This is a genomic window from Pseudomonas sp. MOIL14HWK12:I1, assembly GCF_000510705.1.
Classification (GTDB): Bacteria; Pseudomonadota; Gammaproteobacteria; order Pseudomonadales; family Pseudomonadaceae; genus Chryseomonas; species Chryseomonas oryzihabitans.
Genome location: NZ_AZNY01000013.1, coordinates 1 through 56,243, shown reverse-complemented (window position 1 = coordinate 56,243; position 56,243 = coordinate 1). Strand labels below are relative to the sequence as shown.

The window sequence follows — 56,243 nt, the reverse complement described above, 5'->3', positions numbered from 1 at the left end:
GCGAGATCGAGGCCGGCTTCCAGCCCGAGCACGGCGCCTACGGCGGCGGTCACCATCACTCGCACCATGGCGAGGAAGGCTTCAACTACGCACCCAAGCTGCACCACTTCGGCGTGCGCACGTGAATTCGCCCTTCGCGCTGCTGCGCCTGGCCAGTCCCCAGTTGCCGATTGGCGGCTACAGCTATTCCCAGGGACTGGAACTGGCCATCGACAGCGGCCTGATCCGCAGCTCGGCAGAGGCCGAGGTCTGGCTGCGCGACAATCTCGAACTCAATCTGGCGCGCTTCGAAGCGCCGCTGCTGCTGGCCCATTGCCAAGCCGCCGCGGCGGGCGACTGGACGCGCCTGAGCGAACTGGCCGAGCACCATCGCGCCAGTCGCGAAACCGCGGAATTCCAGCTGGAAAGTCGCCAGACCGGCTATTCCCTGGCGCAACTGCTGCTCGGTCTGCCGGAGTTGGACGACAGTAGCCGCCGCCTGCTCGGCGAACTGGCTCCGACCTTCGCCCTCGGTTGGGCGCTGGCCGCTCGCGCCTGGGCGATCGCACCGCGAGCGGCGCTGGACGCCTGGCTGTGGACCTGGCTGGAAAATCAGCTGGCGGTGCTGATGAAAACCCTGCCGCTGGGCCAGCAAGCGGCCCAGCGCCTCACCTCCCTTCTGCTGCCGACCCTGACCGCCGTGGCCGAGCAGGCCGCTGCCCTGCCCGAAGCGCACTGGGGCGGCGCCCCCTTCGGCCTGGCCCTCAGCAGCATGGCCCATGAGCGGCAGTACAGCCGCCTGTTCCGTTCCTAGGAGATCCCCTGATGACTACTCAACCCCTGCGCGTCGGTATCGGCGGACCGGTCGGTTCCGGCAAGACCGCCCTCACCCTGGCCCTCTGCCGCGCCCTGCGCGAGCGCTACAACCTGGCGGTGGTGACCAACGACATCTACACCCGCGAAGACGCCGATTTCCTGGTGCGCAACGAGGCCCTGGCGCCCGAGCGTATCCTTGGTGTGGAGACCGGGGGCTGTCCGCACACCGCCATCCGCGAAGACGCCTCCATCAACCTGGAAGCGGTGGACCAGCTCAACCGCCGCTTTCCCGGCCTGGACCTGATCCTGGTGGAATCCGGCGGCGACAACCTGTCCGCCACCTTCAGCCCGGAGCTGTCCGATCTGACCCTTTACGTCATCGACGTCTCGGCCGGTGACAAGCTGCCGCGCAAGGGTGGCCCCGGCATCTGCAAGTCGGATCTGCTGGTGATCAACAAGATCGACCTGGCCGAGCAGGTCGGTGCCTCCCTAGAGGTGATGGATCGCGACACTCGCAAGATGCGCGGCGACAAGCCCTTCGTCTTCAGCAACCAGAAGACCGGTCTGGGACTGGAAGAGATCATCGCCTTCATCGAGAAGCAGGGTCTGCTGACCGCCGCCTGAGTCCAGGAAACCATCCCAAGGAGCCCCCATGAAACACGCCAAGATCCTCGCCACCGCTGCCCTGCTGCTCGCCCCGGCCCTGGCCTTCGCCCATCCGGGTCATGCCGAGAACGGCCTGGCCGCCGGGGTGCTGCACCCCCTGACCGGTCTCGACCACCTGCTGGCCATGTTCGCCGTGGGGCTCTGGGCCGCGCAGCAGCAGGGCAAGGCGCGCCTGGCGCTGCCCTGCACCTTTGTCGGCACCATGCTGATCGGCGGCCTGCTGGGCTTCGCCGGGCTGGAGCTGCCCTTGCTGGAGACCGGCATCGCTGCCTCGGTGCTGGCCCTGGGTCTGCTGGTGGCCCTGGCCGCCCGTCCGCCGGTGGCCGCCGCCGTCGGCCTGACCGCCGCCTTCGCCCTGTTCCACGGCGTGGCCCATGGTCTGGAATTGCCGGAAATGGGCAATCCCTGGGCCTATGCCGCCGGTTTCGTCGCCGCCACCGCCACCCTGCATGCTCTGGGCTATGCCGTGGTGCGCTACCTGCCCCAGGCGGCCACGCCGCTCGTGCGACTCGCCGGCGTCGCCACGGCCGTGGCCGGGGGCTGGCTGCTCGCCGCCTGATCCGTCAGGCGATCCCCAGCTGCTGGCGCAGTCGCGCCAGCACACCCTCTTCCGCCACCGCCGGCAGTTGCGCGGTATAGCCGCCAAACCCGGCGAAGCGTGTGGCGAAATCCACCTCGAGCACGAATCTGTTGTCGAACTGCGGCGACGCCAGGGGTGCCAGCACCTCGGCCGTATAGGTGTCGCGCGGATCGTTGCCCAGCCGCACCGGCAGGTCGCCACTCTGCTGGCGATAGGCGACCCAGGGCGAATAGGTGAAGGCCTCCAGTCGGCCCCGCGCCAGGTCCAGTTCCAATAGGCGCAGCAGGCCGTTGCCGCCGGCGTATTCGGTCTGGTAGTTGATCAGCAGGAGATCCACCGGATGGCCCAGGTCATTGGTCATCCGCAGGTGCCCACTGCCGTGATTGTGGCCGTTGAGGGTGAGGAAGATCTGGTCGTTGCGGCGGATCAGCCGATTCCACAACCGTATCCCGGTGTCGTTGCGCCGGGTGGAAAGCACCGGCTGGCCGTTCACCAGGTCAACGATGTTGTGCGAGGCCAGGATGGTCGGCAGGTGCGGATAGCGATCCAGCATGCCCTGGGCCCAGTCCAGACTCTGGTCCGAGGGGCACCAATCCAGGGTCAGCAGCAGAAAGCCCTGCCCCAGCGCCGAGAAACTATGGGCCTCGTTGAGACCGGTGACGTCGCGTTCGATGAAGGTGGCCTGGCGCGCCGCCCGCTCACGGCCGAAATACTGGGTGAAGAGTTCGCGACCGTCACGCAGGCGGTCCTCGGTGTAGAGCTCGACGACATCATGGTCGCCAGTCATGACACTGTAGGGCACCCCGGCCTGTTCAAGGCGTGCCATGGCGTGACTGGCCAGGGCCCACTCGCCGCGCTGCTCGGCGTTTTCCACCAGATCGCCCAGGTGCACCACGAAGGGCAGGTTCAGCGCCGCGGCGTTGTGCGCCAGCCAATGGGTCTGGGCATGAAAGGCCAGCGCTGGCGGATAGCCCAGGTGGCCATAGCGCTCCACCCGCCGGCCGTTGGGTTGCATCTCGTGGTTGTTCTCACTGTAGTACTGGGTATCGGGGAGGACGCCGAGCACGAAGCTGCTGCGCGACGGCAGCGGCGCCAGAGGAGCGAAGGCATGCCGCTCGAACCAGTGGGCGCGGTGTTCCGGCAGGCCGTAGCGCTGGGTCGGCTTGCAGGCGGCCAGCAGCGGCAGACCGGCCAGCGCCAGGCACAGCCGGCGACGTTTGAAATCGGGCGAATCGGTCATCACAGCGGCCTCAGGGCAGGTAGTAGGCCTGCCAGCGATTGTCGTTGAAGCGCCCTTCCAGCACCGGCTGGCGGCTGGCCAGCGGCGTGCCGGCCAGGGCCGCCTGGCTGTCGGCATCGAGCAGCACATAGGCGGGTCGGGTGACCTGGGCAAGCTGCCCTGCCTGGCCGATATCGATAAAGGTCGGCAGGGGCACGTCGTAGTCGAGATTCATCAGGTAGCGGAAGGCCTTGGTGTCCTGGCCCAGGCCAAAGAACACCAGTTGCCCCGGTTCACCCTGGCGCAGGCTTTCCAGGCGGGTGACGAAGGCGCGGGTGTCGTAGCGCAGCGCCTGCATCGGATCCAGCGCCAGCACCACCAGCAGCCATTGCGCCAGGGCCGCCGCGGCCAGGGGCATGCCCAGGCGGAAGGCCCCGCGCTCGCGCCAGGCGGCCACCAGGGCGAACAGCGCCAGGATGGCGAAGGCACCCAGCAGGAAGCGCAGGTCCAGCTCGGGCCACCAGCCGGCGGCCTGCAGCCGGGGTTGCTGCAGCTTGACCAGCACCCCGAGCACCAGCGGAAAGATCACCAGCAACGGCAGGAACAGCCGCCGTACCCAGGCCAGGGCGCCCTGCCCCTGCAGCAGCACCCAGGCGCCGAGAGCCGCGCAGGCCGGAATGGCCGGCAGGATGTAATAGGGTTTCTTGAAGGTGGGAATCGACAGGGCCACCACGATCAGCGCGGCGAAGCCGGCCAGCTGGAGCAGCAGGCGACTGTCCGCCTGCGCCTGGCGCTGCCGCCAGTGGTGTCTCAGCGTCGGCAGGGCCAGCAGCGCCAGGGGAAAGGCCGGGGCGTAGCGGTAGAGGCCCAGCTGCAGGAAGTACCACCAGGGATAGCCGGCACCGTCGGTGTCGTCCAGCCGCCCGGAGACCTGCATGCGCAGCACGTCCTCGACGAAGGGCATACCACCGGTACGCCAGGCCAGGCCGAACAGCAGGGCGCAGCACAGCGCCAGCACCACGGCGCCGACCAGGCCGTAGCCGAAGCTGCGCCGCCAGTCGCCCTGCACCAGCCAGTAGACGCAGACCACGCCACAGGGCTCGATCAGGCCCAGCGGCCCGCGCACGGCGAAGCCGGCGGCCATGCACAGGAACACCAAGCCGCGCCGCCGGGACAAGCCGCGCTGGTCGGCGCTCCACAGCAGATAGAAGCAGCCCAGTGCCGCCAGGGTGACGAATTGATCGAGGCAGATGGAGCGCGCCTTGGCCAGGAAGCCATTGGTGAGCAGCAGCACCAGCACCGCCAGCAGGCCCCAGGCGCGAGACCGCTCGGCCAGCAGGCGATAGAGCAGCCCGACGATGGCCGCCGAGGCCAGGGCGGTGGGAATCACCGTGGCCAGGCGATTGACCTCACCGAACAGCTGGGCGAAGACGTCGATCAGCAGGGTGGAGGTGGCGGGATAGTCGGGGTAAGGCTGTCCGTAGCTGGTCGGGAAGGCACTGGCCCCATGGCGAAACATCTCCTGGGCGAAGAGTGCGAAGCGGCCGTCGAAGCCGATGAAGGGCTGCTCCCACAGCCCCAGGGTGAACAGCGGCACCGCCAGCAGACACAACGCCAGACTTTCGAGGCGCAGGCGCGCCGGACTCGGGATGGACGACACGCGGCAGGACTCCGGCAGGCTGGGAAGGACGGGCTCGCGACCCGGCGCCACTATCGCCGAACAACCTTAGGGATCGCTGAAACCAGGCTGACGGCAGGCTGACAGAAGCCGCAGGACAGAGCGGTTCGGCCGCGAGGCGGTGGCGACTATGCCGCTGCATTGAAAATTTTTCATGACAGCTGCATCCAGGGCGCCGGCTGCCGGGTATAGCCCCTACAGTCCAGTCGACTGTGCCCCTCTCAATCCGGAGCAAGCGCATGAACAACACCTATAGCCGTTGCAGCATCCTGGCCCTGACCGCCCTGCTGAGCACCCCGCTGCTGGCGCAAGGCGAGTTGCCCGAAGCCGTCCGCGTCCCCGCCGGCAACAGCCTGATGCTGGAAACCGTAGGCAAGGGCACCATCGTCTACGAGTGCCGCGACAAGAAGGACATGCCCGGCCAGACCGAGTGGTTCTTTGTCGGTCCCAAGGCCGACCTGCATGATCGCCAGGGCAAGCAGGTGGGTCGCTACTACGGTCCGCCCGCAACCTGGGAAGCCAGCGACGGCTCCAAGGTGGTCGGCAAGCAACTGGCGATCGCCCCCGCCGGCAGCGGCAACCTGCCCTATCAGCTGGTGGAGGCTGCGCCCGCCGAAGGCAAGGGCGCCTTCCAGGGCACCACCTACATCCAGCGCACCGCGCTCAAGGGTGGCGTGGCGCCGGCCAAGGCCTGCACCTCGGCCAACAAGGGCGAACGGCAGACCGTGAATTACCAGGCGGATTATCTGTTCTGGAAGAAGGGCTGAGGTCCAGGGGACAGCCAGGAGCGGATCGGCTAGGCTCGGCTGATCCGGTCGCCACCCTGGCGTCCCCAGCCTGGCGCGATTTCGTGACCGATCCCCTTTACGATCCCGCTGCACTGCTCGCCGCCTGTGCCCGGGGCGAGCGCGCCGCCCTGCAGCGGCTCTACCAGAACGAGGCGCCGCTCTTGCTGGGCATCGTCCTGCGCCTGGTGCGCGATCGCGGACTGGCCGAGGACATCCTCCACGACGCCTTTCTGCGCATCTGGCGCGGCGCCGCCGGATTCGCCCCGGAGCGCGGTACGGCCCGCGGCTGGATGTGCAGCATCGCGCGCAACCTGGCGCTCAACGCCCTGCGCGATCGCCAGCGCCTGGTGCCCCTGGCGGACGGGTGGGAACCCCTGGCCGAGTCGGCCGATCCGGCGCGAGAGGCCGACGGCCGTCGGCTGGAGGGCTGTCTGCAGAACCTGGAAGCGCCGCGGCGGGAGGCCATCCTGGCCGCCTACCTGGATGGCTGCTCCCATGGCGAGATCGCCCAGCGCCTGCAGGCACCGCTGGGCACGGTGAAGAGCTGGATCACGCGCGGCCTCAAGGCGCTCAGGGAGTGCATGACATGAACGGCGATACCCCCCTGCCCCCGGACGAAGAGCGCGAACGCCTGGCCGGCGAATACGTGCTCGGTACCCTGGATGCCAGGGAGCGCCGTCGCGTGCAAGGTGCGCTGGCGACGGATGCCCGACTGGCCGCTGCGGTGGCGCGCTGGGAGGCGCGGCTGCAGCCGCTGGCCGAGCGGGTGCAGCCCGTCGAACCCGGCACGAATCTCTGGCCGCGCATCGAGCGCAGTCTGGGTGAGGCCGACGCCAAGGCCACCACCCGGCGTGAGTCGCTGTGGCACCGCCTGGCACTCTGGCAGGGCCTGAGTGCGGCAGGGCTGGCTGCCAGCCTGGTGCTCGCGGTGCTGTTGCTGATGCGTCCGGTCCCCACGCCAAGCTACCTGGTGGTGCTGGCCGCGCCCAGCGATCGGACGCCCGGCTGGGTGATCCAGACCGCCAGCGCCCATGACCTGCAGCTGATTCCCCTGGGGCGCGACGCCGTGCCGAGCGGCAAGACGCTGCAATTCTGGACCAAGGCCGACGCCTGGCAGGGTCCGGTATCCCTGGGTCTGGTACAGCCGGGACGCACCCTGCAGGTGCCTCTGGACCAGCTGCCGCCGCTGGAAGCCAATCAGCTGTTCGAGCTCACCCTGGAAGACCAGGGCGGCTCGCCTACCGGCCGACCCACCGGGCCGATCCAGTTCATCGGCCGGGCGGTCAAGGTGCTCTAGGCCGACGTCTCAGCTCTTGCGGTGGATGTTGAAATTGCTGAACGCCTGACAGGTCGCCATCAGCTGGATGCGGTTGATGTTGACGTGCGTGGGCTGGTTCAGCGTCCAGTGGATGGATTCGGCGATGTCGTCCGGGGTCAGGGGTTCGGTGCCGGCATAGACGGCATCGGCCTTGGCCTTGTCACCCCCGAAGCGCACCACCGAGAATTCGCTTTCGGACAGGCCCGGCTCGATGTTGGTCACCCGCACCCCGGTGCCCAGCAGGTCGGATCTCAGGCTCAGGCTGAATTGCTTGAGGAAGGCCTTGGTGGCGCCATAGACATGGCTGCCCGGATAGGGATAGTCGCCCGCCACCGAGCCCAGGTTGACGATACCGGCCCCGGCGCCATGGGCGATCAGCCGCGGCAACAGCAGGCGGGTGCAATAGAGCAAGCCCTTGATGTTGGTATCGACCATGGTGTCCCAGTCGTCCAGGTCGCAGCTCTGGGCGGGCGTGTTGCCCAGCGCCAGACCGGCGTTGTTGACCAGGGCGCGCAGCTGGTTGAATTCTTCCGGCAGGCCGGCGACCGCGGCTTCCACGGCGGCGCGATCCTGGACGTCCAGCACCAGCGGCAGCACCTTGGCCTGACCGGACAACTCCTCGGCCAGGGCGTGCAGGCGATCCTCGCGGCGACCGGTGATGACGATCGACCAGCCGTCCTTGGCGAAGCGGCGAGCGGTGGCGGCGCCGAAGCCGGAGGTGGCGCCGGTGATGAAGATCGAAGACATGAAAGATTCCTTCTGCGAGGGAGGTTGGCCGAGGCCCACGATAGCTCAGGGGCATTGGTCAGGCGAATACCCAGATCGCCACAAATCCAGCGGATCAGTTATAACGCCTTGGTATTGCAGGGTTTTCCGCGCACTGGCGAATTTTTGAACAGTTCTCGCCAGGCCAGGCGCCCCGGGCCTCACGCCCGGCTATGCCAAGCTTATCCACAGGACGATCCACGGAATTCCTGTACAGAACTCGGACCGGGCTTCAGGTGGATAAGTCCGCTGCCACGAGCCAGGCAGGCGGTTCGGCCGGTGCCAGTCCGGTGCAGGCTGCCTCGACACAGGCAGCGAGGCCGGCGAAGCGCAGCTCGCGCCCGGTGAGGCCCGGGCCGTAGTGGGCGAACTTGCCGGAATTGGTCAGCAGGGTGCGGGCCTGGGGCGGTACCAGGGGTTCGCCAAGCATGCACCAGCAGGTGTCCCCGACCAGCTGGGCGCCGAAGACTTCCAGTTCGGCCAGGCTGCCAGAGCGCTCGGCCGCCGCGCGCACCTCGCGGCCCAGGGTGATCACCAGCGCCACCTCGGGATGCCGCTGCCGCCCGCGACAGAGTTCGGCCAGGCGCTGGCACTCCTCGGCGGAGAAATGCGGATTGCCCAGGGCCACCAGCTGCACCTCGCGCGCGACGGCGCTGTCCAGTTCGGCCCAGGCCTGGCGCAGATCGGCCAGGCTGATGTCTTCGATCTCCAGCTCGGGTGCGGCCACTGCGGCCAGGGTCGGCGCCTCGGGCGTCACCCCGACCAGATGGAACAGCGGCGCCGCCGAGGTGGTGGCGAAGGCGGCGCCAAAGGCCTTGAGATCGTCGCGACTGGGCCGGCTGTTTTCCAGCCCCAGCACCGCCGGAATCCGCGTGGGTGAACGCAGGCCGATCCAGTAGCCGAGCAGTGGATAGAAGGCGTCGTCATGGCCCTCGGGTACGGTGACCCGCAAGACCTTGGCCGCGCGGCGACCGCTGTCCAGGTGGCAGCCGGCCAGAGGAGCCCGACCGGTCAGGGCGGTACAGATATCGAGGAAGTCGGCGTACTTCTGGGTGCGCGCGCCCAGTACGCTGTTGGCGAAGACCACGGCATTGGATTCGGCCCAGACCACCTGCTCGCCCAGGCTCGGGGCGCTGTCCAGCAGATAGGGGGCACAGGTAAAGGTGGGACGGCAGCCTAGGGCCACATAGGCCTCGGCCAGGGCAGAGGCCGGCTCACCCAACGCCGGCGCCACGCCCTGCGCGCGCCAGCGGCGTTGATCCACCGATACCGCATTGAGAGTCGTAGGTACCTGTACCCGACCGCCCCACTCCACCAGGCGCTGGGCGAAGGCCAGGCTGGCCGGACCGGTGTAGATGCAGCCGTCGATATGGGCCTGGGTGATGTCGAGCAGCTCGCGGGCACCCTGCAGGTGCGCCATGCGCACCAGGATCTTCATCGCCGCCTGGACGGCCTGGCCCTCGGCGCCCGCCAGCTTGGCCTGGTCGGTCGCGCTCAGCTGCAGGTCGGCAGGGGCCTCGCTAGTGGAGTCGGGAAAGAACTCTCCCGGCGCGCCGACCCAGCCATCGTGTACCGCGATCTCATCCTGCTCGGCGAGCGCGGCGAAGGCCTCGGCGCCCAGGCTGACCACCGGCAGGGAGCGACCGAAGAGTTCTTCCGCGACGATGGCACCCAGGCTGAGGATCTCGTCCGGCTCGGCCAGTACCAGCGCTGCCGGTCCGCGTCCCGCCAGCAACAGCTCCAAGAGCACGGCGCTGCCGGTGCAGGAACCGCGTCCACTGGGAATGGCCAGGATGCGTCCGGCCAGTTCCAGGCCGTGCAGGGGATGGTGGCGATCGATCACCCGGCCGCTGGCCGGATCGACGCCACCCCAGAAACTCAAACCCAGGGGCGCCCAGGCCAGGCGTCCCCGGGCATGGCCCGCGACCAGACAGCGACCGCGGACCGCTGCCACCGCTAGTGGCCGCCCAGGTAGGCTTCGCGCACCTGGGGATTGGCCAGCAATTCCTGGCCACTGCCGCTCATGCGGATCTCGCCGGTGACCATCACATAGGCGCGGTCGGACAGGCGCAGGGCATGGTTGGCGTTCTGCTCCACCAGGAAGATGGTCATGCCGCTCTGGGCCAGCTCGCGCAGGATCTGGAAGATCTGCTTCACCACGATGGGCGCCAGACCCAGGCTGGGTTCGTCGAGCAGCAGCAGCTTGGGTCGCGCCATCAGCGCCCGGGCGATGGCCAGCATCTGCTGTTCGCCGCCGGACATGGTCATGGCGCGCTGGTTGCGACGCTCCTTGAGCCGCGGGAAGAGCTCGAACATGCGCTGCATGTCCTCGTCCACCCAGCGGGTGCCGATGGGAATGGTGCCCATCAGCAGATTCTCCTCGACCGTCATGTCGGGGAACACATGGCGCCCCTCCGGTGACTGGGCGATGCCGTTGGAGGCCACGTAGTGGGCGTTCTTGCGGGTGATGTCCTCGCCCCGGTAGAGGATCTGCCCGTTGCGCGCCTGGGGCTGGCTGAAGATGGACATCAGCAGGGTGGACTTGCCGGCGCCGTTGGAGCCGATCAGGCTCACCGTCTCGCCCTCGTTGATGGACAGGGAGACGCTCTTCAGCGCCTGGATCGGCCCGTAGAAGACGTCGACGTTACGGAATTCCAGGATCGGCGTGGTCATGCCACCTCCTCTTCTTCGGCGCCGAGGTAGGCGGCGATGACCTTGGGATCGTTGCGGATATCGGCCGGCAGGCCGCGGGCGATGACCTGGCCATGATCCAGCACCACGATGTGGTCGGAGATGTTCATCACCATGCCCATGTCGTGCTCGATCAGCACCACGGTGATGCGGTGCTGGTCGCGCAGCAGGCGGATCATCCCGGCCAGCGCCTCGGTCTCGGCCGGGTTGAGACCGGCGGCGGGTTCGTCCAGGCAGACGATCTCCGGACGGGTGCACATGGCGCGGGCGATTTCCAGGCGGCGCTGCTGGCCGTAGGAGAGTTCGCCGGCCAGACGATTGGCGTGGTCCACCAGGTCCACCACTTCCAGCCAGTAGAAGGCCGTATCCAGCGCCTTTTCCTCGGCACGGCGATAGCCGGGGGTATTGAGGATGCCGGTGATCAGGTTGCGGTTGCACTGCATGTGCTGCGCCACCAGCAGGTTCTCCACTACCGACATCTCCTTGAACAGGCGGATGTTCTGGAAGGTGCGGGCGAGCCCTGCGCGGTTCACCAGGTGGGTGCCGCCGAACATCTTGTACCAGAGCCGGCTGCCGAACTGCACCGGATTGACGAAGTCGGTGGCCTGGAAGCGCTCGCCCATGATCTTGCCGACGCGGGTCGAACGGCCATCGGCGGTATCCAGGCGGATCTCGCCATCGGTGGCCTTGTAGAAGCCGGTCAGGCAGTTGAACACCGTGGTCTTGCCGGCGCCGTTGGGGCCGATCAGCGCGGTGATGGAGTGTCGCTGGATATCGAAGGACACGTCCGAGAGGGCCTTGATACCCCCGAATCTCATGCCCAGACCGCTGACGGTCAGAATGTTGTCGCTCACGGCGCCACTCCCTTGCGAATCGCGAAGCCACTGCGGGCGATACGGATCAGGCCACGCGGCCGCCACATCATCATCACCACCATCAGCACGCCGAACACCAGCATGCGGATGTCGCCGAATTCGCGCAGCAGCTCGAACAGCAGGGTCATGACGAAGGCCGAGACCACCACCCCGACGGTGGAGCCCAGGCCGCCCAGTACCACGATGGCCAGCACCAGCACCGACTCGAAGAAGTTGAACGAGGCCGGGTTGATGAAGCCCTGGTAGGTGGCGAAGAACACCCCGGCCAGGCCTGCGGTGGAGGCACCGATCATGAAGGCGGAAAGCTTGACCAGCACATGGTTCAGACCCATGGCGCGGCAGGCGATCTCGTCTTCGCGCAGGGCTTCCCAGGCGCGGCCGACCGGCATGCGGGTCAGGCGGTGCTTGATGTAGAGCACCAGCAGCACCACCAGGAACAGCACGGTATAGATGAAGATCATCGTCGCGTTGGGATTGTAGCTGATGCCCAGCAGTTCGTGGATGGGCACCCCGCCCTCCTTCGCCCGGCGGCCGAATTCGATGCCGAAGAAGGTCGGCGAAGGTGCGGCGATGCCGTTGGGGCCCTTGGTCACTTCCAGCCAGTTGTTGAGCACCAGGCGGATGATCTCGCCGAAGCCGAGGGTGACGATGGCCAGGTAGTCCCCGTGCATGCGTAGCACCGGGAAGCCGAGGATCGCTCCCGCCACCGCCGCCATGACCGCCGCGAGCGGCAGCATGGTCCAGAAGCCCAGCCCGAGGTACTGGTAACCCAGCGCCAGACCGTAGGCACCGATGGCATAGAAGCCGACGTAGCCAAGGTCGAGCAGACCGGCCAGGCCCACCACGATGTTCAGGCCCAGGCCCAGCAGCACGTAGATCAGGCAGAGGATGATGACCGTCAGCCAGTACTTGGTGGCCAGGAAGGGAAAGGCGATGGCCACCAGAATGACGATGGGCAGGATGAATCTCAGGTTGGACTTGTGCCCCGGCGGCAGCACATGGACACCGCCGTCGTTGCGCTTGAAGGACTCGATCCAGTCACGGCCCTTGGCGGTCTGGCCGAACAGGCTGAGCAGGAAGCGGCCGGCCATGACCACCGCGACCATGATGCCGACGCGACCGGGCTCGAGGTTGTAGCCGTAGCCGTCGAGCACGATGCCGACGATGGGGCCGAACAGGATCAGCGAGACCAGGCCCACCATGAGGGTGTCGCGCAGCACGACCTTGAGGTCGAAGGAGGAAGACGTCTGACTCATGGATTACACCTTCGTGACCTGGGGTTTGCCGAGCAGCCCCTGGGGCCTAAAGATCAGGATCGCCACCAGCAGCGAGAAGCTGAAGACGTCCTTGTAGTCCGAGTTCACCAGGCTGGCGAACTGGGCTTCGGAGATGCCGAGGATGATGCCGCCGAGCATGGCGCCGGGCAGCGAGCCGATGCCGCCGAGCACCGCCGCGGTAAAGGCCTTGATGCCGATGATGAAGCCGGCATAGAAGTCGAAGGTGCCGTAGTTGAGGGTGATCAGCACCCCGGCCAGCGCCGCCATGGCCGCACCGATGATGAAGACGTAGGAGATCACCCGGTCGGTGTTGATGCCGAGGATCTGCGCCATCTTGCGATCCTGCTGGGTGGCCCGGCACATGCGGCCGAGGGTGGTCTTCTGGATCACGTAGGTGAGCAGGCCCATGCCGATGATGGAGGCCAGGATGATGAAGATCTTGGTGTAGGTGATGATCACGAAGCCGTCGCCGATGTGCAGGCGCAGGGCGCCGTCGAGCAGCGTCGGTACCCCCTGCTGGCGCGCGCCCTGGGCGAGCTGCACGTAGTTCTGCAGGATCAGCGACATGCCGATGGCCGAGATCAGCGGCGCCAGGCGCGTGGAGTTGCGCAGCGGCTTGTAGGCGATCCGCTCGATGGCCCAGCCGTACACGGAGGTGACCACCACGGTGAAGATCAGGGTGCCGAGGATCAGCACCGGGAAGGAATGCAGGCCGAACACGCTCAGCAGGGCGATGCCGATGGCGGCGAGATAGGCCGACACCATGTACACGTCGCCGTGGGCGAAGTTGATCATGCCGATGATGCCATAGACCATGGTGTAGCCGATGGCGATGAGTCCGTAGACCGAGCCCAGGGTCAGGCCGTTGACCAGTTGTTGCAGGAAGATACCGTCCACGTTTGCAGTCTCGCGCTGGATGGATGACGAGGGCCGCCGGCCGCCACCTCGTCCTGGGGCGGAGACGAGGCGGCGGCGGGCGGATTCACGCGAGGATCAGGGCAGCTGGTGGTACTTGCCCTTGTCGTCCCATTCGTACATCACGTAGTCGGAGACCTTGAGGTCGCCCTTGCTGTCCCAGCTCTTCTCACCCAGGACGGTGTTGACGCTGTGGGACTTCAGCCACTCGGCGGCCTTGGCGCCGTCGGTGCCCTTGATGCCGTTGAAGGCGGCGGCCACGGCCTGCAGCGAGGCATAGGAGTAGAGGGTGTAGCCCTCGGGCTCGTAGCCGGACTTGCGCAGGGTTTCCACCACGGTCTTGCCGGCGGGGTTCTGCAGCGGGTCGGCGCCGAAGGTCATCAGCACGCCCTTGGTGTACTGGGCGCCACCGGCGGTGGTGACCAGGTCGGCGGAGACGATGCCGTCGCCGGAGACGAACTTGGCGGTCACGCCCTGCTCGCGCATCTGCCGCACCAGCGGACCGGCCTCGGGGTGCAGGCCACCGAAGTAGACCACGTCGGCGCCGGAGGCGCGGATCTTGGTGACCAGGGAGTTGAAGTCCTTCTCGCCGCGGGTCAGGCCCTCGTAGAGCACCTCTTTCACGCCGCGCTTGTTGAGCTGCGCCTTGGTGGCGTCGGCCAGGCCCTGACCGTAGGTGTCCTTGTCGTGGATGATGGCGACCTTCTTGGCCTTGAGGGTATCGACGATGTAGTCGCCGGCCACGATGCCCTGCTGGTCGTCACGTCCGCACATGCGGAACACGCCGGTCAGGCCACGCTCGGTGATCTTGGGATTGGTGGACGCCGGGGTGATGGAGATGATGCCGGCTTCGTCGTAGATCTCCGAGGCGGGCATGGTGTTGGAGGAGCAGAAGTGGCCGATCACGGCCTTGACCTTCTCGGAGTCCACCAGGCGGTTGGCCACGGCCACGGCCTGCTTGGGCTCGCAGGCGTCGTCGCCCTGCACCAGCTTGATCTTCTCGCCATTGATGCCACCGGCGGCGTTGATGTCCGCCGCGGCCTGGGTAGCCCCCTTCCAGAACTGCTCGCCATAGGCGGCGCTGGCCCCGGTGAAGGGACCGGCGACACCGATCACGACGTCGGCATGCGCCAGGGAGGAGAGAGTGAACGCAGAACCGATAGCGAGAGCCAGAATGCCTTTTCTGTAAATCTTCGACATGGGAGGTTTGCTCCAGAGGGTGGTTGGCCTTTTCGCCGGAGCAAAGCCTGTGCCATCAGCCAGTTGTGTACCGGGCGCAAAGGCCATTTGCCGCTACTGCGATGAGCCAAAACCGCCGACAGCCTGCGGCGAGGGCCGCAGCCAGTGGAGCGGACCGCCCTTTAGACTTTTGTCGTAAGCGGCTCATTAGTCTGGATAATTCGGCGAAGCGGTAGCAGCGGGAGGGTTGAAACCCAGCGGTTTGTTACCAGATAGCAACCCGGTTGCACCTGTTTCGCACCAAAACGTAACACCGGCCCCACACTGTGCCACTAAAGTAACCATGATCCTGCGGTCGCAGGCCCCGGGCGGATCGGCCGTTCTCTCGACCTGCTTGCAGTGGTGGACAGCAGAAAAAAAGCGGCCGACTTGCACGGGTCGGGATGCGCAAATCGGCCGCTTCGGCGTGTTATCGCCCGGCCCGAGGGCCGGTGACAGCAGGTATGGCGGGGTCGCTAGAGCACCACGCGCAGGCATTGCCCGGCGTGATAGAGGGTGAAGCCGGCTTCGTACATCAGGCTGCGCCACTGGCCGACCGGATTGGCATCCAGCGACGCCAGGGGCAGCGGCAGGTCGTGGCGATCGCCACTGCACAGATAGCGGGCAAAGGCCTGCCCCACCACCGTGCCCGTGGTAACCCCGCGTCCGTTGTAGCCGGTCACCGCCAGCAGGCCCGGCGCCGGTTCGAACAGTCGCATCAGATGATCGGGCGTGAAGCCGATGCGGCCCGTCCAGCTGCATTCCCACTCGACCCGTCCGAGCGCGGGGAAATAGTGCCGCTGGATGCGATCGGCCCAGGCGCGGATGAAGCCGGCCGGCCGCCCCGCCATGTTGCCGAGACTGCCCAGCAGCAGACGGCCATCGGCATCGCGGCGGATGCTGCTGAGCACCGTCCGGGTGTCCCAGGAGCCACGGCCCTGGGGCAGGATGAAATCCGCCTCCGGGCCGAGGGGCCGCGAGGCCACCTGGTAGTAGTAGCCCGGGAAGAATTGCTTGCGCAGGGTGGTCCATTCGCCTTCGGTGTAGGCGTTGGAGGCGATCACCACCTGGTCGGCGGTGACCCGCCCCTGGGGGGTTTCCACCTGCCAGCGTTCGCCGATCCGCTGCAGGCGCTGCACCGAACTCTGCTCGAACAACTCGCCGCCTTCCTGGCGCAGCGCCCTGGCCAGGCCCAGGGCATACCCCATGGGCACCAGGGTACCGGCGCGATGATCGAGCAGCGCACCACTGATGTCGCGGGTACCACAGGCGCTGTAGCAGGCTTCGCCTTCCAGCAGCTCGACCCGGGCGCCGCGGCGCTGCCATTGCTCGGCACGCTGACCAAGATCGGCCAGGCCCTTGGCGCTGTGCGCCATGTGCAGGGTGCCGGCGCGGCGCGGCTGGCAGTCGATGCCATAGCGCTCGATGAGGGCGAACACCTGACTCGGCGCATCGCCCATCACCCCCAGCAGACGCTCGCCGACCTCCGGTCCCAGGGTGGCCACCGCCTCGTCCGGCGGGATCCACATGCCGGCATTGACCAGCCCGACATTGCGCCCGGAGCCGCCATGGCCGACGCCATGGGCCTCCAGCACCACCACCCGCCGCCCGGCCTGCGCCAGGTGCAGGCCGGTGGACAGGCCGGTGTAACCACCGCCGATGACGCAGACCTCGGTGTCACGCTCGCCCTGCAGCGGTGCGTCCGGCACCGCCGGATACAGCCGCTCCCATAGGCACTCTTCACGCAACTGCATTCTCTGCGCTCCTGGCGGATCCACTCAGTCGAAGACGATGCCCTGGGCCAGCGGCAACTGGCGGGAGTAGTTGACGGTGTTGGTCTGGCGGCGCATGTAGGCCTTCCAGGCATCGGAGCCGGATTCGCGGCCACCGCCGGTTTCCTTCTCGCCACCGAAGGCGCCACCGATCTCGGCACCGCTCGGTCCGATGTTGACGTTGGCGATGCCGCAGTCGCTGCCGGTCGCCGACATGAAGGCCTCGGCCTCGCGCACGTCGGTGGTGAAGATGCAGGACGACAGGCCCTGGGGCACGGCGTTGTTCAGCGCCACCGCCTCGTCGAAATCGTCATAGGTCAGCACATAGAGGATGGGCGCGAAGGTCTCGTGACGCACCGCCTCGCTCTGCTCGGGCATCTCGACGATGGCCGGCGCCACATAGTAGGCCTCGGGATACCTGTCGGCCAGCTGGCGCTCGCCGCCGTAGACCACCCCACCCTCGCCACGCGCCTGCTCCAGCGCGCCCTGCATGGCCTGGAAACTGGCCGCGTCGATCAGCGGACCGATCAGGTTGCCCTCCAGCGGATGACCGATGCGGACTTTGGCATAGGCGGTCTTGAGTCGGGCGACGATCTCGTCCTTGACCGAACGATGGGCGATCAGCCGGCGCAGGGTGGTGCAGCGCTGGCCGGCGGTGCCGACGGCGCTGAACAGGATGGCACGCACCGCCATGTCCAGATCGGCGCTCGGTGCGAGGATCATGGCATTGTTGCCGCCCAGCTCGAGGATGCTGCGGCCGAAGCGCGCCGCAACCCGGGGTCCTACCTCGCGACCCATGCGGGTGCTACCCGTGGCGCTCACCAGTGCCACCCGCGGATCGTCCACCAGGGCTTCACCGGCGGCGCGATCGCCAACGATGACCTGACTCAGATCGGCCGGAGCATCGCCAAAGCGCGCCAGGGCCTTCTCGAACAGCGCCTGGCAGGCCAGGGCGGTCAGCGGGGTCTTTTCCGAGGGCTTCCAGATCACCGGATTGCCACAGACCAGGGCCAGGGCGGCATTCCACGACCAGACCGCCACCGGGAAGTTGAAGGCACTGATGATGCCCACCACCCCCAGCGGCTGCCAGGATTCACGCATGTGATGACCAGGGCGCTCGGAGGCAATGGTCAGACCATAGAGCTGACGCGACAGGCCAACGGCGAAGTCGCAGATGTCGATCATCTCCTGGACTTCGCCCAGGCCTTCCTGGGTGATCTTGCCGGCTTCCCAGGACACCAGCTCGCCCAGATCGGCCTTGTGCGCGCGCAGCTCTTCACCCAGCAGGCGCACCAGCTCGCCACGCCGCGGCGCCGGCACCGCACGCCAGGCCTGGAAGGCCCGCTCGGCACGGGAGATCTTCTGCTCCACCTCGGCGGCGCTTTCCAGGGCGACGCTGCCCAGTTGGCTGCCATCGATGGGGGAATGCACCCGGTGCTCGCCTTGGGTGTAGTGCTGGACAGGAACGCCGAGGCGTTCCAACAGGGCCTTGCTCATGCTGAGGTCTCCGCAGAGTGGGAATCGTCCCTGAGTATGGTCAGCCCAGCGGCGCCGGACAACCGACCTTTGCTCGGCATATCATTCCCTTTTTTCATGCTGCGAGTCCGCTCATGCAACGTCGCCACCTGCCGTCCATCACCGCCATGCAGTGCTTCGAGGCGGTCGCGCGTCACCTGAGCTTTACCCGCGCGGCCGACGAACTGGCCCTGACCCAGAGCGCCGTCAGCAAGCAGGTCGCCCAGCTCGAGGACCTGCTGCAGCACAGCCTCTTTCGCCGGGTCCGCCGTCGCCTGCAACTCACGCCGGCGGGCGCGCTCTACCTGGCCGAGGTGGACAAGATCCTCAACCAGCTGGAGATGTCGGCGCGCTACCTGAGATCCTATGGCGGCGAGACCGAGGTGCTGCGCGTGGCCACCCCGCCGACCTTCGGCGAACGCTGGCTGGTGCCACGGCTAAAGGGCTGGCGCCTGCGCTTTCCCAACATCCACCTGGACGTCTCCAGCGCCCTGGAACCGGTGGACTTCCGCGATCCCCGCCATGACGTGGCGCTGTTCTATGGCCACGGCAGCTGGCCGGGTGCCGAGTGCGAACTGCTGCTGCACGAGCATATGGTCGCGGTCTGCGCGCCGGACCTGCTGCCCACCGAGGGCATCGCCGGACCGGAGCAACTGGTGGACTTCGTCCTGCTGCAGAACACCACCCGCCCGGAGTCCTGGCACGACTGGTACGCCAGCCTCGGCCGCGAAGAAGTCCACAGCCATCACGGCCCGCGCTTCGACACCTTCACCCTCTGCGCCCGCGCCGCCCAGGAAGGCTGTGGGGTAGCGCTGCTACCGGAATTCCTGGTCGCCGAAGAACTAGCCTCCGGCCGTCTGGTGCTCGCCTGGCCCCACCGCCTGGCCAGCCCCCACGCCTACTGGCTGGCCTATCCGGAACAGATGGCCGAGGTGCCCAAGGTGCGCAGCTTCATCGAATGGATTCGCGAGAAGGCGTAATGCCTGGGCCAATCGCGGCCATGGGTCGCTCCTACAGCGGGAGGCACGCCGGTTTATCGCGATCTTGCCGGGGCTAATGCCAGCTCGGATAACCCCCTCTCCCTCTGGGAGAGGGCCGGGGTGAGGGTAGGACCCGCGATGAACTCTTCAGTGGAAAAGGCTGCGCCCTTTTCCACGCTACGGGTGTATTCCTATAGCGATAGGACAGTTGCCCCCCCTGGAGAAGCGGTCGCTACGGCGCACCGGCATGGCCGCGATACAAAGGTACCCGGCACCCGTACCCCAAACGAAAAAACCCGGCCGAGGCCGGGTTTTTCTCATGCAGGGTCGTCTCAGACGCCGGAGGCTTCCGCCGCCGCCACGTCCTTGATCGACAGCTTGATGCGACCGCGGTTATCCACGTCCAGCACCAGTACCTTCACTTCCTGACCTTCCTTGAGGACGTCGGTGACCTTCTCGATGCGCTGATCGCTGATCTGCGAGATGTGCACCAGACCGTCCTTGCCCGGCAGGATGTTGACGAAGGCGCCGAAGTCGACGATGCGCTCCACCTTGCCGACGTAGATCTTGCCGATCTCGGCCTCGGCAGTGATGCCCAGAACGCGCTGCTTGGCCGCTTCAGCCGCTTCGCGGGTCTCGCCGTAGATCTTGATGGTGCCGTCGTCTTCGATGTCGATCGAAGCCTTGGTCTCTTCGCAGATACCACGGATGGTGGCGCCACCCTTGCCGATCACGTCGCGGATCTTGTCCTGGTCAATCTTCATCGCCAGCATGGTCGGGGCGTTTTCCGACAGCTCGGCGCGGGACTCGGAGATCACCTGGTTCATCTGACCCAGGATGTTCAGACGCGCTTCCAGCGCCTGCTCCAGGGCGATCTCCATGATCTCTTCGGTGATGCCGTTGATCTTGATGTCCATCTGCAGGGCGGTAACGCCCTTGGCGGTACCGGCCACCTTGAAGTCCATGTCGCCCAGGTGATCTTCGTCACCCAGGATGTCGGTCAGGACGGCGAACTTCTCGCCTTCCTTGACCAGACCCATGGCGATACCGGCAACCGGGGCCTTGACCGGCACACCGGCGTCCATCAGCGCCAGAGAGGCACCGCAGACCGAGGCCATGGAGCTGGAGCCGTTGGACTCGGTGATCTCGGAGACCACGCGGATGCTGTAGGGGAAGGCTTCCTGGGTCGGCAGCATGGCTTGGATGCCACGACGGGCCAGGCGGCCGTGACCGATCTCGCGACGGCCCGGGCTGCCCATGCGGCCGCACTCGCCGACCGAGAAGGGCGGGAAGTTGTAGTGCAGCATGAAGCTGTCACGACGCTCGCCTTCCAGGGTGTCCAGCAGCTGGGCATCGCGGGCGGTACCCAGGGTCGCGGTGACCAGGGCCTGGGTTTCGCCACGGGTGAACAGCGCCGAACCGTGGGTCTTCTTCAGGGTGCCGACTTCGATCTGCAGCGGGCGAACGGTGCGGGTGTCGCGGCCGTCGATACGCGGCTTGCCGTCGACGATGTTCTGGCGCACGGTGCGGTATTCCAGCAGACCGAAGGTCTCCTTGACCTCGGCTTCGCTGTACTGACCGTTCTCGCCGGCCAGCTTGGCGATGGCCTGGTCACGCAGGGCGCCCAGGGCCGCATAGCGGTCCTGCTTGATGGTGATGGTGTAGGCACGGGACACGGCCTCGCCGACCTCGGCCTTGACGGCCTCGACCAGGGCGGTGTTCTCGGCGGGTGCCTGCCAGTTCCAGGTCGGCTTGCCGGCTTCGGCGGCGAACTGGCTGATGGCCTCGATGGCCACCTGGAATTCTTCGTGGGCGAACAGCACGCCACCCAGCATCTGGTCTTCGGTCAGCTCGTCGGCTTCGGATTCCACCATCAGCACGGCGTCACGGGTACCGGCCACGACCATGTCCAGGCTGGAGCTCTGCAGCTGCTCGTAGCTGGGGTTCAGCAGGTAGCCCAGTTCGCTGTGGTAGCCCACGCGCGCAGCGGCGATGGGACCGGCGAAGGGAATGCCGGAGATGGCCAGGGCGGCGGAGGTGCCGATCATGGCGGCGATGTCCGGATCGGACTTCTTGTTGGTGCTGACCACGGTGCAGACCACCTGGACTTCGTTGAGGAAGCCTTCGGGGAACAGCGGGCGGATCGGGCGATCGATCAGGCGCGAGGTCAGGGTTTCCTTCTCGGAAGGACGGCCTTCACGCTTGAAGTAGCCACCGGGGATGCGGCCAGCGGCGTAGGTCTTCTCCTGGTAGTGCACGGACAGCGGGAAGAAGTCCTTGCCGACGGCGGGCTGCTTGGCACCGACCACGGTGACCAGCACGCTGACGTCTTCGGTGGAGACCAGCACGGCACCGGTCGCCTGGCGCGCGATGCGGCCGGTTTCCAGGGTGAAGGTCTGCTCACCGAACTTGAATTGCTTGATTACTGGATTCACAGTCTTTCCTTCTCTTTATTGCCTTGGGGGAAACGGGGGCGACCAGAGGGATTCGGACCCTCGCTGATCTCCGGGTGACGCAGGCCGATTCTGTCGGCCTCTCAAGCAAAAAAGCCGGAGGCCGGCGCGAGCCGACCTCCAGCTTCAGACTGCTTGCAGCAGGTCTGCATCGTATTAACGACGCAGGCCCAGGCGAGCGATCAGTGCGCTGTAACGAGAGGTGTCCTTGGACTTCAGGTAGTCCAGCAGCTTACGACGCTGGTTGACCATGCGGATCAGACCACGACGGCTGTGGTGATCTTTGCCGTTGGCCTTGAAGTGACCTTGCAGCTTGTCGATGTTGGCGGACAGCAGGGCAACCTGCACTTCCGGGGAACCGGTGTCGCCTTCGCTCTGCTTGAACTCGTTTACGATCTGGGCTTTGTCTTCAACGCTCAGTGCCATGATAGGGCTCCTCTGAGGAACAGGCCGGGATGGATCCCGTGCTTAAGGAAAGAGGTGTGACCGTGCCTGCTGACAGCCACCCTCGGTATCGGTCTAGGACCGAATCAGTCTACGGGGAGCAACCTGCCCCTCGTCGTCAATCTCGCCGATGCCGATGAAACGACCCTGGTCGTCCTGCACCCGCATCAAGCCGAATTTCGGTGCATTGGCCGCCCGAACGGGCTGACCGTGCAACCAGTAGTAGGCGCTGTGCTGCGTCAACTGCACCAGCGGCCAGTGCTCCAGGCCACTGTCGACCGGCAGCAGGAAGCGATCCAGCGCTTCGGAACCGCCTTCGGCGTGCGCCGCCTCCAGCTCTTCCAGGCTGATGGCCTGCGCCAGGCCAAAGGGGCCGGCCTGGGTGCGGCGCAACTCGGCCACATGGGCACCACAGCCAAGACGGGCGCCGAGGTCTTCGACCAGGGTACGCACATAGGTGCCCTTGCTGCAGGCCACTTCCAGCGTCGCGCGATCTTCCTGCAACGCCAGCAGTTCCAGACGGGCAATAGTAACAGAACGCGCCTCGCGCTCCACTACTTCCCCGGCACGCGCCAGCTTGTACAGCGGCTGACCGTCGCGCTTGAGCGCCGAATACATCGGCGGAATCTGCTCTATCTGGCCGCGGAAGGCCGGCAGCGCCGCCTGGATGGCCGCTTCATCGACCGCGACCGCCCGTCGCTCCAGCACTTCACCCTCGGCATCGCCGGTGGTGGTGGTGACGCCCAGTTGCGCCACGGTGCTGTAGCCCTTGTCGGCATCCAGCAGGTACTGGGAAAACTTGGTGGCCTCGCCGAAGCACAGTGGCAGCACGCCGGTGGCCAGGGGATCCAGGCTACCGGTATGTCCGGCCTTCTCGGCATTGAGCAGCCAACGGACCTTTTGCAGGGCGGCGTTGGAGGAAAAGCCGCGCGGCTTGTCCAGCACCAGCACGCCGTGCACCTGGCGGCGAATACGCTTGACCTGGGCCACCCCTATTCCTCCCCTTCGTGGCGACGATCTTCGGCGACCGCGCGCTCGATCAGGGCCGACAGCTGGGCACCGCGACGGATGCTCTCGTCGTACTGGAAGCTCAGTTGCGGAACGGTGCGCAGCTTCATCGCCCGGCCCAGCTGCTGGCGCAGGAAGCCGGCGGCGTCCTTGAGGATGCCGATGTTCTGCTTGATGGCGTCGGCATCGTCGTCCTTGCCCAGGACGGTGATGTGCACCTTGGCATGGGACAGGTCGCGCGCGACGTCCACGCCGGTGATGGTCACCATGCCCAGTCGCGGATCCTTGATCTCGCGCTGGATCAGCAGTGCCAGTTCACGCTGCATCTGATCACCGATGCGCTGGGTACGGCTGAATTCTTTGGCCATGTCGAAACTCTCGTACGAAAGGCCGCAGACACCAGGCCTGCCAGCCATGAACCTTGGAAACGCGAACGGCAAGTCCGGACCTGGCAGGGTTCTGCCAGGTCCGCGACCTGCCGTCCTGGTGCAGGGTCGTCGTTACAGCGAACGGGCGACCTGAACCTTCTCGAACACCTCGATCTTGTCGCCGACGCGTACGTCGTTGTAGCTCTTCACGCCGATACCGCATTCCATGCCGGCACGGACTTCGGCCACGTCATCCTTGAAGCGACGCAGGGATTCCAGCTCGCCTTCGAAGATGACCACGTCTTCGCGCAGGACGCGGATCGGACGATTGCGGTGCACCATGCCCTCGGTGACCATGCAGCCGGCGACAGCGCCGAACTTGGGCGAACGGAAGACGTCACGCACCTCGGCGATACCCAGGATGTTCTCCCGGACGTCACTGCCCAGCATGCCGGTCAGCGCCTTCTTCACGTCTTCGATGATGTCGTAGATGACGTTGTAGTAGCGCATGTCGAGGCCTTCCTGCTCGACGATCTTCCGCGCCCCGGCATCGGCCCGGACGTTGAAGCCGAACAGCACGGCATTGGAAGCCAGCGCCAGGTTGGCATCGCTCTCGGTGATACCACCGACGCCACCGCCGACCACCCGCACCTGGACTTCGTCGTTGCCCAGACCGGACAGCGAGCCCTGCAGCGCCTCGAGGGAGCCCCGCACATCGGACTTGAGCACGATGTTGAGGGTCTTCTTCTCGTCCTGGCCCATGTTCTCGAAGATGTTCTCGAGCTTGCCGGCGTGAGCGCGGGCCAGCTTGATCTCGCGGAACTTGCCCTGACGGAACAGCGCCACTTCGCGGGCCTTCTTCTCGTCGGTCAGCACGGTGAGCTCGTCACCGGCATCCGGGGTGCCGTCCAGGCCAAGGATCTCGACCGGGATGGACGGACCGGCTTCCTTGATCGGCTTGCCGTTCTCGTCGAGCATGGCGCGGATGCGGCCGAAGTTGACGCCGACCAGTGCCATGTCGCCCTGACGCAGGGTACCGTTCTGCACCAGCACGGTAGCCACCGGACCACGACCCTTGTCCAGGCGCGATTCGATGACCACGCCGCGACCGGGTGCTTCCGGCGTGGCGGTCAGTTCCAGGACCTCGGCCTGCAGCAGGATGGCTTCGAGCAGTTCGTCGACGCCGGTACCGGCCTTGGCCGAGACGTGTACGAACTGGGTGTCGCCGCCCCACTCTTCCGGGATCACCTGACGACCGGCCAGATCGTGCTTGACGCGATCCGGGTCGGCATCGGGCTTGTCGATCTTGTTGACCGCCACGACGATGGGTACACCCGCCGCCTTGGCGTGCTGGATGGCTTCCTCGGTCTGCGGCATGACGCCGTCATCGGCCGCGACGACCAGGATGACGATGTCGGTGGCCTTGGCACCGCGGGCACGCATCGCGGTGAACGCGGCGTGGCCAGGGGTATCCAGGAAGGTCACCATGCCACGCTCGGTTTCCACGTGGTAGGCACCGATGTGCTGGGTGATGCCACCGGCTTCGCCCGACGCGACCTTGGCGCGACGGATGTAGTCCAGCAGCGAGGTCTTGCCGTGGTCGACGTGACCCATGACGGTCACCACCGGCGCGCGGTGCAGGGCCTTGCCGCCCTCGAACTTGAGGGACTCGGCCAGCTGATCTTCCAGCGCGTTCTCGTTGACCAGCTTGACCTTGTGGCCCAGCTCTTCGGCCACCAGCTGCGCCGTCTCGCGGTCGAGCACCTGGTTGATGGTGGCGGGAGACCCCATCTTGAACATGAACTTGATGACTTCGGCGGCCTTCACCGACATCTGCTGAGCAAGCTCAGAGACGGTGATGGTCTCGCCTAGATTGACTTCGCGCACTACAGGTCCTGTCGGGCTCTGGAACCCGTGTTGGTTTCGCTTCTTGAGTCGCGACTTGCCACCGCGACCACCGCGCCGGCCAAAGCCTTCTTCCTCGTCGTCGCCACTGCGCACGGTACGGGGAGCTGCGACCTTGTCCTTGATCGACGGGCGATGTTGGGCGTTCTTGCGCTCGCGACGCTCGTCTTCGTCGCGCTTGCTGCTCGGCGCAGGATGCACGGGACGACGCGGCTCTTCGCGCTTGCGCTCGCCGGCCGGATCGGCCTTCTTGACCTCGGCGGCAGCCTCGGCAGCGGGTTGCTGCTCGGCCACCACGGCCGGGGCTTCCGACGCGGCCGGTGTCGCAGCCTCGGCGGCGACCGCCTGCTGCTGCGCGGCCTGGGCAGCGGCTTCGGCCTGCTGCTGGGCAGCCGCTTCGGCGGCGCGCTGAGCTTCTTCCTCGGCACGTGCCTGGGCCGCAGCCTCGTCGGCCGCGCGCTGGGCTTCCTGCTCGCGGCGCTGTTCGGCCTCGAGTTCAGCGGTACTGCGCTTGACGAAGGTCTTCTTCTTGCGCACTTCGACGCTGACTGTCTTGCTGCCGGCCACTTTCAGCGTGGTCTGGGTCTTGCGCTGCAGGGTGATCTTGCTCGGCTCGTCGAGCTGCGCCGTCCCCTTGAGATGCGTCAGCAGGGCCTGCTTCTCCGCATCGCTCACCAGCTGCTCAGCACTGCTGTGCGTCAGACCTGCCTCGCGCATCTGCTGTAGCAGACGTTCCACCGGCGTATTGACCGTTTGGGCCAGTTCTTTCACCGTGACTTGCGTCATGCACTTCTCTCCTCAGACTGCGCCGCTTACTCGAACCAATGGGCACGGGCAGCCATGATCAGCTTGCCGGCACGCTCTTCGGTCATGCCGTTGATGTCGAGCAGGTCGTCGATCGACTGCTCGGCGAGCTCTTCGCGATTCACCACGCCACGCTGGGCCAGCGCGCTGGCGAGCTGGGGGTCCATGCCGTCGAGGGTCAGCAGATCTTCGCTGGGGCTCTTCTGTTCTTCGGTCGCGATGGCCCGGGTCAGCAGGCGATCCTTGGCCCGGGTACGCAGCTCGTTGACGATGTCTTCGTCGAAGCCATCGATGTTGAGCATCTCTTCCATGGGCACGTAGGCCACTTCCTCGAGGGAGGTGAAGCCTTCTTCCACCAGCACCTGCGCCAGCTCCTCGTCGACATCCAGCTCGTCGATGAAGCGCTGGATGATGTCGCCGGTCTCGGCCTGCTGCTTGGCGTTGATGTCCGCCTCGGTCATCACGTTGAGCGTCCAGCCGGTCAGCTGACTGGCCAGGCGCACGTTCTGACCGCCACGGCCAATGGCCTGGGCCAGGTTATCCTCGGCGACGGCGATGTCCATGGTACGGCTGTCTTCGTCGACGATGATCGAGGCGACTTCGGCCGGGGCCATGGCGTTGATGACGAACTGCGCCGGGTTGTCGTCCCAGAGGACGATGTCGACCCGCTCGCCACCCAGTTCACCGGATACCGCCTGGACGCGCGAACCGCGCATGCCGATGCAGGCACCCTGGGGATCGATGCGCTTGTCCTTGGAACGGACGGCGATCTTGGCCCGCGAACCCGGATCCCGGGCGGCGGCCATGACATCGATCAGCTGCTCGGAAATTTCCGGCACCTCGATGCGGAACAGCTCGATCAGCATCTGCGGATCGGTACGCGACAGCATCAGCTGCGGACCGCGGTTCTCCGTGCGGATTTCCTTGAGCAGGGCACGCAGACGCACGCCCATGCGGAAGGTCTCGCGGGGAATGATGTGCTCGCGCGGCAGCAGCGCCTCGGCATTGTTGCCCAGGTCGACGATCACGCTGTCACGGGTGACCTTCTTGACGGTACCGGAGATGATCTCGCCGACCTTCTCGCGATAGGCGTCCACCACCTGAGCCCGCTCGGCCTCGCGCACCTTCTGCACGATCACCTGCTTGGCGGTCTGGGCGGCGATCCGACCGAATTCGATGGACTCGATCTTTTCTTCGATCACTTCACCGGCCTTGACGCCGGGATGCTCTTCCTGGGCGTCTTCCACCGTCAGATGCGAATCGGGCAGCTGATAGTCTTCGTCTTCCACCACGGTCCAGCGACGGAAGGTTTCGTAGCTGCCGTTGTGTCGGTTGATCGACACCCGCAGATCCACATCTTCTTCGTAGCGCTTCTTGGTAGCCGTGGCGAGAGCCAACTCCAGTGCCTCGAAGATGACGCCGGGTGGAACACCCTTCTCGTTCGAAACAGATTCCACTACCAGCAGAACTTCTTTGCTCATCTTACGCCTCGTATTCGCAATCCTTGGGATCCGCGGTCTCGCGCTCAAATCACTCGAAACGGGGAACGACGTTGGCCTTGTCGATCATCTCGATGGGCAGCAGATACTCATGCTCGTCCACCTGCACCACGACGTCCTGGTCTTCCACACCGCGCAGCAAACCCTGGAAATTACGTCGCCCTTCGAAGGGCGACCGAAGTTTGACCTTGACCTGTTCACCGGCGTGGGCAGCGAATTGCTCCAGCGTGAACAGCGGTCTATCCATACCGGGGGAAGACACCTCGAGGGTGTATTCATTGGTGATGGGATCTTCCACATCGAGTACGCCACTTACCTGGCGACTGACGGCCTCGCAATCTTCGACGAGAATGCCGTTGGGATGATCGATATAGACACGCAGTAGCGAATGCCGCCCTTGGGAGATGTACTCGACACCCCAGCAGACATAGCCAAGCGCCTCGACGACGGGGGCCAGCAAGGCCTGCAACTGTTCTAGCTTGCTCGACACCTGGTTGCCTCGCGTTTTTTGAGAATAAAAAATGGGCATTACGCCCATCCCTAAGAGGTCTGCGCAAGAAAGCGCGACCCGAACTGTCCAGCCAACAAAAAGCCCCTATAAAGGGGCTTTAAAAAACTGGTTGCGGGGGCTGGATTTGAACCAACGACCTTCGGGTTATGAGCCCGACGAGCTACCAGACTGCTCCACCCCGCGTCAAAGCTGGAGCGAGATTATATTCAACTGAACTCTAGGAGTCAACCTACTCTCTCGCCGCGTCCTGCAGGACGTCTTTGCTATTTGGTGCCGAAGATGGGACTCGAACCCATACAGCCTGTGGCCACTACCCCCTCAAGATAGCGTGTCTACCAATTCCACCACTTCGGCATGAAACCTTTGAAACCTACTTGGACTCCTGGGGCACGTCCCCGGAAGTACCACCCTGGGCAGCGCTAGGCTGACTCAGGGGAACATCGTTACCATCCTGCTTCGGCTGAGGAGCCTGCTGGACCGGCTGAGTGGGCAGACCCACTTCGCGCAGACTCAGCGCATGGTTCTTGGCGAAGTACGCCAGACCCAGGCTAGTCGCGAAAAAAACCGCGGCTAGTATAGCAGTAAAGCGACTCAGAAAGGTAGCAGAACCTTGGCTACCAAATACGGTACCCGAGGCGCCCGCACCAAAGGATGCACCGGCTTCGGCACCCTTGCCCTGCTGCATCAATACCAGCACGATCAGGCCAAGCGCCATCAGCAAGTGGATCACGACAACTGCAGTTTCCAACATTATCCACGTCCTGCAGCGCGGCAAATCGCACTGAACTCTTCAGCATTCAGGGAGGCTCCACCTACCAGCCCCCCATCGATATCCGGCATGCCGAACAATTCGGCAGCGTTGGCGGCCTTGACACTGCCGCCATACAACAACTGAAGGCCTTCAGCGACCCCAGCATCGGCCTCGCGCACCAGGGCGCGAATCGCCGCATGAACCTCTTGCGCCTGCTCCGGCGTCGCCGTGAGCCCCGTACCTATCGCCCAGACCGGCTCGTAGGCCACGACGGCATTGGCGAACGCTGCCACTCCAACCGCATCGATGACCGCCTTCAGCTGGCCACCCACCACGTCCAGAGTGCGCTCGGCCTCCCGCTCTTCACGGGTTTCGCCGACGCAGAGCACGGGAATCATCCCGCCCTCCTGAATGGCCGCAAATTTCTTTGCCACCACCACATCATCCTCGCCCAGCAGCGCACGTCGCTCGGAGTGCCCCACCAGTACGTAGCGGCAACCGAATTCTGCCAACTGGGTCGAGGACACCTCGCCAGTCAGAGCCTTCTCGCCCGCGACGGGAGCACAGGTCTGGGCCCCCACCATCAGCGACGTTTCCGCCAACGCCTCAGCCACCCCCGGCAGATGCACCAATGTCGGAATCACCACGACATCGACACCTGCTGCGCCATCCAACCCTTTCAAGCCTGCGACCAGCGCCGACACGCCTTGCAGCGAGCCATGCATTTTCCAGTTACCGGCAACCAGGGAACGACGCATGCGTTTTACCTCAGGGAGCGAAGTGGGCGCAGATGTTACTCAATCGAAAACAGGCATGCAAGCAAATCAAGCACATACCTCGGTTATCAACTGAGCGAGGGCTTCCGCATGGGCCCGCACCTCTCGTTCGTTCTCGCCCTCGACCATGACCCGCAACAGCGGCTCGGTCCCGGATTTGCGCAGCAGCACCCGTCCCTTGCCGGCCATCTTCTCGGTCACCTCGGCACTGGCCTGCTTGACCCGTGGATGCTCCAGGGGATCCTGGCCGCCACCGAATCTCACGTTGATCAGCACCTGCGGGCACTTGCGCAGCGCCATGCGCGCCTGGGCCAGGGTCTGGCCGGCATTGCGCAGGGCGATCAGCACCTGCAGCGCGGCGATGGTGGCGTCTCCGGTGGTGGTGTACTGGCAGCAGACCACGTGCCCGGAATTCTCGCCCCCCAGCACCCAGTTGCGCTCCAGCAGTTCGGCCATCACATAGCGATCCCCGACCTTGGCGCGCACGAAGGGAATATCCAGCTCGGCCAGGCCCAGCTCGAGTCCGAGATTGCTCATCAGGGTACCTACCACCCCACCCTCGAGGCGGCCGCGGCGCTTGAGGTCGCGAGCGATCAGATAGAGGAGCTCGTCGCCATCTACCGCCGCCCCGGTGTGATCCACCATCAGCACCCGGTCGCCGTCGCCATCGAAGGCGATGCCAAGGTCGGCATGCTGGTCGAGCACTGCCTGCTGCAGCCCCTCCAGGTGAGTGGAGCCGCAATCCTTGTTGATGTTGAGTCCGTCCGGCTGCACGCCCAGCACGCTGACGTCCGCCCCCAGTTCGCGGAAGACGCTGGGCGCGATCTTGTAGGTAGCGCCATTGGCGCAATCCAGCACGATCTTCATGCCGGCGAAGCTGGTCCCGGTAGGCACACTGCTCTTGCAGAACTCGATGTAGCGCCCGGCGGCATCATTAATGCGCGAGACCTTGCCGATACGCGCCGAGTCGACCACGGTCATGGGCGTATCGAGCAGTTCCTCGATCATGGTCTCGAGTTCATCGGGCAGCTTGGTGCCGGCGCCGGAAAAGAACTTGATGCCATTGTCGTAGTAGGGATTGTGCGACGCACTGATAACGATGCCGGCGCTGGCCTGGAAGGTCCGCGTCAGGTAGGCGATCCCTGGCGTGGGCATGGGACCGAGCAGCATGACGTCGGCGCCGGCGGCGGACAGCCCGGCTTCCAGTGCCGATTCGAACATGTAGCCCGAGTTGCGGGTGTCCTTGCCGACCAGCACCCGGCAACCACCGCGGCTGCGAAAGGCGATACCGGCCGCCCAGCCCAGCTTGAGCATGAAATCCGGGGTGATGGGATACGTCCCGACCTTGCCGCGAATGCCATCGGTTCCAAAATACTTTCTTGCCATCAGTTCTGTTCCTGCCTGAAGCCTTCGACTGCGGTGATCATCTTCACCACGTCCACCGTTTCCGCCACATCATGGACCCTGAGGATCTGCGCGCCCTTGACCAGTGCCAGGGCCGCAAGGGCCAGACCGCCCGCCAGACGACCTTCCACAGGCCGCCCGGTGACCGCGCCGATCATGCTCTTGCGCGAGACACCCACCAGCAAGGGTAGCCCAAAGGCGAGCAACTCGGCCTGTCGCCTGAACAGTTCGAGGTTGTGCTCGAGGGTCTTGGCGAAGCCATAGCCTGGATCCAGCACCAGCCGCTGACGGGAGATGCCGACCGCTTCGCAGCGGGCCACCTGCTCGGCGAGAAAGGCGCCTACCTCGCCTGCGACATCGGCATAGACGGGCGCCTGCTGCATGGTGCCGGGCTCGCCGCGCATGTGCATCAGGCAGATCGCCAGGTCGGTCGCGGCCGCCGTCTCGAGGGCACCGGGCCGACGCAGCGAGCGCACGTCATTGATCAGACCGGCACCCGCCCTGGCGCCTTCGCGCATGACCGCGGGCGTGGAGGTATCCATGGAAATCACGACATCGAGCTCGCGGGCGATCGCCTCGATCACCGGCACGACCCGATCGAGCTCTTCCGCTTCGGATACCGCGGGCGCCCCCGGGCGCGTGGACTCGCCCCCGACATCGATGATGGCCGCACCCGCCGACACCATTCCCTCGGCATGGCGCAGGGCGCTCTCGACCGCCGTATAGCGACCACCATCGGAAAAGGAGTCGGGAGTGACGTTGAGGATGCCCATGACTTTGGGCGCGTCAAAAACAAGAACCCGATTGCCGCAAGGCAATCGGGTCGAAGGAAGCGGATTGAACATGGGTGTTTCAGTGTTCTCCGGCCGGACCACCGATGGGGGTTTCCGGACGATCGCTACCACTCTGCGGCGCCGGAGCGTCACCGGTAGGACCGCCACGGTCATGCCAGTCACGCGGCTCACGCGGGACCTTGCCGGCCATGATGTCGTCGATCTGATCGGAGTCGATGGTCTCGTACTTCATCAGGGCATCGGCCATGAGTTCGAGCTTGTCGCGGTTCTCGTCCAACAGGCGCTTAGCCGTGCCATAGCAGTCGTCGATGATCCGGCGAATTTCCAGGTCGATCTGCTTGGCGGTCTCGCCCGACATGTTGCCAGCGCCGCCACCACCCGAACGACCCAGATAGCCTTCGTTCTCTTCCTCGCCATACAGCAGCGGGCCGAGTTTCTCGGACAGGCCCCACTTGGTGACCATGTTCCGCGCCAGGGAGGTCGCGCGCATGATGTCGTTGGAGGCACCGGTGGTCACCCCCTCGAAGCCCAGGGTCATTTCCTCGGCGATACGGCCGCCGAACAGCGAGCAGATCTGACTTTCCAGCGCACGCTTGGACAGGCTGTAGCGGTCCTCCTCGGGGAGGAACATGGTTACGCCCAGTGCGCGACCACGAGGAATGATGGAGACCTTGTAGACCGGATCGTGTTCGGGCACCAGGCGACCGACGATGGCGTGACCCGCTTCGTGGTAGGCGGTGTTGCGCTTTTCCTTCTCGGACATGACCATGGTCTTGCGCTCGGCGCCCATCATGATCTTGTCCTTGGCCAGCTCGAACTCGCGCATATCGACGATGCGCTTGTTAGCGCGGGCGGCGAACAGCGAAGCCTCGTTGACCAGGTTGGCCAGATCGGCACCGGAGAAACCCGGGGTACCGCGGGCGATGACGCCGGCGTCGACGCGCTCGCCGACCGGCACCTTGCGCATGTGCACCTTGAGGATCTGTTCGCGACCACGGATGTCCGGCAGACCGACCACCACCTGGCGATCGAAGCGACCAGGACGCAGCAGGGCCGGGTCGAGCACATCAGGACGGTTGGTGGCAGCGATGACGATGATGCCATCGTTCATCTCGAAGCCATCCATCTCGACCAGCAGCTGGTTCAGGGTCTGCTCGCGCTCGTCGTGACCACCGCCCATGCCGTTGCCACGATGGCGACCGACCGCATCGATCTCGTCGATGAAGATGATGCAGGGCGCGTGCTTCTTGGCCTGGTCGAACATGTCACGGACACGGCTGGCGCCAACACCGACGAACATCTCGACGAAGTCCGAACCGGAAATGGTGAAGAACGGCACCTTGGCCTCACCGGCCACGGCCTTGGCCAGCAGCGTCTTGCCGGTACCCGGCGAGCCGACCATCAGCACGCCACGGGGAATACGACCACCCAGGCGTTGGAACTTGCCTGGATCACGGAGGAATTCGACCAGCTCGGTGACTTCTTCCTTGGCTTCGTCGCAACCGGCGACATCGGCGAAGGTGGTCTTGACCTGGTCTTCCGACAGCAGTCGCGCCTTGCTCTTGCCAAAGCTCATGGGACCGCCGCGACCGCCGGCGCCTCCCTGCATCTGGCGCATGAAGAACATGAAGACGGCGATGATCACCAGGATCGGGAAGCTGGCCACCAGCAACTGAGTCCAGATGCTCTGCTGCTCGGGCTGCTTGCCGGTGATGGTGACGCTATTGTTGACCAGGTCGCCGATCAGGCCATTGTCCTGGATCGCCGGACGGATGGTCTTGAAGGGATCGCCATCACGATGCTTGCCGGTGATGACATAGCCATCCACGGTCACGCTCTCGATCTGCCCGTCCTTCACCTGCTGGATGAAGTCGGAGTAGTTGAGCGTCTGGGGTTCGTTGGGGCTGGAGAAGTTGTTCATCACGGTGACGAGCACCGCGGCGATGATCAGCCACAGGATCAGATTCTTTGCCATGTCGTTCAATTGACTACCCTCTGCGCCGGTTTCGTGGGTAAACCGTTCGAAGCGAAACCGGCAGTGACCGGTAAGTTACTACACAAAGCCTGGCCCACGGCAGACATCGTCTGTAACGCTATATGAGTCTTCTGCCTTTGACTCTAGGGCAAGGCAGACGTTGCGGCCATCAATTCTCTCAATTGCCCCTAAAACCGCGACCCAATAGATATTGCTGGCGCGATCTGGTCCCGCGACGCGGACGGCGGCGCCAGAGCCCTGCTCGAAGGACTCACGCCATCTTCGTCCCGCAGGCCCCTGGATCGATCCATCGCACTCAGCTCGCTCATATGGGGGCCCCATGAAAAATAACAAGGCCCTTCGATGCTCGCGACGAGGTCTTCCTGGCGCACCGACTTGACCGGAGGCCCGTCGCGGTGTTCCTTGAGCCGACCAGGCAGGCGTTGCAGGGCGCGCGGGTAAGTTTTCGCGTATCGCTGGGCGGCACGTGGCAGCTGGGATAAACTGTCCGGCTTTTATCCGGGGTGAATTATGGCGCTCAACAACGAGCTTAAAAAGCGGTTCAAGGCGATCGGTCATCAACTCAAGCCGGTGGTCACCATCAGCGAGAACGGCCTGAGCGAAGGCGTGCTGGGCGAGCTCGACCGTGCGCTCAACGATCACGAGCTGATCAAGATCAAGCTGGCCGTCACGGAGCGGGAAGACCGCCGGGCCCTGATCGACGAACTGTGCGCGTCGAGCAAGGCGGAGCTGGTGCAGGTCATCGGCAAGATGGCGCTGATCTACCGCAAGGCGCGCGAGCAGAATCGCAATCTCTCCAACGTGGTGCGCTATACCGTCTGATTGCCCGGCGCACGCCCGGGAACGGGCTGCAGCACCAGGATCAGACCGCAGAGCAGCAGGACCAGGTAGCCGGCCAGGGCGGTCGGCCCGGTCCAGAAGCGCGCCAGTTCGTTCTGCAGCACGACGGCCAGCGCACTGGCCAGCAGCAGCTGGCCGCGCAGATCGCGCCACAGGGCGCCCACGCCGGCCCACCACACCAGCACCACGATCTGGGTAAAGACCCCACCGCCTGCGGCGCTGAGCATCATGCGCAGCAACTCTTCACGCCCGGACTGGATCAGCAGCGGTGCCCAGCCCGCCTGGGCGAGCGCCACGGGGATGCACAGGTGCAGGGCGACCAGCGGGCCGACCCAGAACACCTGGGCCAGCTGCCAGGCTGCAGCGAGCAGCCTGGCGAGCCAGCCTCCGGCGCGACGATCAGACGTGACGGACGGCGACAATTTCGTATTCGACATCGCCACCCGGGGTCTTCACCAGCACCACGTCCCCTTCTTCCTTGCCGATCAGGGCGCGGGCGATGGGCGAACCCACCGACAGCTTGCCCTGCTTGATGTCCGCTTCGTCGTCACCGACGATCTGGTAGGTCACGGTCTCGTCGGTCTCGGTGTTGGCGATCTCCACGGTGGTACCGAAGATCACCTTGCCGGTGTGCGGCAGGGCGGTCACGTCGATCACCTGGGCATTCTGCAGGCGCCCTTCGATATCGCGGATCCGCGCCTCGACCATGCCCTGCTGTTCGCGGGCGGCGTGGTACTCGGCGTTCTCCTTGAGGTCACCCAGCTCACGCGCTTCGGCGATGGCCTGGGTGATCTGCGGACGCAGCTCGGTCTTGAGGTGCTTGAGCTCGTCCTCCAGGGCACGGGCGCCCTGGACGGTCATGGGGTACTTGGTCATGCCTTAACTCCTGCATGCAGATCTTGCAGCCGGCGCACGGTCTTCTCGGCGCCGAATTTCAAAGCTTCGCAAATGGCCTGGCCGCCGGCAATGGTGGTGGTGCAGCACAGCTTGTGCTGCAGCGCGTTGCGGCGGATCGAGTAGGAATCGGCGATGGACTGCCGGCCTTCGGTGGTGTTGATGATCAGGGTGACCTCGTCGTTCTTGATCATGTCGACCACATGGGGACGGCCTTCGGTCACCTTGTTCACGCGACGCACCGGCAGACCGGCCGCCTCGATCACCCGCGCGGTACCGGCGGTGGCGACGACCTCGAAGCCGAGGCCGACCAGATCGCGAGCGACCTGCACGGCTTCGGGCTTGTCGTCGTCACGCACGCTGATGAAGGCGCAGCCGGAGTTCGGCAGGATCTCGTTGGCACCCAGCTGGGCCTTGGCGAAGGCTTCGCCGAAGCTGTCGCCAACGCCCATCACCTCACCGGTGGACTTCATCTCCGGGCCGAGGATGGGGTCGACGCCGGGGAACTTGTTGAAGGGGAAGACCGCTTCCTTGACGCTGAAGAACGGCGGAATGATCTCCTGGGTGAAGCCGACTTCGGCCAGAGTCTTGCCGGCCATGACCCGGGCGGCCACCTTGGCCAGGGACTCGCCGATGCACTTGGAGACGAAGGGCACGGTACGGGAGGCGCGCGGGTTGACCTCGATGACGTAGATGTCTTCGCCCTGCACGGCCATCTGCACGTTCATCAGACCGATCACGCCGAGCTCCAGGGCCATCTTCTTGACCTGCTCGCGGATCTCGTCCTGGATGTGCTTGGGCAGCGAATAGGGCGGCAGCGAGCAGGCGGAGTCACCGGAGTGCACGCCGGCCTGTTCGATGTGCTGCATGATGGCGCCGATCACCACGGTCTGGCCGTCGCACACCGCATCCACGTCCACCTCGATGGCGCAGTTGAGGAAGTGGTCGAGCAGCACGGGGCTGTCGTTGGACACCTTCACCGCTTCGCGCATGTAGCGCTTGAGTTCTTCTTCCTGGTACACGATCTCCATCGCCCGGCCGCCCAGCACGTAGGAGGGACGGACCACCATCGGATAGCCGATGTTCTTGGACAGGGCCAGAGCCTCGTCTTCGCTGCGCGCGGTGGCGTTGGCCGGCTGACGCAGGTTCAGGCGCTGCACCATCTGCTGGAAGCGTTCGCGGTCTTCGGCGCGGTCGATGGCGTCGGGGCTGGTGCCGATGATGGGCACACCGGCCTCTTCCAGGGCACGGCAGAGCTTGAGCGGGGTCTGGCCGCCGTACTGGACGATGACGCCCTTGGGCTGCTCGACGCGGACGATCTCCAGTACGTCTTCCAGGGTCACCGGCTCGAAGAACAGGCGGTCGGAGGTGTCGTAGTCGGTGGAGACGGTTTCCGGGTTGCAGTTGACCATGATGGTCTCGTAGCCATCTTCACGCATGGCCAAGGCCGCGTGCACGCAGCAGTAGTCGAACTCGATGCCCTGGCCGATCCGGTTGGGACCGCCACCGAGGATCATGATCTTGTCGCGACCGCTGGGCTTGGCCTCGCACTCTTCCTCGTAGGTGGAGTAGAGGTAGGCGGTATCGGTGGCGAACTCGGCGGCACAGGTGTCCACCCGCTTGTACACCGGCAGCACCTTGAGCTTGTGGCGATGGGCCCGCAGGTTCTTCTCGGTGACGCCGAGCAGCTTGGCCAGGCGTGCATCGGAGAAGCCCTTGCGCTTGAGCTTGCGCATCAGGTCGTAGTCGAGGTCAGCCAGACCCAGGGTCTTGATGCGCTCCTCGTCCTTGATCAGGTCTTCGATCTGCACCAGGAACCAGGGATCGATGCGGGTCAGCTCGAAGACCTTGTCCAGGCTGTAGCCCTGGCGGAAGGCGTCGCCGATGTACCAGATGCGATCGGCGCCCGGCACGGTCAGCTCGCGCTTGAGGGTGCCGTCGGCTTCGGGATCGGCCGGATCCAGCTTGGGATCGAAGCCGACCACGCCGACTTCCAGGCCACGCAGGGCTTTCTGCAGGGATTCCTGGAAGGTACGGCCGATGGACATGACCTCGCCCACGGATTTCATCTGGGTGGTCAGACGGGCATCGGCCTTGGGGAATTTCTCGAAGGCGAAGCGTGGGATCTTGGTGACCACGTAGTCGATGGCCGGCTCGAAGGACGCCGGGGTACGACCGCCGGTGATGTCGTTCTGCAGCTCGTCCAGGGTGTAGCCGACCGCCAGCTTGGCGGCGATCTTGGCGATGGGGAAGCCGGTGGCCTTGGAGGCCAGTGCCGAGGAACGCGACACCCGCGGGTTCATTTCGATCACTACCATGCGCCCGGTGTTGGGGCAGATGCCGAACTGGACATTGGAGCCGCCGGTCTCGACCCCGATCTCGCGCAGCACCGCCAGGGAGGCGTTGCGCATGATCTGGTATTCCTTGTCGGTCAGCGTCTGGGCCGGGGCCACGGTGATGGAGTCACCGGTGTGCACGCCCATGGGATCGAAGTTCTCGATGGAGCAGACGATGATGCAGTTGTCCTTCTTGTCGCGGACCACCTCCATCTCGTATTCCTTCCAGCCGATCAAGGATTCGTCGATCAGCAGCTCGTTGGTCGGCGACAGGTCCAGACCGCGGGTGCAGATCTCCTCGAATTCCTCGCGGTTGTAGGCGATGCCGCCACCGGTGCCACCCATGGTGAAGCTCGGCCGGATGATGCAGGGGAAGCCGACCTTCTCCAGCACGCCGTAGGCTTCTTCCATGCTGTGGGCGATGCCCGAGACCGGGCAGGCCAGGCCAATGTCCTTCATGGCCTTGTCGAAGCGCGAGCGATCCTCGGCCTTGTCGATGGTGTCGGCGTTGGCACCGATCATCTCGACGCCGAATTTCTCCAGCACGCCGTGACGCTCCAGGTCCAGGGCGCAGTTCAGCGCGGTCTGGCCACCCATGGTCGGCAGCAGAGCGTCGGGACGCTCCTTCTCGATGATCTTGGCCACGGTGGCCCACTTGATCGGCTCGATGTAGGTGGCGTCGGCCATGGCCGGATCGGTCATGATGGTGGCCGGGTTGGAGTTCACCAGGATGACGCGGAAGCCTTCCTCGCGCAGGGCCTTGCAGGCCTGGGCGCCGGAATAGTCGAACTCGCAGGCCTGGCCGATGACGATGGGGCCGGCCCCGAGGATGAGGATGCTCTTGATGTCTGTACGCTTAGGCATGGGCTTCTCGAATGCAGGTAATCAGGTCAGGGTCGCGGTGGCCAGCTTCACACCGAACCCCACGAACAGGGCGCCGACGCCACCGGTGGCGCCCGCGCTGAGGCGACGCCGCTGACGGAACCAGGCCGCCAGGCGAACGCCGCAGAAAATCAGGAACGACAGGTAGCAGAAGCTGATCGCTTCCAGTACCGCGCCCAGCACCAGGAAGGACAGCGCCGGATGGGCGTAACCGGGGTCCACGAACTGGATGAAGAAGGAAACGAAGAACAGGATCGCCTTCGGGTTCGACAGGCTCAGCAGCAGCGCCTTGCGGAACGGCTGGTGGACGTCTTCGCGCAGGGTCGCCTCGGCCTGGCCCTGGGCCGGGCTGCGCCAGGACTTGAGTCCGCCGCGCAACATGCCCCAGCCGAGGTAGAACAGGTATACCGCGCCCAGATACTTGAGGATCTGGAAGAACAGCGGCTCGGCCTTGAGCAGCGAGGCGACGCCCAGCGCCGAGAGCAGCATCAGCACGGCGTCACCGAGGAACACGGCCGAGGCCGCCTGGTAACCGCTGCGAATGCCGCGCTGGGCACTGGTGGCCAGCACGAAGAAGGAATTGGGGCCGGGCAACAGGATGACGAACAGGGTCCCGACCACATAGGTCCAGAAGTCGATGACACCCAGATTCGCCAGCATGAGCGCTACCCTCCTCCCGTCTTAGCGGCGTGCCGCCATGGCCTGGATGAACTTGTCGAACAGCGGCGCCACGTCGTGCGGGCCAGGGCTCGCCTCGGGGTGACCCTGGAAGCTGAAGGCGACCTTGTCGGTACGCTCGATGCCCTGCAGGGTGCCATCGAACAGCGACTTGTGGGTGGCCCGCACATTGGCCGGCAGGCTGGCCTCGTCCACGGCGAAACCGTGGTTCTGGCTGGTGATCATCACCACGCCGCTGTCGAGATCCTGCACCGGATGGTTGGCGCCGTGGTGACCGTTGGGCATCTTCACCGTCTTGGCGCCGGAAGCCAGGGCCAGCAACTGGTGGCCCAGGCAGATGCCGAACACCGGAATCTCGGTTTCCAGGACGTCCTGGATCGCCTTGATGGCGTAGTCGCAAGGCTCGGGATCGCCCGGGCCATTGGCCAGGAAGATGCCATCAGGTTGCAGCGCCAGGGCTTCGCTGGCCGGGGTCTGGGCCGGCAGCACGGTGATGCGGCAGCCGCGGGCCACCAGCATGCGCAGGATGTTCAGCTTGACGCCATAGTCGAAGGCCACCACGTGATAGGGCAGCTGCTTGGCCGGGATCTCGGCGTGGCTGTCGGTTTCCAGCGACCAGACGCCGGAGCGCCACTCGTAGCGCTCCTTGACGCTGACTTCCTTGGCCAGGTCCATGCCCTTGAGGCCGGGGAAGGCGCGTGCCAGTTCCAGGGCGCGCTCTTCGGTGGCGTCTTCGCCGGTAAGGATGCAGCCATCCTGAGCGCCCTTCTCGCGGAGGATGCGGGTCAGTCGACGGGTGTCGATGCCGGCGATGGCGATGGTGCCGTTCTCCTTAAGATAGTCCGGCAGCGACTGCTTGTTGCGCCAGTTGCTGGCCAGCAGCGGCAGATCGCGGATGATCAGCCCGGCGGCCCACACCTGGGCGGCCTCGCCATCCTGCGGCGTGGTGCCGGTGTTGCCGATGTGCGGATAGGTCAGGGTGACGATCTGCTTCGCATAGGAAGGATCGGTCAGGATTTCCTGGTAGCCGGTCATGGCGGTGTTGAACACCACTTCGCCGACCGTGTGGCCGTCGGCACCGATGGATTCACCGCGAAAGATGCTGCCATCGGCAAGTGCGAGTATGGCTGGCTTAGTCAAGAAGACCTCCGAAAATCAAGCCTTGGCGGGCAAACGCAGGGTGCAAAAAAACGGGATGACATCTCGAAGAGTCATCCCGTTTTAATGTTGTGATTTCATTCTGCGCTAGCTTTTAGTGGATACACTAAAGCTGCATTGTACACGAATTGATCACGGCTGGCACCCCCGCAAGGGGATCAGCGCAACTCCAGCACGTCCTGCATGTCATATAGCGCCGGCTGTTTGTCCTTGAGCCAGAGGGCCGCGCGCACCGCGCCCTTGGCGAAGGTCATGCGGCTGGAGGCCTTGTGGGTGATCTCGACCCGCTCGCCTTCGCTGGCGAACAGCACCGTGTGATCGCCCACCACGTCGCCAGCGCGCACGGTGGCGAAGCCGATGGTCTGGCGGTCGCGGGCACCGGTCTGACCTTCGCGGCCATAGACGGCCACCTCTTCCAGATCGCGACCCAGCGCCTGGGCAACGACCTCGCCCATGCGCAAGGCGGTCCCCGAAGGCGCATCGACCTTGTGCCTGTGGTGCGCCTCGATGATCTCGATGTCGACCTCGTCACCCAGCACGCGGGCGGCGGTGTCGAGCAGCTTGAGGCAGAGATTGACGCCGACGCTGAAGTTGGCGGCGAAGACGATGGGAATTTCCTTGCTCGCTTCCAGCAGGGTCAGCTTCTGCTCGGCGGTGAAGCCGGTGGTGCCGATCACCATGGCCTTCCTGGCCTTGCGGCAGAGCGCCAGATTCTGCAGGGTCACGTTGGGATGGGTGAAGTCGATGAGCACATCGAAATCATCCAGCACCCGCGCCAGATCGCCCGACAGCATCACCCCGTTTCGGCCGATACCGGCGAGTTCGCCGGCGTCGGCACCTACCAGACTGCTTTCCGGGCGATCCACCGCGGCGGTGAGACCGGCAGCGCCCTGGGTCTGCTGGACCGCTTCGATCAGGGTCTTGCCCATGCGCCCCGCGGCGCCCATTACAGCTATACGTCGCATCATCAGCTCCAGGCTGCTGGCCGGGCGCCGCCTCGCGACGGCGCCCCTGCCGGTTTAGAGGTCGTCGAAGAAGCGCTTCATGCCGTCGAACCAGCCACTGGCCCGGGGCGAATGGGAGCTGTCGCTCTGCAGGGTGTTGCGGAATTCCTCGAGCAGCTCGCGCTGGCGCCGACTCAGGTTGACCGGAGTCTCCACCACCACCTTGCACATCAGATCGCCGGCGCCACCGCCACGCACGGGCGTCACGCCCTTGCCGCGCAGGCGGAACATCTTGCCGGTCTGGGTGCCCTCGGGAATCTTCAGCTTGACGCGGCCATCCAGGGTCGGCACTTCCAGCTCGCCACCCAGGGCGGCGTCGGTGAAGTTGATCGGCACCTCGCAATAGAGGTGCTTGCCGTCGCGCTGGAAGATCGAGTGCTCGCGCACATTGACCACGACATAGAGGTCGCCACTGGGGCCACCTAGGGTCCCCGCCTCGCCTTCGCCGGTCAGGCGGATGCGGTCGCCGGTGTCGACGCCTGCGGGCACCTTGACCGACAGGGTCTTCTGCTCTTCCACGCGCCCCTGACCATGACAGGCGTTGCAGGGCTCGGGAATGATCTTGCCGCTGCCGTGGCAGCGCGGGCAGGTCTGCTGGACCGAGAAGAAGCCCTGCTGCATGCGCACCTGGCCGATGCCACCGCAGGTGGGGCAGGTGGACGCCGAGGTACCCGGCTTGGCGCCATTGCCATCGCAGACCTTGCACTCGACCAGGGTTGGCACGCGAATGGTGACCGTGGTCCCACGCACCGCCTCTTCCAGATCCAGGTCCAGGGTGTAGCGCAGGTCGGCACCGCGCTGCGGGCCGCCGCGTCCACCGGCGCCACCGCGTCCGCCAAAGAAGTCGCTGAAGACATCGCCGAAGATGTCGGAGAAGCTCGCGCCTCCCGCCGCGCCACCGAAACCGCCGCCGCCCATGCTCGGATCGACGCCAGCATGGCCGTACTGGTCGTAGGCCGAGCGCTTGCCCGCATCGGACAGCACTTCGTAGGCCTCGGCGGCCTCCTTGAACTGCTCTTCGGCAGCCGCGTCCCCCGGATTGCGATCCGGGTGGTATTTCATCGCCAGGCGTCGGTAGGCCTTCTTGAGCTCGGCTTCGCTGGCGCCGCGCTCGACCCCGAGCACCTCATAGTAATCACGTTTGGCCATAGACTTTCTGCACCTTAAATTTTCTCACCCTCCAGACACGCCAACGCGGGAGCAGGCTCCCGCGTGGCGGATCCGACGGGCCGAAGCCCGCCAGGTGCGGTAAGCACGGGGCTTACTTGTTGTCCTTCACTTCCTCGAACTCGGCATCGACCACGTCGTCGCCGGGCTTCTTGGCATCACCGTCCGCCTTGGCCGAGGCGCCTTCGGCACCGGCGCCAGCGCCCTGCTCGGAATAGAGCTTCTGGGCCAGCGGCGCGGAGGCCTGGGACAGGGCATTCATCTTGGCTTCGATGGCGTCCTTGTCGTCACCGCGTACGGCGGTTTCCAGTTCGCCAATGGCCTTCTCGATGGTGCTCTTCTCTTCCGCGGTGGCCTTGTCGCCCGCCTCGGTCAGCATCTTGCGGGTACCGTGCACCAGGGCATCACCCTGGTTGCGGGCCGCGGCCAGCTCTTCGAACTTGCGATCCTCGTCGGCATTGGCCTCGGCGTCACGCACCATCTGCTGAATCTCTTCCTCGGACAGACCGGAGGACGCCTTGATGACGATGGACTGCTGCTTGCCGGTGGCCTTGTCCTTGGCGGACACGTTGAGGATGCCGTTGGCGTCGATGTCGAAGGTCACCTCGATCTGCGGTACGCCACGCGGCGCCGGCGGGATCTCGGCCAGGTCGAACTTGCCCAGCGACTTGTTCTGCGCGGCCTGCTTGCGCTCGCCCTGCAGCACGTGGATGGTCACGGCGCCCTGGTTGTCGTCGGCGGTGGAGAATACCTGCGACTTCTTGGTCGGGATGGTGGTGTTCTTCTCGATCAGCGCGGTCATCACACCACCCATGGTCTCGATGCCCAGGGTCAGCGGGGTGACGTCCAGCAGCAGGACGTCCTTGACGTCACCGGCCAGCACGGCGCCCTGGATGGCGGCACCGATGGCGACGGCTTCGTCCGGGTTGACGTCCTTGCGCGCTTCCTTGCCGAAGAAGTCGGCCACGCGCTTCTGCACCAGCGGCATGCGGGTCTGACCGCCCACCAGGATGACCTCGTGGATGTCGGAGACGTCCAGACCGGAGTCCTTCAACGCCGTGCGGCAGGGCTCGATAGTGCGCTCGACCAGCTCTTCCACCAGGGACTCCAGCTTGGCGCGGGAGACCTTGACGTTCAGGTGCTTGGGACCGCTGGCATCGGCGGTGATATAGGGCAGGTTGACGTCGGTCTGGGTAGCCGAGGACAGCTCGATCTTGGCTTTTTCCGCAGCTTCCTTCAGGCGCTGCATGGCCAGCGGGTCACCCTTGAGGTTCATGCCGCTTTCTTTCTTGAATTCCTCGACGAGGTAGTCGATCAGGCGGATGTCGAAGTCTTCGCCGCCCAGGAAGGTGTCGCCATTGGTGGCCAGCACCTCGAACTGATGCTCACCGTCGACCTCGGCGATCTCGATGACCGAGACGTCGAAGGTACCGCCGCCCAGGTCATAGACGATCACGGTGTGGTCGCCCTTGGCCTTGTCCAGGCCATAGGCCAGGGCAGCCGCGGTGGGCTCGTTGATGATGCGCTTGACGTCCAGACCCGCGATGCGACCGGCATCCTTGGTGGCCTGGCGCTGGCTGTCGTTGAAGTAGGCCGGGACGGTGATGACCGCTTCGGTCACGGCTTCGCCCAGGTAGTCCTCGGCGGTCTTCTTCATCTTCTTCAGGACTTCGGCAGACACCTGCGGCGGCGCCATCTTCTGGCCCTTGGCCTCGACCCAGGCGTCACCGTTGTCCGCCTTGACGATCTTGTAGGGGACCATCTGGATGTCTTTCTGCACGACGTTTTCTTCATAACGCCGGCCGATCAGACGCTTGACCGCGTACAGGGTGTTCTGCGGATTGGTCACCGCCTGGCGCTTGGCCGGCTGGCCAACCAGGGTCTCGCCGTCGTTGGTGTAGGCGATGATGGACGGCGTGGTACGGGTGCCTTCGGCGTTTTCCAGTACCTTGACGTTGCCGTTTTCGAGGATCGCGACGCAGGAGTTGGTGGTCCCCAGGTCGATACCGATGATCTTGCCCATGTAGTCTTCTCCAGAAATCTCAGATTCCGCGCGGCCCGCTCAGGGGGCCTTTGATGTTCGCTTGCCTACCAGATGGGGCCGAGCGAAAGAATTTCAAGCCTTTTCGTCGATGCTCGGCTGCTGCGCTGCAGGTGCCTTGCTGACGACCACCATCGCCGGCCGCAGCAGGCGACCATTGAGCAGATAGCCCTTTTGAAACACCTTGAGGACGCTGCCCGGCTCGGCGGTGGCGCTCTCCTCCATGGCCATGGCCTGGTGGTGTTCCGGATTGAAGGGCGCGCCGTGGGGATCGACGGCCTCGACCTGATAGCGCTTGAGGGTGTCCTGCAGCATCTTCAGGGTCAGCTCCATGCCTTCACGCATGGGCTTCAAGGTCTCGTCGGTGGCGTTGGACAGCTCCAGGCCACGCTCCAGGCTGTCGAGCACCGGCAGCAGGTCGCCAGCGAATTTTTCCAGGGCGAACTTATGCGCCTTCTCCACATCCTGCTCGGCGCGACGACGCACGTTCTGCAGTTCGGCGACGCTGCGCAGCGACTGGTCCTGGGCCGCGGCGAGCTGCTCTTCGAGCGTGGCGACGCGGGCGGCGAGATCCTCGTGCTGGACGTCGCCCTGGGCGGCTTCGTGCTCGGGGGTCTGGGAGTTCTGTTCGTCGGCCATGGAGTCCTCCTGTGATATTGCCGGTGGGCGCGCCCTCTAACGGACATCGCCTTGATCGATGGCGCCTATATGGGGCCGCCGGCCGGCGCTTCAAGAGCTGTATGGATTGCCAGTGCCCGAGAGGCACTGTATAAACAACCAGAAAACCGCCTTCGGAGATCGTCGCATGCTGGTGCATCTGTCCGTCCGCAATTACGCCATCGTCGAACACCTCGACCTCGACCTCGAGCGCGGCATGACCGTGATCACTGGTGAAACCGGCGCCGGCAAGTCCATCATGCTGGACGCCCTCGGCCTCACCCTGGGCGATCGCGCCGACAGCGATGCGGTCAGGCCCGGCGCCGACAAGGCCGATGTCCTGGCCAGCTTCGACACCACCGATATCCCCGAAGCGCGCCAGTGGCTCGCCGAGCGCGACCTGGAGCAGGACGGCCCCTGCCTGCTGCGCCGCGTCATCACCCGCGAAGGGCGCTCGCGCGGCTATATCAATGGCTCGCCCTGCCCGCTGGCCGATCTCAAGACCCTCGGCGGCCTGCTGATCGATATCCACAGCCAGCACGAGCACCAGTCATTGCTCGGCCTCGACACCCATCGCCGCCTGCTGGACGAATACGCCGGCGCGGGCGAGCTGGTCCGCCAGGTGCAGCTCGCGGCCCAGCGCTGGCGCCAGGTGCGCCAGACGCTAGAACGCCTGACCCGCAACGGCGACGAGCAACGCGCCCGCCATCAGCTGCTCAGCTACCAGCTCGAAGAACTCGACAACCTCGCCCTGGCCGAGGGCGAGTTGCAAGCCCTGGAACAGGAGCAGAGCGATCTGGCGAGTGCCGAGCACATCCTGCTGGCCTGCCGCCAGGCCATGGACCTCTGTACCGAAAACGAGCAGGGCAATGCCCTGTCGGCGCTCAATGCCAGCGTGGCGCGCCTGACCGCCTTCGACCGCCCGCCGGCGCAGATCCAGGAGGCCAGCAACCTGCTCGCCTCCGCCCAGATCCAGATCGAGGAGGCGATGAACGAACTCAATCGCTTCGTCGATCATTTCGAAGCCGACCCGGAGCGCCAGCAGGCGGTGCAGGAGCGCCTGGATAGTGTCTACAGCCTTGCCCGCAAGCACCGGGTCCAGCCCGAGGCCCTGCTGGAGCTGCACGAACAGCTGCGCAACGAATTGCAATCCCTGGACGCCGACGACGTCGCCCTGGAGCGCCTGCAGGAAGAACTGACGGCCTTCGAGCGCCACTACCAGGAGAAGGCCGGCGAACTGAGTCGTCTGCGCGAGCAACGGGCGCCGGAGCTCGCGGCCGCGGTCGAGACCGAGATGCAGCGCCTGGGCATGCCGGGTGGCCGCTTCAGCATCACCCTCACGCCAGGCAGTACCGGCGAACCCCAGCCGCTGGGCAACGAAGGCGTCGAATTCCGCGTCAGCGCCAACCCGGGCCAGCCCCTGCGCCCGCTGGCCAAGGTCGCCTCCGGTGGTGAACTGTCGCGTATCAGCCTGGCCATCCAGGTCATCACCGCCCAGACCTCGCGCACACCCACCCTGGTGTTCGACGAGGTGGACGTGGGTATCGGCGGCCCCACCGCCGAGGTGGTCGGCCAGCTGCTGCGGCAACTGGGCGAGCGCGGCCAGGTGCTGACGGTGACCCACCTGCCCCAGGTGGCGGCCCAGGGTCATCAGCACCTGTTCGTGCACAAGGAGCGCGGCACCGACGAGACGCGTACCGCGGTGGCCAAGCTCGACCGCGCACGGCGCGTGGAAGAGGTGGCGCGCATGCTGGGTGGTGTCGACCTGACCCGTGAATCCCTGGCCCACGCTCGCAAGCTGGTGGTGAGCCGCTAGACGCAGGCAGCCACCGGACATGAAAAAGGCGACTCGAAGGTCGCCTTTTTCATGTCCGGGTCTTCACTTGCGCTGGCGGATGTACAGCACCAGGTTGTGATCGACCAGTTCGAAACCATGCTCTTCGACGATCTCGCGCTGACGCTTTTCGATCGAGGCATCGGTGAACTCGATGACTTCGCCGGTATCCACATCCACCATGTGATCATGGTGGCCGGTGTCGGCCAACTCGAACACGGCATGGCCGCCGTCGAAATTGTGGCGCACCACCAGACCGGCCGCTTCGAACTGGGTGAGGACCCGATAGACCGTTGCCAGTCCCACATCCTCGCCCGCTTCCATGAGCGCCTTGTAAACGTCTTCGGCGCTCATGTGGCGCTGCTCGGTGGTGTCCAGCATCTGCAATATCTTGACGCGCGGCAGGGTCACTTTCAGACCCGCTTTGCGGAGTTCGTTGTTCTCTACCATGCTCTTTCTCGGTGCCGAGTGCTTTCGCAGCCCTCGGGAATACGGGTATGATCGGTGCTTCGTTGCCCAGCAAGATAGTGGAAGTCTCCCACCGATGCAAAACCTCAAGCAAACGCTGACCGGGCTCTCTCTGATGGGCCTAGCCATGCTCGCCGGCTGCTCTCTGCCGGGGGTTTACAAGATCGACATCCAACAGGGCAACGTCGTCACCCAGGACATGATAGACCAGTTGCGCCCCGGAATGACCCGACAACAAGTCCGGTTTATCATGGGTTCGCCGCTGATCCAAGACACCTTCCATCCCAATCGCTGGGACTATCTGTACAGCCTGCAAGCCGCCGGCGGTCAGCGTAAGCAGGAGCGTGTCAGCCTGGTGTTCAACGGCGACAATCAACTGAGCGGCCTGGCTGGCGACTTCATGCCCGGCACCAGCCGCGAACAGCAGATCATGGGTACCGACAGCGGCACCACCATGGATCCCACCACCCCGGCGCAACCCTCGGCACCCGCTGCCGTACCGGAAGCGCCAGCCGTACCCGGCTCGACCGAAGACAACATCCAGAAAGAGATCGACAGCGCCCGCCCGGCCGCCGTGCCGACTCCCGACCGCATCCGTACCGACGGTCAGTGATCCCTGGCTAGAGGCCAGTCCTGGACTTGGCCTTTTCCGCGCGCCGCTTGCGACTTTCCTTGGGGTCCGCAAGCAGCGGGCGATAGATCTCCACCCGGTCACCCGCCATCAGCCTGCGCTCGTTCGGCTTGGCTACCAGCTTGCCAAAGATGCCGACCCGGAAGGCTTCGCGCTGTTCGGGTGGCAACTGCTCGAGCAGCCCCGACGCCCGCACCGCCTGCTCGACCGTGGCGCCCTCTTCGAGCTGCAGATGCAACAGCCATTGCCGCTCCGGCAACGCCAGCGCCACCTCGATGGCGAGACACTCAGCCATAGAGGGCTCGAGCACGCTGGCAGAAGGCATCCACCATGGTATTGGCCGCCTGATTGAACAACGGGCCCAGGGTCGCGCGGACGATGGCGCTGTCGTATTCGAAGGACAGATCCAGGGAAATCTTGCAGGCCTTGTCGCCCAGCGCCTTGAACGTCCAGACGCCGTGCAGCTGCTTGAAAGGACCCTTTTCCAGATCCATGGTGATGGACTCGTCCGGCACCAGGGTATTGCGGGTCGTGAACTGCTGGCTGAGACCACCCTTGGCCACGGTGAGACCGGCGCGCATCAGGCCTTCGTCCTGCTCCAGGATCTGGGCGGACGAGCACCACGGCAGGAACTCCGGATAACGGTCCACGTCATTAACCAGCGCATAGAGTGCTGAAGCAGGATAGGGCAGCAACGCCGAACGTTGGATGTGCGTGCTCATCGGAACCTCGTAGAATAGCGAAATCGGTGTCGGACCTTGAATTTGAGGGCGGCGCACGCATTTTACTCCCGCACCAGCCTGCCGCAGTCCAGAACCGCGGTATTGTCCGTGTTTGCTCATACCCGCTCAAGCGCGTGGCGACATTTCCCCTGACTCGCTGTACCCTGGAATCATGGCCAAGCAAAAGAAAGTCTCCCCCGGCAGCATCGCGCAGAACAAAAAGGCGCTTCACGAATACTTCGTCGACACCCGCTTCGAGGCGGGTGTTTCCCTGGCAGGCTGGGAGGTCAAGAGCCTGAGAGCCGGCAAGGCGCAGCTGACTGACAGCTATGTGCTGCTCAAGGACGGCGAAGCCTGGCTGCTGGGCAGCCATATCACCCCGCTGCAGACCGCCAGCACCCATGTCATCGCCGACCCGACCCGCACCCGCAAGCTGCTGCTCAACAAGCGCGAGCTAGGCAAGCTGTTTGGCGCCGTGCAGCAGAAGGGCTACGCCTGTGTCGCCCTGTCGCTCTACTGGAAGAAGCACCTGGTCAAGTGCGAGATCGCGCTGGCCAAGGGCAAGAAGGAATTCGACAAGCGCGCGACCGAGCGCGAGCGCGATTCCGACCGCGAGATCCAGCGCGCCATCCGCAAGGACGCCAAATAGCCAAGCGGCCGAAAAACGTTTCGTCAGCAATGACTTGCGTCGGACGGCCGGAATTCCTATAGTGAACGACCAGCAAGTTTTGGGGGCGATTAGGATTCGACGCCGGTAACGAAACTTGAGGGGCATGCCGAGCTGGTAGCAGAACTCGTAAATTCGCTGCTGCAAACTTATAGTTGCCAACGACGACAACTACGCTCTAGCTGCTTAATGCGGCTAGCAGTCGCTAGGGGATGCCTGTAAACCCGAAACGACTGTCAGATAGAACAGGATCGCCGCCAAGTTCGCTGTAGACGTAACGGCTAAAACTTATACAGCTCGCCCAAAGCACCCTGCCCGTCGGGCCGCAATGGGTTAACTCAGTAGACAGGGCTAAGCATGTAGAACCGATAGCGGAGAGCTGGCGGACGGGGGTTCAAATCCCCCCGCCTCCACCAAAAAGAAAGGGCAGCCACTGGCTGCCCTTTTTCTTTGCCCGTCGATTAGAACGGGATGTCGTCGTCGAAGCTGTCGTAGTCCTGCTGAGCCGGCTGCTGCTGCGGACGGGACTGCGGCTGCTGCTGGGGACGGCTGTTGCCGCTGCCGCCATTGCCACCGTTGTCATACTGCGGGGCCGACTGCTGCGGACGGGGGGCACGCTGCTGCTGGGGCGCAGGCGCGCTCTGGTTGTATTCGTCGCTGCCACCGGCATTGCCACCACGGCCACCCAGCAACTGCATGTTGCCGTTGATGTCGACCACGATTTCGGTGGTGTAGCGATCCTGACCGTCCTGGCCCTGCCATTTGCGGGTACGCAGAGTGCCCTCGACATAGACCTGGGAGCCCTTGCGGATGTACTCGCCGGCGATCTCGGCGAGACGACCGAAGAACACCACGCGGTGCCATTCGGTGCGGTCCTGCTGCTGACCGGTCTGTTTGTCCTTCCAGCTTTCGCTGGTGGCCAGGGTGACGTTGGTCACCGCATTGCCGTTGGGCATGTAACGGGTTTCGGGATCGGCGCCGGCATTGCCGACGAGGATGACTTTATTGACGCCACGGGCCATATGAATCTCCTGATGAGGCTGTCGATCAAGCGGCGACCGGTGTTTGACTAACCAGTCGCTCCAATTGCGCCCGATCGACGATTTTAGTATCGATCTTGATGTAGACGGCCTGCTCTTCCGCCACCACTACCGCATCGGTCACTCCGGCCAGGGCCAACAGGCGTCCGACCAATCCCTGGTCGTTGACTAGCGCGGGCGTAACCGGCAAACGCAGACTGGTGACATAGGGCGGTTCCCGCATCGTACCAGCTACCACCGCCCATCCCAGGCAAAGCGCCGCACAACCCAGGAAGACGGTGGACAGGCCACCATGCTGGAACAACCAGCCCCCGAGGATACCGCCCAACGCGGAACCAAGGAACTGACTGGTGGAATAGATCCCCATGGCGGTGCCCTTGCCACCGGCCGGGGCCACCTTGCTCACCAGCGACGGCAGCGAGGCCTCCAGCAGGTTGAAGGCGGTAAAGAACACCACGATGCCGATGACCAGGGCCACCAGGCTGTTGCTGAAAAAGAAGAAGTACAGCTCGCACAGCACCAGCACACTGATGGCGCCCACCAGCACGCGCTTCATGCGCCGCTTCTTTTCACCATAGATGATGAAGGGGACCATGGCGAAGAAGCCGACCACCAGCGCGGTGAGATAGACCCACCAGTGCTCTTCCTTGGGCAGCCCGGCATGTTCGGCCAGGGCCAGCGGCAGGACGACGAAACTGGCCATCAGCACGGCGTGCAGCGCCAGGATGCCGAAGTCCAGCCGCAGCAGGTCGCGATTGCGCAGGGTCGCGCCCAGCGCCTGGCGCGCCAGGTTCGACTCCCGATGGGTGAAGGGCGAAGCCTGGTGCGGCACCAGGAACAGCACGATCAGCAAACCGACCAGTGCCAGTCCGCAGGTGGCCCAGAACAGCCCGGCGAGACCATAGGCACGGGTCAGCAAGGGGCCGGCCACCATCGCCACGGCAAAGGACACGCCGATGCTCATGCCGATCGTGGCCATGGCCTTGGTGCGATGCTGCTCGCGGGTCTGATCCGACAACAGCGCCATGATGGCCGCCGAAATGGCGCCGCCACCCTGGACGACACGCCCGGCGATGACGCCCCAGATCGAGTGGGCATTGGCGGCAATGGCGGCACCAAGGGCGAACACCAGCAGTCCACCAATGATGATGGGGCGTCGACCGATGCGATCGGACAGCGTCCCCAGGGGAATTTGCAGAACCGCCTGGGTCAAACCATAGGCACCTATGGCGAGGCCGATGAGCGCCGGGGTGGCATCCGCCAACTCCTGACCATAGGTCGCCAGGACCGGGAGCACCATGAACATACCGAGCATACGAAAGGCGAAGACCAGGGCCAGCCCGAAGGCGGCACGGCGTTCGACGCCGTTCATGGCTTCACTGCGCTTGTCGAGCATTGATAATCCTCTCGTCGGCGACAGGCTTTTACGTCGCCACACAGCTTTAAAACAGTCGTGACAATGACCATTTAGGGAGGAAGCGGTGAAGATAGCCGAGCGCTCGTCCGAACGTTCCCGACCGCCAGGATCACGAACGCCCGATCACCGCTGTCGGGCCGTTAATTTTACCAGCCTTACCCCCTCTCTCACAGGCGCGGCAGATAGCCGCAGCCCGGGACGAGACCTCTTTTCTAGTGAAGCGCCGCCAAAACGAGGCAGAAGTCTACGTGGATAAAATCCTCATCCGTGGGGCCCGCACCCATAATCTGAAGAACATCGACCTAACCCTTCCCCGGGACAAGCTCATCGTCATCACCGGACTGTCCGGCTCCGGCAAGTCTTCGCTGGCGTTCGACACCCTCTATGCTGAAGGCCAGCGCCGCTACGTGGAGTCCCTGTCGGCCTACGCCCGCCAGTTCCTGTCGATGATGGAAAAGCCCGATGTGGACACCATCGAAGGCCTGTCGCCAGCGATTTCCATCGAGCAGAAGTCCACCTCGCACAATCCGCGTTCCACCGTGGGCACTATCACCGAGATCTACGACTATCTGCGCCTGCTCTATGCCCGCGTCGGTACGCCGCGCTGTCCGGAGCACGATGTGCCCCTGGAAGCCCAGACCGTCAGCCAGATGGTCGACCAGGTGCTGGCCATGCCGGAAGGCCAGCGGTTGATGCTGCTCGCCCCCATCGTGCGCGAGCGCAAGGGTGAGCACCTGTCGGTGTTCGAGGAGTTGCGTGCCCAGGGTTTCGTCCGCGTCCGCGTCAACGGGCGGCTGCACGAGATGGACGAGCTGCCCAAGCTCGACAAGCAGAAGAAGCACACCATCGAAGTGGTGGTGGATAGATTCAAGGTGCGCGAAGACCTCCAGCAGCGCCTGGCGGAATCCTTCGAGACGGCGCTGAAGCTGGCCGACGACATCGCCATCATCGCCCCCATGGAAGGCGATAAGGGGGAGGAGATCGTCTTCTCCGCGCGCTTCGCCTGCCCGATCTGCGGCTTCTCCATCGGCGAGCTGGAACCCAAGCTGTTTTCCTTCAACAATCCCGCCGGCGCCTGCCCTACCTGCGACGGCCTGGGCGTGAAGCAATTCTTCGACGCCCGCCGGGTGGTCAACGAGGAGCTCAGCCTCAGCGAAGGCGCCATCCGCGGCTGGGACAGACGCAACGTCTATTACTTCCAGATGCTCGGCTCGCTGGCGAGTCACTATGGCTTCAGCCTCGACGCCCCCTTCAAGAGCCTCGATGACAAGCATCGCAAGGCGGTACTCAGCGGCTCCGGGCGCGAGAGCGTCAACTTCCGCTATCTCAATGACCGCGGCGATATCGTCAAGCGTGCCCACCCCTTCGAAGGCATCCTGCCGAATCTTGAGCGGCGTTATCGCGAGACCGAATCCCAGAGCGTGCGCGAAGAGCTGGCCAAGTACCTGAGCACCCAGCACTGCCCGGACTGCAATGGCACCCGCCTGCGGCGCGAAGCACGCCACGTCTGGGTTGGCGACAAGACCCTGCCGGCGGTCACCCGTCTGCCCGTGGGCGATGCCACCCAGTACTTCCAGGACCTTACCCTCAAGGGCCAGCGGCAGCAGATCGCCGACAAGATCCTCAAGGAGATCCGCGAGCGCCTGCAGTTCCTGGTCAACGTCGGCCTGGACTACCTGACCCTGGATCGCAGCGCTGACACCCTCTCCGGTGGCGAGGCGCAGCGTATCCGCCTGGCCAGCCAGATCGGCGCGGGCCTGGTAGGCGTCATGTATATCCTCGACGAACCCTCCATTGGTCTGCACCAGCGCGACAACGAGCGGCTGCTGGGCACCCTGACTCACCTGCGCGACCTGGGTAACACCGTCATCGTCGTCGAGCACGACGAGGATGCCATCCGCCTGGCGGACTATGTCATCGACATCGGCCCGGGCGCTGGAGTGCACGGTGGCCAGATCATCGCGGAAGGCACGCCCGACCAAGTCATGCGGCATCCCGACTCGGTGACCGGGCAGTACCTGTCGGGCCGCAAGAAGATCGTGGTGCCCGCCAAGCGCACGCCACGGGACAAGAAGAAGCTGCTGAAGCTGAAGGGTGCCCGCGGCAACAACCTGCAGAACGTCAATCTGGAGATCCCGGTTGGCCTGCTGACCTGCGTGACCGGGGTCTCCGGCTCCGGCAAGTCGACCCTGATCAACAACACCCTTTTCCCGCTGACCGCCACGGCGCTCAATGGCGCGACGACCCTGGAGGTCGCTGCCCACGACAGCTTCGACGGCATGCAGCACCTGGACAAGGTGGTGGATATCGACCAGAGCCCCATCGGCCGGACTCCACGCTCCAACCCGGCGACCTATACCGGACTCTTCACCCCCATCCGCGAGCTGTTTTCCGGCGTTCCGGAATCCCGTTCTCGCGGTTACACCCCGGGGCGCTTCTCCTTCAACGTCAAGGGTGGCCGCTGCGAGGCCTGCCAGGGCGATGGGGTCATCAAGGTGGAGATGCACTTCCTGCCGGACGTCTACGTCGCCTGTGACGTCTGCAAGGGCAAGAGATATAACCGCGAGACCCTGGAGGTGAAGTACAAGGGCAAGACCATCACCGAGGTCCTGGACATGACCATCGAGGAAGCCCATGCCTTCTTCGAGTCCATCCCTGCACTGGCGCGCAAGCTGCAGACGCTGATTGATGTCGGCCTGTCCTATATCCGTCTCGGCCAGAGCGCCACGACGCTGTCAGGGGGTGAGGCTCAGCGTGTGAAGCTGGCCCGGGAGCTGTCCAAGCGCGATACCGGCAAGACGCTCTATATCCTCGACGAGCCCACCACGGGCCTGCACTTTGCCGATATCCAGCAATTGCTCGACGTGCTGCATCGACTACGCGATCACGGCAATACCGTGGTGGTGATCGAGCACAACCTCGATGTCATCAAAACCGCCGACTGGTTGGTAGACCTCGGTCCGGAAGGCGGCTCCAAGGGTGGTCAGATCATCGCGACGGGCACACCCGAGGAGGTCGCGGCAAACAAGAAGTCCTATACCGGCCACTTCCTCAAGCCCTTGCTGGAACGTGACCGGGAGTAATCTCGAGCACCGACCTGAAGGCAAAAAGCCCGGCGCATGCCGGGCTTTTTTATAGGTGAGGCTCTATCGCGGCCATGGGCCGCTCCTACGGCATGCCTCCTAGTAGGACCGGCCGCATCGGCGGACCACCATGGCCGCAACAGCCCGGCGCAGCCGGGCTGTTGTAGCTCCTTTGCTCTTTGCGGAATGCCAGCAGCACACATCTGGCAGGCCCTGCGCCAACCTCTCCGCCACTCCGCTCCTGGTCCCCTCTCCCCCCGGGAGAGGGCTAGGGTGAGGGCAACCTCAGCTACGTAGCGTCAGGTGTCCGCTGGCCGATCATCTGCTCCCAGCGCCTAGGCGCCCCGAGGCCCAGCCAAACTTTTCCCGCCCCAAAGACAACACCCCCGCCAGAATGAACTGAGCGGGGGTGCTGGGTGTTAGGCGCTTGACGATGACCTACTCTCACATGGGGAAGCCCCACACTACCATCGGCGATGCATCGTTTCACTTCTGAGTTCGGGAAGGGATCAGGTGGTTCCAATGCTCTATGTTCGTCAAGCAATTCGGTTGGCTTGCCAGGTGATGGAGCTGCCTGGCTGGCCCAATTGGGTCTGTGATCGAAGTAGACGTATCGTCCTTGGGTCTTGCGAACCCACGCGCCCGTTTTCGGCGTCGTCTTCCTCACGCTCTGACACGNGGTCAGATTGTTTGGGTGTTATATGGTCAAGCCTCACGGGCAATTAGTATCGGTTAGCTCAACGCCTCACAGCGCTTACACACCCGACCTATCAACGTCGTAGTCTTCGACGGCCCTTCAGGAAGCTCAAGGCTCCAGTGAGATCTCATCTTGAGGCAAGTTTCCCGCTTAGATGCTTTCAGCGGTTATCTCTTCCGAACATAGCTACCCGGCAATGCCACTGGCGTGACAACCGGAACACCAGAGGTTCGTCCACTCCGGTCCTCTCGTACTAGGAGCA

At 64.8% G+C, this 56,243-nt stretch carries 50 protein-coding genes, 2 tRNA genes, 2 rRNA genes and 1 other RNA gene (1 of these 55 running past the window's edge); 14 read left to right on the top strand and 41 right to left on the bottom strand.

Annotation, left to right across the window (positions count from 1 at the left end; translation table 11 throughout):
- The 4 genes in view from ureE to PSEK12I1_RS0109575 are tightly spaced (at most 28 nt apart) and all read left to right on the top strand, a layout consistent with a single transcriptional unit that may run on beyond the window.
- Positions 1-125, top strand: the 3' portion of a protein-coding gene (gene ureE / locus PSEK12I1_RS0109590) for an urease accessory protein UreE (RefSeq protein WP_027599097.1). 376 nt of this gene lie to the left of the window's left edge; 125 of the gene's 501 nt are visible here — the last part of the coding sequence; the start codon falls outside the window, past its left edge; the stop codon is at positions 123-125.
- On the top strand, positions 122-793 hold the full coding sequence (locus PSEK12I1_RS0109585) for an urease accessory protein UreF (RefSeq protein ID WP_027601379.1): 672 nt from the start codon (positions 122-124) through the stop codon (positions 791-793). The genes ureE and PSEK12I1_RS0109585 overlap by 4 nt, the downstream gene beginning before the upstream one ends.
- An 11-nt stretch (positions 794-804) precedes the next feature.
- The gene (gene ureG / locus PSEK12I1_RS0109580) at positions 805-1,419 is read left to right on the top strand and encodes an urease accessory protein UreG (RefSeq protein ID WP_007162627.1); all 615 of its coding nucleotides are present in this window, start codon (positions 805-807) and stop codon (positions 1,417-1,419) included.
- Positions 1,420-1,447: 28 nt separating this feature from the next.
- Positions 1,448-2,020, top strand: coding sequence for a HupE/UreJ family protein (locus PSEK12I1_RS0109575; protein WP_027601378.1), 573 nt, complete (start codon positions 1,448-1,450; stop codon positions 2,018-2,020).
- Positions 2,021-2,024: 4 nt separating this feature from the next.
- On the opposite strand, the gene PSEK12I1_RS0109570 is transcribed toward PSEK12I1_RS0109575, so the two are convergent.
- Together PSEK12I1_RS0109570 and PSEK12I1_RS0109565 are read right to left on the bottom strand one after the other, a co-directional pair.
- Positions 2,025-3,281, bottom strand: coding sequence for a metallophosphoesterase (locus tag PSEK12I1_RS0109570; protein ID WP_027599100.1), 1,257 nt, complete (start codon positions 3,279-3,281; stop codon positions 2,025-2,027).
- Between the two features lie 10 nt (positions 3,282-3,291).
- Positions 3,292-4,920, bottom strand: coding sequence for a glycosyltransferase family 39 protein (locus tag PSEK12I1_RS0109565; RefSeq protein ID WP_231500987.1), 1,629 nt, complete (start codon positions 4,918-4,920; stop codon positions 3,292-3,294).
- Between the two features lie 257 nt (positions 4,921-5,177).
- Between PSEK12I1_RS0109565 and PSEK12I1_RS0109560 the strand changes: the two genes are divergently transcribed.
- From PSEK12I1_RS0109560 to PSEK12I1_RS0109550, 3 genes are all read left to right on the top strand, one after another.
- Positions 5,178-5,705, top strand: coding sequence for a DUF3455 domain-containing protein (locus PSEK12I1_RS0109560; RefSeq protein WP_027601376.1), 528 nt, complete (start codon positions 5,178-5,180; stop codon positions 5,703-5,705).
- A gap of 83 nt (positions 5,706-5,788) precedes the next feature.
- Positions 5,789-6,316: a sigma-70 family RNA polymerase sigma factor gene (locus tag PSEK12I1_RS0109555; RefSeq protein ID WP_027601375.1), complete on the top strand. Its 528-nt coding sequence runs from the start codon at positions 5,789-5,791 to the stop codon at positions 6,314-6,316.
- Positions 6,313-7,023: an anti-sigma factor domain-containing protein gene (locus PSEK12I1_RS0109550; RefSeq protein ID WP_037006875.1), complete on the top strand. Its 711-nt coding sequence runs from the start codon at positions 6,313-6,315 to the stop codon at positions 7,021-7,023. Before PSEK12I1_RS0109555 ends, PSEK12I1_RS0109550 begins: the two co-directional genes overlap by 4 nt.
- Before the next feature lie 9 nt (positions 7,024-7,032).
- Here PSEK12I1_RS0109550 and PSEK12I1_RS0109545 read toward each other — a convergent pair whose 3' ends face one another.
- The 9 genes from PSEK12I1_RS0109545 to PSEK12I1_RS0109505 form a co-directional block, all read right to left on the bottom strand.
- Complete coding sequence (locus tag PSEK12I1_RS0109545; protein ID WP_027601374.1) at positions 7,033-7,791, bottom strand: SDR family oxidoreductase; 759 nt, start codon at positions 7,789-7,791, stop codon at positions 7,033-7,035.
- A 250-nt stretch (positions 7,792-8,041) separates the two neighbouring features.
- The gene (locus PSEK12I1_RS0109540) at positions 8,042-9,763 is read right to left on the bottom strand and encodes an aconitase X (RefSeq protein WP_027601373.1); all 1,722 of its coding nucleotides are present in this window, start codon (positions 9,761-9,763) and stop codon (positions 8,042-8,044) included.
- A 2-nt stretch (positions 9,764-9,765) separates the two neighbouring features.
- Positions 9,766-10,482: an ABC transporter ATP-binding protein gene (locus tag PSEK12I1_RS0109535; protein ID WP_007162636.1), complete on the bottom strand. Its 717-nt coding sequence runs from the start codon at positions 10,480-10,482 to the stop codon at positions 9,766-9,768.
- A complete protein-coding gene (locus tag PSEK12I1_RS0109530) occupies positions 10,479-11,354 on the bottom strand; it encodes an ABC transporter ATP-binding protein (RefSeq protein WP_027599107.1) in 876 nt (291 codons plus the stop codon). The genes PSEK12I1_RS0109535 and PSEK12I1_RS0109530 overlap by 4 nt, the downstream gene beginning before the upstream one ends.
- Positions 11,351-12,631, bottom strand: coding sequence for a high-affinity branched-chain amino acid ABC transporter permease LivM (livM, locus tag PSEK12I1_RS0109525; protein ID WP_027599108.1), 1,281 nt, complete (start codon positions 12,629-12,631; stop codon positions 11,351-11,353). The genes PSEK12I1_RS0109530 and livM overlap by 4 nt, the downstream gene beginning before the upstream one ends.
- Before the next feature lie 3 nt (positions 12,632-12,634).
- The gene (locus PSEK12I1_RS0109520) at positions 12,635-13,549 is read right to left on the bottom strand and encodes a branched-chain amino acid ABC transporter permease (protein WP_027599109.1); all 915 of its coding nucleotides are present in this window, start codon (positions 13,547-13,549) and stop codon (positions 12,635-12,637) included.
- Positions 13,550-13,645: 96 nt separating this feature from the next.
- Positions 13,646-14,767 (bottom strand): branched-chain amino acid ABC transporter substrate-binding protein, encoded by a 1,122-nt coding sequence (locus tag PSEK12I1_RS0109515; RefSeq protein ID WP_027599110.1) that lies wholly within the window; start codon positions 14,765-14,767, stop codon positions 13,646-13,648.
- Positions 14,768-15,261: 494 nt separating this feature from the next.
- The gene (locus PSEK12I1_RS0109510; protein WP_027601372.1) at positions 15,262-16,539 is read right to left on the bottom strand and encodes an FAD-binding oxidoreductase; all 1,278 of its coding nucleotides are present in this window, start codon (positions 16,537-16,539) and stop codon (positions 15,262-15,264) included.
- Positions 16,540-16,563: 24 nt separating this feature from the next.
- A complete protein-coding gene (locus PSEK12I1_RS0109505; RefSeq protein ID WP_027601371.1) occupies positions 16,564-18,054 on the bottom strand; it encodes an aldehyde dehydrogenase family protein in 1,491 nt (496 codons plus the stop codon).
- Between the two features lie 113 nt (positions 18,055-18,167).
- On the opposite strand from PSEK12I1_RS0109505, the gene PSEK12I1_RS0109500 reads away from it, so the two are divergent.
- Positions 18,168-19,052, top strand: a complete 885-nt coding sequence (locus PSEK12I1_RS0109500; protein WP_027599113.1) for a LysR substrate-binding domain-containing protein — start codon at positions 18,168-18,170, stop codon at positions 19,050-19,052.
- 332 nt (positions 19,053-19,384) lie between these two features.
- Here PSEK12I1_RS0109500 and pnp read toward each other — a convergent pair whose 3' ends face one another.
- The 14 genes from pnp to ftsH all read right to left on the bottom strand — a co-directional run bounded on the left by pnp (position 19,385) and on the right by ftsH (position 33,744).
- Complete coding sequence (gene pnp, locus PSEK12I1_RS0109495) at positions 19,385-21,487, bottom strand: polyribonucleotide nucleotidyltransferase (RefSeq protein WP_007162644.1); 2,103 nt, start codon at positions 21,485-21,487, stop codon at positions 19,385-19,387.
- A 174-nt stretch (positions 21,488-21,661) separates the two neighbouring features.
- The gene (rpsO, locus tag PSEK12I1_RS0109490; RefSeq protein ID WP_007162645.1) at positions 21,662-21,931 is read right to left on the bottom strand and encodes a 30S ribosomal protein S15; all 270 of its coding nucleotides are present in this window, start codon (positions 21,929-21,931) and stop codon (positions 21,662-21,664) included.
- Between the two features lie 93 nt (positions 21,932-22,024).
- Entirely contained in the window at positions 22,025-22,939 is a 915-nt protein-coding gene (gene truB, locus PSEK12I1_RS0109485) for a tRNA pseudouridine(55) synthase TruB (RefSeq protein ID WP_027601370.1), read from the bottom strand.
- A gap of 2 nt (positions 22,940-22,941) precedes the next feature.
- Complete coding sequence (gene rbfA, locus PSEK12I1_RS0109480) at positions 22,942-23,325, bottom strand: 30S ribosome-binding factor RbfA (protein WP_007162647.1); 384 nt, start codon at positions 23,323-23,325, stop codon at positions 22,942-22,944.
- A gap of 132 nt (positions 23,326-23,457) precedes the next feature.
- Positions 23,458-26,016, bottom strand: a complete 2,559-nt coding sequence (infB, locus tag PSEK12I1_RS0109475) for a translation initiation factor IF-2 (RefSeq protein WP_027601369.1) — start codon at positions 26,014-26,016, stop codon at positions 23,458-23,460.
- Between the two features lie 26 nt (positions 26,017-26,042).
- Positions 26,043-27,515, bottom strand: a complete 1,473-nt coding sequence (nusA, locus tag PSEK12I1_RS0109470; RefSeq protein WP_007162649.1) for a transcription termination factor NusA — start codon at positions 27,513-27,515, stop codon at positions 26,043-26,045.
- 49 nt (positions 27,516-27,564) lie between these two features.
- Positions 27,565-28,023, bottom strand: a complete 459-nt coding sequence (gene rimP, locus PSEK12I1_RS0109465) for a ribosome maturation factor RimP (protein WP_007162650.1) — start codon at positions 28,021-28,023, stop codon at positions 27,565-27,567.
- A 127-nt stretch (positions 28,024-28,150) separates the two neighbouring features.
- Positions 28,151-28,227, bottom strand: a tRNA-Met gene (locus PSEK12I1_RS0109460).
- A gap of 85 nt (positions 28,228-28,312) precedes the next feature.
- Positions 28,313-28,398: transfer RNA gene (locus PSEK12I1_RS0109455), tRNA-Leu, on the bottom strand.
- Positions 28,399-28,414: 16 nt separating this feature from the next.
- Entirely contained in the window at positions 28,415-28,795 is a 381-nt protein-coding gene (gene secG / locus PSEK12I1_RS0109450; RefSeq protein WP_027601368.1) for a preprotein translocase subunit SecG, read from the bottom strand.
- Positions 28,795-29,553, bottom strand: a complete 759-nt coding sequence (tpiA, locus tag PSEK12I1_RS0109445) for a triose-phosphate isomerase (RefSeq protein ID WP_027599117.1) — start codon at positions 29,551-29,553, stop codon at positions 28,795-28,797. Before tpiA ends, secG begins: the two co-directional genes overlap by 1 nt.
- 66 nt (positions 29,554-29,619) lie before the next feature.
- Positions 29,620-30,957, bottom strand: a complete 1,338-nt coding sequence (gene glmM, locus PSEK12I1_RS0109440; RefSeq protein ID WP_027601367.1) for a phosphoglucosamine mutase — start codon at positions 30,955-30,957, stop codon at positions 29,620-29,622.
- On the bottom strand, positions 30,957-31,820 hold the full coding sequence (gene folP / locus PSEK12I1_RS0109435) for a dihydropteroate synthase (protein WP_027601366.1): 864 nt from the start codon (positions 31,818-31,820) through the stop codon (positions 30,957-30,959). Before folP ends, glmM begins: the two co-directional genes overlap by 1 nt.
- 7 nt (positions 31,821-31,827) lie before the next feature.
- Positions 31,828-33,744, bottom strand: a complete 1,917-nt coding sequence (ftsH, locus tag PSEK12I1_RS0109430; RefSeq protein ID WP_027599119.1) for an ATP-dependent zinc metalloprotease FtsH — start codon at positions 33,742-33,744, stop codon at positions 31,828-31,830.
- Positions 33,745-34,275: 531 nt separating this feature from the next.
- Here ftsH and yhbY point away from each other — a divergent pair.
- A complete protein-coding gene (gene yhbY, locus PSEK12I1_RS0109425; RefSeq protein ID WP_017640628.1) occupies positions 34,276-34,587 on the top strand; it encodes a ribosome assembly RNA-binding protein YhbY in 312 nt (103 codons plus the stop codon).
- On the opposite strand, the gene PSEK12I1_RS0109420 is transcribed toward yhbY, so the two are convergent.
- From PSEK12I1_RS0109420 to grpE, 9 genes are all read right to left on the bottom strand, one after another.
- A complete protein-coding gene (locus PSEK12I1_RS0109420; RefSeq protein ID WP_051399088.1) occupies positions 34,575-35,027 on the bottom strand; it encodes a hypothetical protein in 453 nt (150 codons plus the stop codon). The genes yhbY and PSEK12I1_RS0109420 overlap by 13 nt on opposite strands.
- Positions 35,005-35,481, bottom strand: a complete 477-nt coding sequence (gene greA / locus PSEK12I1_RS0109415) for a transcription elongation factor GreA (RefSeq protein WP_007162658.1) — start codon at positions 35,479-35,481, stop codon at positions 35,005-35,007. The genes PSEK12I1_RS0109420 and greA overlap by 23 nt, the downstream gene beginning before the upstream one ends.
- On the bottom strand, positions 35,478-38,699 hold the full coding sequence (gene carB, locus PSEK12I1_RS0109410; RefSeq protein ID WP_027601364.1) for a carbamoyl-phosphate synthase large subunit: 3,222 nt from the start codon (positions 38,697-38,699) through the stop codon (positions 35,478-35,480). The genes greA and carB overlap by 4 nt, the downstream gene beginning before the upstream one ends.
- A gap of 21 nt (positions 38,700-38,720) precedes the next feature.
- Positions 38,721-39,377 carry a leucine efflux protein LeuE gene (gene leuE / locus PSEK12I1_RS0109405; protein WP_027601363.1) on the bottom strand — a complete coding sequence of 219 codons (657 nt, stop codon included), beginning with the start codon at positions 39,375-39,377 and terminating at the stop codon, positions 38,721-38,723.
- Positions 39,378-39,398: 21 nt separating this feature from the next.
- The gene (carA, locus tag PSEK12I1_RS0109400; RefSeq protein WP_027601362.1) at positions 39,399-40,535 is read right to left on the bottom strand and encodes a glutamine-hydrolyzing carbamoyl-phosphate synthase small subunit; all 1,137 of its coding nucleotides are present in this window, start codon (positions 40,533-40,535) and stop codon (positions 39,399-39,401) included.
- Between the two features lie 176 nt (positions 40,536-40,711).
- The gene (dapB, locus tag PSEK12I1_RS0109395) at positions 40,712-41,518 is read right to left on the bottom strand and encodes a 4-hydroxy-tetrahydrodipicolinate reductase (RefSeq protein ID WP_007162662.1); all 807 of its coding nucleotides are present in this window, start codon (positions 41,516-41,518) and stop codon (positions 40,712-40,714) included.
- A gap of 54 nt (positions 41,519-41,572) precedes the next feature.
- Positions 41,573-42,706 carry a molecular chaperone DnaJ gene (dnaJ, locus tag PSEK12I1_RS0109390; protein ID WP_007162663.1) on the bottom strand — a complete coding sequence of 378 codons (1,134 nt, stop codon included), beginning with the start codon at positions 42,704-42,706 and terminating at the stop codon, positions 41,573-41,575.
- Positions 42,707-42,818: 112 nt separating this feature from the next.
- Positions 42,819-44,747 (bottom strand): molecular chaperone DnaK, encoded by a 1,929-nt coding sequence (gene dnaK / locus PSEK12I1_RS0109385; protein WP_007162664.1) that lies wholly within the window; start codon positions 44,745-44,747, stop codon positions 42,819-42,821.
- A gap of 93 nt (positions 44,748-44,840) precedes the next feature.
- Entirely contained in the window at positions 44,841-45,404 is a 564-nt protein-coding gene (gene grpE, locus PSEK12I1_RS0109380; protein WP_007162665.1) for a nucleotide exchange factor GrpE, read from the bottom strand.
- A gap of 166 nt (positions 45,405-45,570) precedes the next feature.
- Here grpE and recN point away from each other — a divergent pair, with 166 nt between their 5' ends.
- Positions 45,571-47,238, top strand: coding sequence for a DNA repair protein RecN (recN, locus tag PSEK12I1_RS0109375; RefSeq protein ID WP_007162666.1), 1,668 nt, complete (start codon positions 45,571-45,573; stop codon positions 47,236-47,238).
- A gap of 63 nt (positions 47,239-47,301) precedes the next feature.
- Here the strand turns inward: recN and fur are convergent, their stop codons facing one another.
- Entirely contained in the window at positions 47,302-47,706 is a 405-nt protein-coding gene (fur, locus tag PSEK12I1_RS0109370; RefSeq protein WP_007162667.1) for a ferric iron uptake transcriptional regulator, read from the bottom strand.
- A 94-nt stretch (positions 47,707-47,800) separates the two neighbouring features.
- Here fur and PSEK12I1_RS0109365 point away from each other — a divergent pair, with 94 nt between their 5' ends.
- Complete coding sequence (locus PSEK12I1_RS0109365) at positions 47,801-48,337, top strand: outer membrane protein assembly factor BamE (protein ID WP_027601361.1); 537 nt, start codon at positions 47,801-47,803, stop codon at positions 48,335-48,337.
- Positions 48,338-48,344: 7 nt separating this feature from the next.
- Here PSEK12I1_RS0109365 and PSEK12I1_RS0109360 read toward each other — a convergent pair whose 3' ends face one another.
- Together PSEK12I1_RS0109360 and PSEK12I1_RS0109355 are read right to left on the bottom strand one after the other, a co-directional pair.
- Entirely contained in the window at positions 48,345-48,650 is a 306-nt protein-coding gene (locus PSEK12I1_RS0109360) for an RnfH family protein (protein ID WP_027601360.1), read from the bottom strand.
- Entirely contained in the window at positions 48,643-49,077 is a 435-nt protein-coding gene (locus tag PSEK12I1_RS0109355) for a type II toxin-antitoxin system RatA family toxin (RefSeq protein ID WP_027599125.1), read from the bottom strand. Before PSEK12I1_RS0109355 ends, PSEK12I1_RS0109360 begins: the two co-directional genes overlap by 8 nt.
- A gap of 172 nt (positions 49,078-49,249) precedes the next feature.
- Here PSEK12I1_RS0109355 and smpB point away from each other — a divergent pair, with 172 nt between their 5' ends.
- On the top strand, positions 49,250-49,726 hold the full coding sequence (gene smpB / locus PSEK12I1_RS0109350) for an SsrA-binding protein SmpB (protein ID WP_007162671.1): 477 nt from the start codon (positions 49,250-49,252) through the stop codon (positions 49,724-49,726).
- 81 nt (positions 49,727-49,807) lie between these two features.
- Positions 49,808-50,160: a transfer-messenger RNA gene (gene ssrA / locus PSEK12I1_RS24300) on the top strand.
- Positions 50,161-50,205: 45 nt separating this feature from the next.
- Here ssrA and ssb read toward each other — a convergent pair.
- The gene (gene ssb / locus PSEK12I1_RS0109345) at positions 50,206-50,766 is read right to left on the bottom strand and encodes a single-stranded DNA-binding protein (RefSeq protein WP_027601359.1); all 561 of its coding nucleotides are present in this window, start codon (positions 50,764-50,766) and stop codon (positions 50,206-50,208) included.
- Between the two features lie 25 nt (positions 50,767-50,791).
- Positions 50,792-52,180, bottom strand: coding sequence for an MFS transporter (locus PSEK12I1_RS0109340; protein ID WP_027601358.1), 1,389 nt, complete (start codon positions 52,178-52,180; stop codon positions 50,792-50,794).
- 269 nt (positions 52,181-52,449) lie between these two features.
- On the opposite strand from PSEK12I1_RS0109340, the gene uvrA reads away from it, so the two are divergent.
- Positions 52,450-55,284 carry an excinuclease ABC subunit UvrA gene (uvrA, locus tag PSEK12I1_RS0109335; RefSeq protein WP_027601357.1) on the top strand — a complete coding sequence of 945 codons (2,835 nt, stop codon included), beginning with the start codon at positions 52,450-52,452 and terminating at the stop codon, positions 55,282-55,284.
- 425 nt (positions 55,285-55,709) lie between these two features.
- Here uvrA and rrf read toward each other — a convergent pair.
- Together rrf and PSEK12I1_RS0109325 are read right to left on the bottom strand one after the other, a co-directional pair.
- A 5S ribosomal RNA gene (rrf, locus tag PSEK12I1_RS0109330) occupies positions 55,710-55,825 on the bottom strand.
- Positions 55,826-55,985: 160 nt separating this feature from the next.
- Positions 55,986-56,243: ribosomal RNA gene (locus tag PSEK12I1_RS0109325) — 23S ribosomal RNA — on the bottom strand; the annotation flags it as partial.

Excerpts from the sequence above, each read along its gene's own strand:
- ureG (WP_007162627.1), top strand. The coding sequence starts at position 805 with ATGACTACTCAACCCCTGCGCGTCGGTATCGGCGGACCGGTCGGTTCC.
- PSEK12I1_RS0109575 (WP_027601378.1), top strand. The coding sequence starts at position 1,448 with ATGAAACACGCCAAGATCCTCGCCACCGCTGCCCTGCTGCTCGCCCCG.
- PSEK12I1_RS0109570 (WP_027599100.1), bottom strand. The coding sequence starts at position 3,281 with ATGACCGATTCGCCCGATTTCAAACGTCGCCGGCTGTGCCTGGCGCTG.
- PSEK12I1_RS0109560 (WP_027601376.1), top strand. The coding sequence starts at position 5,178 with ATGAACAACACCTATAGCCGTTGCAGCATCCTGGCCCTGACCGCCCTG.
- PSEK12I1_RS0109550 (WP_037006875.1), top strand. The coding sequence starts at position 6,313 with ATGAACGGCGATACCCCCCTGCCCCCGGACGAAGAGCGCGAACGCCTG.
- PSEK12I1_RS0109545 (WP_027601374.1), bottom strand. The coding sequence starts at position 7,791 with ATGTCTTCGATCTTCATCACCGGCGCCACCTCCGGCTTCGGCGCCGCC.
- PSEK12I1_RS0109535 (WP_007162636.1), bottom strand. The coding sequence starts at position 10,482 with ATGACCACGCCGATCCTGGAATTCCGTAACGTCGACGTCTTCTACGGG.
- livM (WP_027599108.1), bottom strand. The coding sequence starts at position 12,631 with ATGAGTCAGACGTCTTCCTCCTTCGACCTCAAGGTCGTGCTGCGCGAC.
- PSEK12I1_RS0109515 (WP_027599110.1), bottom strand. The coding sequence starts at position 14,767 with ATGTCGAAGATTTACAGAAAAGGCATTCTGGCTCTCGCTATCGGTTCT.
- PSEK12I1_RS0109510 (WP_027601372.1), bottom strand. The coding sequence starts at position 16,539 with ATGCAGTTGCGTGAAGAGTGCCTATGGGAGCGGCTGTATCCGGCGGTG.
- PSEK12I1_RS0109505 (WP_027601371.1), bottom strand. The coding sequence starts at position 18,054 with ATGAGCAAGGCCCTGTTGGAACGCCTCGGCGTTCCTGTCCAGCACTAC.
- PSEK12I1_RS0109500 (WP_027599113.1), top strand. The coding sequence starts at position 18,168 with ATGCAACGTCGCCACCTGCCGTCCATCACCGCCATGCAGTGCTTCGAG.
- rpsO (WP_007162645.1), bottom strand. The coding sequence starts at position 21,931 with ATGGCACTGAGCGTTGAAGACAAAGCCCAGATCGTAAACGAGTTCAAG.
- rbfA (WP_007162647.1), bottom strand. The coding sequence starts at position 23,325 with ATGGCCAAAGAATTCAGCCGTACCCAGCGCATCGGTGATCAGATGCAG.
- infB (WP_027601369.1), bottom strand. The coding sequence starts at position 26,016 with ATGACGCAAGTCACGGTGAAAGAACTGGCCCAAACGGTCAATACGCCG.
- nusA (WP_007162649.1), bottom strand. The coding sequence starts at position 27,515 with ATGAGCAAAGAAGTTCTGCTGGTAGTGGAATCTGTTTCGAACGAGAAG.
- secG (WP_027601368.1), bottom strand. The coding sequence starts at position 28,795 with ATGTTGGAAACTGCAGTTGTCGTGATCCACTTGCTGATGGCGCTTGGC.
- tpiA (WP_027599117.1), bottom strand. The coding sequence starts at position 29,553 with ATGCGTCGTTCCCTGGTTGCCGGTAACTGGAAAATGCATGGCTCGCTG.
- glmM (WP_027601367.1), bottom strand. The coding sequence starts at position 30,957 with ATGGCAAGAAAGTATTTTGGAACCGATGGCATTCGCGGCAAGGTCGGG.
- folP (WP_027601366.1), bottom strand. The coding sequence starts at position 31,820 with ATGTTCAATCCGCTTCCTTCGACCCGATTGCCTTGCGGCAATCGGGTT.
- ftsH (WP_027599119.1), bottom strand. The coding sequence starts at position 33,744 with ATGGCAAAGAATCTGATCCTGTGGCTGATCATCGCCGCGGTGCTCGTC.
- yhbY (WP_017640628.1), top strand. The coding sequence starts at position 34,276 with ATGGCGCTCAACAACGAGCTTAAAAAGCGGTTCAAGGCGATCGGTCAT.
- greA (WP_007162658.1), bottom strand. The coding sequence starts at position 35,481 with ATGACCAAGTACCCCATGACCGTCCAGGGCGCCCGTGCCCTGGAGGAC.
- carB (WP_027601364.1), bottom strand. The coding sequence starts at position 38,699 with ATGCCTAAGCGTACAGACATCAAGAGCATCCTCATCCTCGGGGCCGGC.
- leuE (WP_027601363.1), bottom strand. The coding sequence starts at position 39,377 with ATGCTGGCGAATCTGGGTGTCATCGACTTCTGGACCTATGTGGTCGGG.
- dapB (WP_007162662.1), bottom strand. The coding sequence starts at position 41,518 with ATGCGACGTATAGCTGTAATGGGCGCCGCGGGGCGCATGGGCAAGACC.
- dnaJ (WP_007162663.1), bottom strand. The coding sequence starts at position 42,706 with ATGGCCAAACGTGATTACTATGAGGTGCTCGGGGTCGAGCGCGGCGCC.
- dnaK (WP_007162664.1), bottom strand. The coding sequence starts at position 44,747 with ATGGGCAAGATCATCGGTATCGACCTGGGGACCACCAACTCCTGCGTC.
- grpE (WP_007162665.1), bottom strand. The coding sequence starts at position 45,404 with ATGGCCGACGAACAGAACTCCCAGACCCCCGAGCACGAAGCCGCCCAG.
- recN (WP_007162666.1), top strand. The coding sequence starts at position 45,571 with ATGCTGGTGCATCTGTCCGTCCGCAATTACGCCATCGTCGAACACCTC.
- fur (WP_007162667.1), bottom strand. The coding sequence starts at position 47,706 with ATGGTAGAGAACAACGAACTCCGCAAAGCGGGTCTGAAAGTGACCCTG.
- PSEK12I1_RS0109365 (WP_027601361.1), top strand. The coding sequence starts at position 47,801 with ATGCAAAACCTCAAGCAAACGCTGACCGGGCTCTCTCTGATGGGCCTA.
- PSEK12I1_RS0109360 (WP_027601360.1), bottom strand. The coding sequence starts at position 48,650 with ATGGCTGAGTGTCTCGCCATCGAGGTGGCGCTGGCGTTGCCGGAGCGG.
- PSEK12I1_RS0109355 (WP_027599125.1), bottom strand. The coding sequence starts at position 49,077 with ATGAGCACGCACATCCAACGTTCGGCGTTGCTGCCCTATCCTGCTTCA.
- smpB (WP_007162671.1), top strand. The coding sequence starts at position 49,250 with ATGGCCAAGCAAAAGAAAGTCTCCCCCGGCAGCATCGCGCAGAACAAA.
- ssb (WP_027601359.1), bottom strand. The coding sequence starts at position 50,766 with ATGGCCCGTGGCGTCAATAAAGTCATCCTCGTCGGCAATGCCGGCGCC.
- PSEK12I1_RS0109340 (WP_027601358.1), bottom strand. The coding sequence starts at position 52,180 with ATGCTCGACAAGCGCAGTGAAGCCATGAACGGCGTCGAACGCCGTGCC.